The sequence below is a fragment of the Amphibacillus marinus genome (assembly GCF_900110345.1).
GTDB classification, from domain to species: Bacteria; Bacillota; Bacilli; order Bacillales; family Amphibacillaceae; genus Amphibacillus_D; species Amphibacillus_D marinus.
Map to the genome: position 1 here is coordinate 57,672 of NZ_FODJ01000007.1, position 57,671 is coordinate 115,342.

General features: G+C 38.9%; 54 protein-coding genes and 1 other annotated feature (2 of these 55 cut by a window edge). Of the genes, 27 read left to right on the forward strand and 27 right to left on the reverse strand.

The genetic code is table 11. The annotated features are described in order from the left end of the window. On the forward strand, positions 1-539 hold the 3' portion of the coding sequence (locus tag BM000_RS10410) for a ParA family protein (protein ID WP_091497819.1). Its footprint begins 235 nt before the window's first position; 539 of the gene's 774 nt are visible here — the last part of the coding sequence; the start codon falls outside the window, past its left edge; it ends in the stop codon at positions 537-539. Next, on the forward strand, positions 520-1,368 hold the full coding sequence (locus BM000_RS10415) for a ParB/RepB/Spo0J family partition protein (protein WP_091497821.1): 849 nt from the start codon (positions 520-522) through the stop codon (positions 1,366-1,368). The genes BM000_RS10410 and BM000_RS10415 overlap by 20 nt, the downstream gene beginning before the upstream one ends. 130 nt (positions 1,369-1,498) lie before the next feature. Here the strand turns inward: BM000_RS10415 and yyaC are convergent, their stop codons facing one another. After that, the gene (gene yyaC / locus BM000_RS10420; RefSeq protein ID WP_091497823.1) at positions 1,499-2,086 is read right to left on the reverse strand and encodes a spore protease YyaC; all 588 of its coding nucleotides are present in this window, start codon (positions 2,084-2,086) and stop codon (positions 1,499-1,501) included. Positions 2,087-2,165: 79 nt separating this feature from the next. Between yyaC and BM000_RS10425 the strand changes: the two genes are divergently transcribed. The 8 genes from BM000_RS10425 to BM000_RS10460 all read left to right on the forward strand — a co-directional run bounded on the left by BM000_RS10425 (position 2,166) and on the right by BM000_RS10460 (position 8,921). Then, a complete protein-coding gene (locus BM000_RS10425) occupies positions 2,166-3,191 on the forward strand; it encodes a YkvI family membrane protein (RefSeq protein ID WP_091497826.1) in 1,026 nt (341 codons plus the stop codon). 43 nt (positions 3,192-3,234) lie between these two features. Continuing rightward, positions 3,235-3,426 (forward strand): DUF951 domain-containing protein, encoded by a 192-nt coding sequence (locus BM000_RS10430; RefSeq protein ID WP_091497828.1) that lies wholly within the window; start codon positions 3,235-3,237, stop codon positions 3,424-3,426. A gap of 198 nt (positions 3,427-3,624) precedes the next feature. Continuing rightward, on the forward strand, positions 3,625-4,725 hold the full coding sequence (gene ychF, locus BM000_RS10435) for a redox-regulated ATPase YchF (protein ID WP_091497830.1): 1,101 nt from the start codon (positions 3,625-3,627) through the stop codon (positions 4,723-4,725). A 143-nt stretch (positions 4,726-4,868) separates the two neighbouring features. Further along, positions 4,869-5,159, forward strand: coding sequence for a 30S ribosomal protein S6 (rpsF, locus tag BM000_RS10440; protein ID WP_091497832.1), 291 nt, complete (start codon positions 4,869-4,871; stop codon positions 5,157-5,159). A 15-nt stretch (positions 5,160-5,174) separates the two neighbouring features. After that, complete coding sequence (ssb, locus tag BM000_RS10445) at positions 5,175-5,663, forward strand: single-stranded DNA-binding protein (RefSeq protein WP_091497834.1); 489 nt, start codon at positions 5,175-5,177, stop codon at positions 5,661-5,663. A gap of 21 nt (positions 5,664-5,684) precedes the next feature. Then, a complete protein-coding gene (gene rpsR, locus BM000_RS10450) occupies positions 5,685-5,918 on the forward strand; it encodes a 30S ribosomal protein S18 (protein ID WP_091497837.1) in 234 nt (77 codons plus the stop codon). Positions 5,919-6,597: 679 nt separating this feature from the next. Then, the gene (gene rsxC / locus BM000_RS10455) at positions 6,598-7,917 is read left to right on the forward strand and encodes an electron transport complex subunit RsxC (protein ID WP_091497840.1); all 1,320 of its coding nucleotides are present in this window, start codon (positions 6,598-6,600) and stop codon (positions 7,915-7,917) included. After that, a complete protein-coding gene (locus BM000_RS10460; RefSeq protein WP_091497844.1) occupies positions 7,917-8,921 on the forward strand; it encodes an RnfABCDGE type electron transport complex subunit D in 1,005 nt (334 codons plus the stop codon). Before rsxC ends, BM000_RS10460 begins: the two co-directional genes overlap by 1 nt. 171 nt (positions 8,922-9,092) lie before the next feature. Here BM000_RS10460 and tkt read toward each other — a convergent pair whose 3' ends face one another. The 11 genes from tkt to BM000_RS10510 form a co-directional block, all read right to left on the reverse strand. Continuing rightward, positions 9,093-11,099 (reverse strand): transketolase, encoded by a 2,007-nt coding sequence (tkt, locus tag BM000_RS10465; protein WP_091497847.1) that lies wholly within the window; start codon positions 11,097-11,099, stop codon positions 9,093-9,095. A 43-nt stretch (positions 11,100-11,142) separates the two neighbouring features. Next, positions 11,143-12,192 (reverse strand): galactitol-1-phosphate 5-dehydrogenase, encoded by a 1,050-nt coding sequence (locus BM000_RS10470; RefSeq protein WP_091497849.1) that lies wholly within the window; start codon positions 12,190-12,192, stop codon positions 11,143-11,145. Positions 12,193-12,226: 34 nt separating this feature from the next. Continuing rightward, on the reverse strand, positions 12,227-12,895 hold the full coding sequence (gene rpe, locus BM000_RS10475) for a ribulose-phosphate 3-epimerase (protein ID WP_091497852.1): 669 nt from the start codon (positions 12,893-12,895) through the stop codon (positions 12,227-12,229). A gap of 13 nt (positions 12,896-12,908) precedes the next feature. Further along, positions 12,909-13,070, reverse strand: coding sequence for a hypothetical protein (locus tag BM000_RS16775; protein ID WP_177178275.1), 162 nt, complete (start codon positions 13,068-13,070; stop codon positions 12,909-12,911). Between the two features lie 2 nt (positions 13,071-13,072). Continuing rightward, a complete protein-coding gene (gene rpiB / locus BM000_RS10480; protein WP_091497854.1) occupies positions 13,073-13,543 on the reverse strand; it encodes a ribose 5-phosphate isomerase B in 471 nt (156 codons plus the stop codon). Between the two features lie 16 nt (positions 13,544-13,559). Beyond that, positions 13,560-14,231, reverse strand: coding sequence for a deoxyribose-phosphate aldolase (gene deoC / locus BM000_RS10485; protein WP_091497857.1), 672 nt, complete (start codon positions 14,229-14,231; stop codon positions 13,560-13,562). Between the two features lie 19 nt (positions 14,232-14,250). Beyond that, positions 14,251-15,279, reverse strand: coding sequence for a zinc-binding dehydrogenase (locus tag BM000_RS10490; RefSeq protein ID WP_091497861.1), 1,029 nt, complete (start codon positions 15,277-15,279; stop codon positions 14,251-14,253). A gap of 37 nt (positions 15,280-15,316) precedes the next feature. Then, a complete protein-coding gene (locus BM000_RS10495) occupies positions 15,317-16,579 on the reverse strand; it encodes a PTS galactitol transporter subunit IIC (protein WP_091497864.1) in 1,263 nt (420 codons plus the stop codon). Between the two features lie 89 nt (positions 16,580-16,668). Continuing rightward, positions 16,669-16,956, reverse strand: a complete 288-nt coding sequence (locus tag BM000_RS10500) for a PTS sugar transporter subunit IIB (RefSeq protein WP_091497866.1) — start codon at positions 16,954-16,956, stop codon at positions 16,669-16,671. Next, positions 16,953-17,432 carry a PTS sugar transporter subunit IIA gene (locus BM000_RS10505; RefSeq protein WP_091497868.1) on the reverse strand — a complete coding sequence of 160 codons (480 nt, stop codon included), beginning with the start codon at positions 17,430-17,432 and terminating at the stop codon, positions 16,953-16,955. Before BM000_RS10505 ends, BM000_RS10500 begins: the two co-directional genes overlap by 4 nt. A gap of 23 nt (positions 17,433-17,455) precedes the next feature. Next, positions 17,456-19,513: a BglG family transcription antiterminator gene (locus tag BM000_RS10510; RefSeq protein WP_091497871.1), complete on the reverse strand. Its 2,058-nt coding sequence runs from the start codon at positions 19,511-19,513 to the stop codon at positions 17,456-17,458. A gap of 319 nt (positions 19,514-19,832) precedes the next feature. Continuing rightward, positions 19,833-20,066: a binding site (T-box leader), on the forward strand. 96 nt (positions 20,067-20,162) lie between these two features. Here BM000_RS10510 and serA point away from each other — a divergent pair. Continuing rightward, entirely contained in the window at positions 20,163-21,749 is a 1,587-nt protein-coding gene (serA, locus tag BM000_RS10515; RefSeq protein WP_091497873.1) for a phosphoglycerate dehydrogenase, read from the forward strand. A gap of 148 nt (positions 21,750-21,897) precedes the next feature. Further along, positions 21,898-22,296 carry a DUF2500 domain-containing protein gene (locus tag BM000_RS10520; RefSeq protein ID WP_091497876.1) on the forward strand — a complete coding sequence of 133 codons (399 nt, stop codon included), beginning with the start codon at positions 21,898-21,900 and terminating at the stop codon, positions 22,294-22,296. A gap of 236 nt (positions 22,297-22,532) precedes the next feature. Here BM000_RS10520 and BM000_RS10525 read toward each other — a convergent pair whose 3' ends face one another. Together BM000_RS10525 and BM000_RS10530 are read right to left on the reverse strand one after the other, a co-directional pair. Further along, a complete protein-coding gene (locus tag BM000_RS10525) occupies positions 22,533-23,894 on the reverse strand; it encodes an MATE family efflux transporter (RefSeq protein ID WP_091497878.1) in 1,362 nt (453 codons plus the stop codon). A gap of 23 nt (positions 23,895-23,917) precedes the next feature. After that, the gene (locus BM000_RS10530) at positions 23,918-24,490 is read right to left on the reverse strand and encodes a TetR/AcrR family transcriptional regulator (protein WP_091497881.1); all 573 of its coding nucleotides are present in this window, start codon (positions 24,488-24,490) and stop codon (positions 23,918-23,920) included. 143 nt (positions 24,491-24,633) lie between these two features. Here BM000_RS10530 and BM000_RS10535 point away from each other — a divergent pair, with 143 nt between their 5' ends. Beyond that, positions 24,634-25,689, forward strand: a complete 1,056-nt coding sequence (locus tag BM000_RS10535; RefSeq protein WP_091497884.1) for a saccharopine dehydrogenase NADP-binding domain-containing protein — start codon at positions 24,634-24,636, stop codon at positions 25,687-25,689. A 41-nt stretch (positions 25,690-25,730) separates the two neighbouring features. On the opposite strand, the gene BM000_RS10540 is transcribed toward BM000_RS10535, so the two are convergent. The 4 genes from BM000_RS10540 to BM000_RS10555 all read right to left on the reverse strand — a co-directional run bounded on the left by BM000_RS10540 (position 25,731) and on the right by BM000_RS10555 (position 29,138). Next, on the reverse strand, positions 25,731-26,453 hold the full coding sequence (locus tag BM000_RS10540) for a hypothetical protein (RefSeq protein WP_091497886.1): 723 nt from the start codon (positions 26,451-26,453) through the stop codon (positions 25,731-25,733). Beyond that, on the reverse strand, positions 26,446-27,327 hold the full coding sequence (locus BM000_RS10545) for an ATP-binding cassette domain-containing protein (RefSeq protein WP_091497889.1): 882 nt from the start codon (positions 27,325-27,327) through the stop codon (positions 26,446-26,448). The genes BM000_RS10540 and BM000_RS10545 overlap by 8 nt, the downstream gene beginning before the upstream one ends. Next, positions 27,317-27,700, reverse strand: a complete 384-nt coding sequence (locus BM000_RS10550; protein WP_091497892.1) for a GntR family transcriptional regulator — start codon at positions 27,698-27,700, stop codon at positions 27,317-27,319. The genes BM000_RS10545 and BM000_RS10550 overlap by 11 nt, the downstream gene beginning before the upstream one ends. A 664-nt stretch (positions 27,701-28,364) precedes the next feature. Then, complete coding sequence (locus tag BM000_RS10555) at positions 28,365-29,138, reverse strand: HAD family hydrolase (protein WP_091497894.1); 774 nt, start codon at positions 29,136-29,138, stop codon at positions 28,365-28,367. 407 nt (positions 29,139-29,545) lie between these two features. Here BM000_RS10555 and BM000_RS10560 point away from each other — a divergent pair, with 407 nt between their 5' ends. The 12 genes from BM000_RS10560 to BM000_RS10615 all read left to right on the forward strand — a co-directional run bounded on the left by BM000_RS10560 (position 29,546) and on the right by BM000_RS10615 (position 44,752). Beyond that, entirely contained in the window at positions 29,546-30,487 is a 942-nt protein-coding gene (locus BM000_RS10560) for a DUF2232 domain-containing protein (RefSeq protein ID WP_091497897.1), read from the forward strand. Positions 30,488-30,526: 39 nt separating this feature from the next. Beyond that, positions 30,527-32,500, forward strand: coding sequence for a DHH family phosphoesterase (locus tag BM000_RS10565; protein ID WP_091497900.1), 1,974 nt, complete (start codon positions 30,527-30,529; stop codon positions 32,498-32,500). Then, positions 32,497-32,943: a 50S ribosomal protein L9 gene (gene rplI / locus BM000_RS10570; RefSeq protein WP_091497904.1), complete on the forward strand. Its 447-nt coding sequence runs from the start codon at positions 32,497-32,499 to the stop codon at positions 32,941-32,943. Before BM000_RS10565 ends, rplI begins: the two co-directional genes overlap by 4 nt. Before the next feature lie 150 nt (positions 32,944-33,093). After that, positions 33,094-34,461: a replicative DNA helicase gene (gene dnaB / locus BM000_RS10575; protein WP_091497907.1), complete on the forward strand. Its 1,368-nt coding sequence runs from the start codon at positions 33,094-33,096 to the stop codon at positions 34,459-34,461. Positions 34,462-34,658: 197 nt separating this feature from the next. Continuing rightward, positions 34,659-35,951: an adenylosuccinate synthase gene (locus BM000_RS10580; protein WP_091497910.1), complete on the forward strand. Its 1,293-nt coding sequence runs from the start codon at positions 34,659-34,661 to the stop codon at positions 35,949-35,951. A 263-nt stretch (positions 35,952-36,214) separates the two neighbouring features. Further along, positions 36,215-37,660, forward strand: a complete 1,446-nt coding sequence (locus tag BM000_RS10585) for a M23 family metallopeptidase (protein WP_091497912.1) — start codon at positions 36,215-36,217, stop codon at positions 37,658-37,660. Positions 37,661-37,858: 198 nt separating this feature from the next. Further along, positions 37,859-38,560: a response regulator YycF gene (gene yycF, locus BM000_RS10590; protein WP_091497915.1), complete on the forward strand. Its 702-nt coding sequence runs from the start codon at positions 37,859-37,861 to the stop codon at positions 38,558-38,560. Between the two features lie 5 nt (positions 38,561-38,565). Next, entirely contained in the window at positions 38,566-40,395 is a 1,830-nt protein-coding gene (gene walK, locus BM000_RS10595; protein WP_091497917.1) for a cell wall metabolism sensor histidine kinase WalK, read from the forward strand. 2 nt (positions 40,396-40,397) lie between these two features. Continuing rightward, on the forward strand, positions 40,398-41,741 hold the full coding sequence (locus tag BM000_RS10600; protein WP_091497920.1) for a YycH family regulatory protein: 1,344 nt from the start codon (positions 40,398-40,400) through the stop codon (positions 41,739-41,741). Beyond that, entirely contained in the window at positions 41,722-42,666 is a 945-nt protein-coding gene (locus BM000_RS10605) for a two-component system regulatory protein YycI (protein WP_091497922.1), read from the forward strand. Before BM000_RS10600 ends, BM000_RS10605 begins: the two co-directional genes overlap by 20 nt. After that, the gene (locus BM000_RS10610) at positions 42,663-43,460 is read left to right on the forward strand and encodes an MBL fold metallo-hydrolase (protein ID WP_091497925.1); all 798 of its coding nucleotides are present in this window, start codon (positions 42,663-42,665) and stop codon (positions 43,458-43,460) included. Before BM000_RS10605 ends, BM000_RS10610 begins: the two co-directional genes overlap by 4 nt. A 50-nt stretch (positions 43,461-43,510) precedes the next feature. After that, positions 43,511-44,752 (forward strand): S1C family serine protease, encoded by a 1,242-nt coding sequence (locus tag BM000_RS10615; protein WP_091497927.1) that lies wholly within the window; start codon positions 43,511-43,513, stop codon positions 44,750-44,752. A 544-nt stretch (positions 44,753-45,296) separates the two neighbouring features. On the opposite strand, the gene mgrA is transcribed toward BM000_RS10615, so the two are convergent. The 5 genes from mgrA to BM000_RS10640 all read right to left on the reverse strand — a co-directional run bounded on the left by mgrA (position 45,297) and on the right by BM000_RS10640 (position 51,652). Then, complete coding sequence (gene mgrA / locus BM000_RS10620) at positions 45,297-46,295, reverse strand: L-glyceraldehyde 3-phosphate reductase (protein ID WP_091497930.1); 999 nt, start codon at positions 46,293-46,295, stop codon at positions 45,297-45,299. 76 nt (positions 46,296-46,371) lie between these two features. Next, entirely contained in the window at positions 46,372-46,731 is a 360-nt protein-coding gene (locus BM000_RS10625) for a Lin0512 family protein (RefSeq protein WP_091497932.1), read from the reverse strand. Positions 46,732-46,912: 181 nt separating this feature from the next. Next, positions 46,913-48,715, reverse strand: coding sequence for an ABC transporter substrate-binding protein (locus tag BM000_RS10630; RefSeq protein WP_091497934.1), 1,803 nt, complete (start codon positions 48,713-48,715; stop codon positions 46,913-46,915). Between the two features lie 18 nt (positions 48,716-48,733). Further along, entirely contained in the window at positions 48,734-50,227 is a 1,494-nt protein-coding gene (locus BM000_RS10635) for an ABC transporter permease (protein ID WP_091497937.1), read from the reverse strand. 12 nt (positions 50,228-50,239) lie between these two features. Beyond that, positions 50,240-51,652, reverse strand: a complete 1,413-nt coding sequence (locus BM000_RS10640; protein WP_245751633.1) for an ABC transporter permease — start codon at positions 51,650-51,652, stop codon at positions 50,240-50,242. A gap of 123 nt (positions 51,653-51,775) precedes the next feature. Here BM000_RS10640 and BM000_RS10645 point away from each other — a divergent pair, with 123 nt between their 5' ends. Together BM000_RS10645 and BM000_RS10650 are read left to right on the forward strand one after the other, a co-directional pair. Next, positions 51,776-53,485, forward strand: a complete 1,710-nt coding sequence (locus BM000_RS10645) for an ABC transporter ATP-binding protein (protein WP_091497940.1) — start codon at positions 51,776-51,778, stop codon at positions 53,483-53,485. A gap of 102 nt (positions 53,486-53,587) precedes the next feature. Beyond that, complete coding sequence (locus BM000_RS10650; protein ID WP_342708165.1) at positions 53,588-54,385, forward strand: GNAT family N-acetyltransferase; 798 nt, start codon at positions 53,588-53,590, stop codon at positions 54,383-54,385. Positions 54,386-54,444: 59 nt separating this feature from the next. Here BM000_RS10650 and BM000_RS10655 read toward each other — a convergent pair whose 3' ends face one another. The 4 genes in view from BM000_RS10655 to BM000_RS10670 are tightly spaced (at most 33 nt apart) and all read right to left on the reverse strand, a layout consistent with a single transcriptional unit that may run on beyond the window. Continuing rightward, positions 54,445-55,272 carry an energy-coupling factor transporter transmembrane component T family protein gene (locus BM000_RS10655; RefSeq protein ID WP_091497947.1) on the reverse strand — a complete coding sequence of 276 codons (828 nt, stop codon included), beginning with the start codon at positions 55,270-55,272 and terminating at the stop codon, positions 54,445-54,447. Next, positions 55,263-56,984 (reverse strand): ABC transporter ATP-binding protein, encoded by a 1,722-nt coding sequence (locus tag BM000_RS10660; RefSeq protein WP_091497949.1) that lies wholly within the window; start codon positions 56,982-56,984, stop codon positions 55,263-55,265. Before BM000_RS10660 ends, BM000_RS10655 begins: the two co-directional genes overlap by 10 nt. Before the next feature lie 24 nt (positions 56,985-57,008). Next, a complete protein-coding gene (locus tag BM000_RS10665; RefSeq protein WP_091497952.1) occupies positions 57,009-57,563 on the reverse strand; it encodes an ECF-type riboflavin transporter substrate-binding protein in 555 nt (184 codons plus the stop codon). A gap of 33 nt (positions 57,564-57,596) precedes the next feature. Further along, positions 57,597-57,671 carry the 3' end of an SAM hydrolase/SAM-dependent halogenase family protein gene (locus BM000_RS10670; protein ID WP_091497955.1) on the reverse strand. It continues 786 nt past the right edge of the window, so the window shows 75 of its 861 coding nt (coding positions 787-861); its start codon lies off the right edge, out of view; it ends in the stop codon at positions 57,597-57,599.

Consider the following 57,671-nt stretch of genomic DNA (forward strand, 5'->3'; position numbering starts at 1 on the left):
TGGATCAGTTAAGCGTTATTCCTGCAACGATTCAATTAGCAGGTGCCGAGATCGAGCTCGTTCCGACTATCTCAAGGGAAGTAAGACTAAAAAAAGCTTTGGATGCTGTTATTCAAGACTATGAGTATATTATCATAGATTGTCCGCCTTCTTTAGGGTTACTTACATTAAATGCTTTAACAGCAGCTGATAGTGTCTTAATACCAGTTCAATGTGAATATTATGCACTTGAAGGGTTGAGTCAATTGCTAAATACTGTTAGGTTAGTTCAAAAGCATCTTAATAAGGACTTAAAAATTGAGGGCGTCTTATTGACTATGCTTGATGCAAGGACTAATCTCGGTTTGCAGGTTATTGAAGAAGTAAAGAAATATTTTCAGGATAAGGTCTATAATGCTATTATACCAAGAAATGTCCGCTTAGGTGAGGCGCCGAGTCATGGTCAACCAATTATAACTTATGATTCAAAATCAAGAGGATCAGAGGTTTACCTCGATTTAGCAAAGGAAGTGATCGCCAATGGCGAGAGGGTTAGGTAAAGGAATCAATGCTTTTTTCCCTGAGTTAGATGCCGAACAGGAAAATCAAGGTGAGAAGGTTATCGAGATTAGTATAAAGGATTGCCGTCCTAATCCATATCAGCCTAGAAAGACATTTCAAGTAGAAGCAATTGAAGAATTAAAAGAGTCGATTTTAGAATATGGTATTATTCAACCATTGCTTGTACGAGAGTCCATTAAAGGTTTTGAAATAATTGCAGGAGAAAGAAGGTTTCGAGCAGCTAAAGAGGCTGGATTAGAAACAATCCCAGTGATTGTCAAGGAAATGGATGACCAAAGGATGACGGAGATTGCGCTTTTAGAAAATCTCCAAAGGGAAAACTTGTCACCAATTGAGGAAGCACAGGCTTATGTGAATTTGATGAAATCTTACCGTTTAACACAAGAGGATCTTTCCAAGCGATTAGGTAAAAGTAGACCGCACATTGCTAATTTGGTTCGCTTACTTCAGTTGCCTGCTAATATAACCGCTATGATAAACAATGGTGAATTATCAATGGGACATGGACGAACCCTACTTGGCTTAAAAGATAAGGATCAATTGACACCGTTAGTTAAAAAAGTTATCAGCGAAAAATTAAATGTTCGTCAACTAGAAGTTATTGTTCAAACACTTAATGATGGCAGCCCAAAAGAAAAAAAACAAAAGTCACGACCAAACATTTTTATAGTTGAACGTGAAAATGCGCTAAGAGATCACTTAGGTACGAATGTTAAAATAAATCAAGGAAAGAAAAAAGGTAAAATTGAAATTGATTTTTTTAACAATGATGATTTAGAGCGTATAATTGAACTATTACAGAAGTAAATAAACAGTTCTGGCCTCATATTCATATGTGTATGAGAGCCAGACTTTTTATTTATGCAATTAATTCATTGCTCACTAGTAAGCAATAATGCTTGTAAATGTTCCACGTGAAACAATTATTTAGTTCACGTCAACTTGAAAAGGAAGTTTTTTCTGTTAACCGAACACGGTGCAGATAAAGAAGAGAACGGGCTATTGCTTCTGCCTGTTGCATAACTAGATTTAAACGTGTGTGTTGTAGGGCTAAAAAATCAATAGGAGAAGAGGCATTAACAATTCCGGTAATGCTAAAGTCACCTACATCAGGTAATTTCTTTTTAAGGGCTAGGCCGGGCTTTAGACTACCAATATGGGCATTAATACAGCCAATGGAGCTTGAGCGTCCTAAACAAGCATCAATTGCAATAACAAAGCCTTTAGGGTGTTTATTCTTGATAGAGGACAGACGATCATTTAAATTTAATGCATGAATGGGATCAGCTAAAGTACCATAAACAGAAAAGTTTTTTAAGCCCCATTTACTTAAATAAGTACCCGTTATCGGGCCAAGTGCGTCACCCGTTGATCGATCAGAGCCGATACAAATAATGACGATATCTGCTAGTGATGAGGGAAGCCATTGATAAATAAAGTCTCCAAGTTTACGATATAAAAATGGCTGATCATAACTTAAAGTGATTTTGGTTTGTCTTGCGTCTTGTTGACCAGATAATTTCATAGTTGCATAACCTCCATCATATTTTTATTAGTATACGAAGTTTATTAATCTTCTATACGTAAAAGATGGAGGCATTTAAATGAGAAGAAGCTATCAATGGATATTTTTAATTATTGGAACTGTAATAGGTGCAGGCTATGCATCAGGAAGAGAAATATGGCAGTTCTTTGGTCAAGGGAATGGACAAGCAGTTATTTTGTTTGGTGTACTGTTTTCAATGTGTTGTTACACAATGCTTTCTATTAGCTTCCAAGAGCAGTCAAAGGACTACATCCCGTTACTTACGATTTTGGTTGGTCCTCGATTAGCCAAGTTCTATGACATGATGACATTTGTATATCTGTTATCGATGACTGTTGTGATGATCGCGGGCAGTGGTGTGGCACTACAAGCTTTTCAATTGCCAAAGTGGTTAGGTATTATTGTGACGACTCTAGTTATTATTTGTACATTCCTTTTTCAGGTGAATGCAATTATAAAAATGAATAGTTTAATTACACCGATTCTAATTATGGCCTTAATAGCTGTAATCATTGCTTTTAATATAAAATTTCAGGGTTATCAAGAATCACTTTTTTTTTCAAAAGATCCAATGCTATTAGCTGCGATACCATTTACAGCTTTAAATATTTTGCCATTATTGTCATGTATATCAGCAGTTGGAAATCAAATTAAATCAAAGCAAGAGGTAATGTTTACAAGTATAGCTAGTGGTCTGGTGTTAAGTGTACTATCCTTAATATATTTAACGTCTTTAAAAAAAATTTCAGAGCATATTGAACGATTTGACATGCCGTTATATGCTCTGCTACAGCAGTTCTCAGGTATTATTGTGTTAAGTATGACCTTATTCATTTGGTTAGCTATCTATACAACAGCTGTTATTGGAATGATCGGTTTAATTGCAAGAATAGAAGTACAGATCGCATTAAGCAAAAAGACAATTGCCTTTTGGTTAGCGATATTTATCCTGCCATTATCATTTATAGGATTTAAGACATTAATTCAATATCTATATCCTTTATATGGCTATCTAAACTTGTACTTACTACTTACAATGCTAATATATCCATTAAAAACATGGTACAAAGACAAAAAAAAGTGATAAACTGAGTTGTATCTAGTGCTGATTACTAAGGAGGTTTCAAATGAATAAACAGTTTGAGTTAAATGATATCGTTGAAATGAAGAAGCCACATCCTTGTGGCATCAATAGATGGAAAATTATTCGAATGGGGATGGATATTCGGATTAAATGTCAAGGCTGCGAGCATAGTGTGCTTATTCCAAGAAAAAAATTTGAAGCTAAATTAAAAAAAGTGCTTGAATCAAACAAGTAATGTTTCACGTGAAACAAATTTTTATTATGCTATCAAAAAAGCTCTTAAAAAGGGGTGAGAAACATCGTAAAGAAATAATTCTATTGTTTCTTTACGTTAAAGCATAAAAAAGTCAACTTGTGTTTTATCGTCTGCAAAACTATAATAAAAATGAAGTATCGTTCAGAAGAGCGTTATCGTTTTAAGGAGTGAAGGAAGATGGCATTGACAGCAGGAATTGTTGGTTTACCAAACGTAGGGAAATCAACATTATTTAATGCAATTACGCAAGCAGGTGCAGAATCAGCAAACTATCCATTTTGTACAATTGACCCAAACGTTGGTATTGTAGAGGTACCAGACCAACGTCTAAATAGTTTAACGGATTTGGTTAAACCAAAAAAGACGGTTCCAACAGCTTTTGAGTTTACTGATATAGCAGGGATCGTAAAAGGGGCAAGTAAAGGGGAAGGGTTAGGAAATCAATTCTTATCTCATATTAGACAAGTAGATGCGATTTGCCATGTGGTACGCTGTTTTAATGATGATAATATTACACATGTGTCTGGTACAGTCGATCCTATTTCAGATATTGAGACCATTAACTTAGAGCTAATTCTAGCTGACTTAGAGACCGTAAGTAAAAGACTACAACGGGTTGAAAAATTAGCAAGACAAAAAGATAAAGAGGCTCTAGTTGAATACGACATATTGTCTAAATTAAACGAGGCATTTGAAAATGAAAAGCCAGCTCGTTCGATTGACTTCTCAACAGAGCAACAAAAATTTGTTAAGGGCTTGCACCTATTAACTCAAAAACCGATTCTTTATGTTGCTAACGTGGGTGAGGATGAGCTTCTAGAAGCAGATCAAAACCCAAATGTTCTAAAGGTAAGAGCATTTGCACAAGAAGAAAATGCAGAAGTGATTATTATTAGTGCAAAAGTTGAATCTGAAATTGCTGAACTTGAGGGAGAAGAAAAAGAAATGTTCTTGGAAGAGTTAGGCATAGCAGAATCAGGGCTAGATCAGCTTATTAAAGCAACCTATCAATTATTAGGTTTAGCAACCTATTTTACAGCTGGAGAGCAAGAGGTGAGGGCATGGACCTTTAAAAAAGGAATAAAGGCTCCTCAAGCAGCTGGAATCATCCATACTGATTTTGAGAGAGGGTTTATTCGAGCTGAGACAGTATCGTATGATGACTTAGTTGATGCTAAATCTATGGTTGCTGCCAAAGAGCGAGGCAAGGTGCGCTTAGAGGGTAAAGAATATATGGTCAAGGATGGCGACGTTATTCACTTCAGATTCAACGTATAATTGAGAGCCAACTATATATAATTAATTTTACTCTTGATATTAAAAAAGAAAAATGATATAATTTTTGATTGTGAGTAATAGAAAAATTACTCCTTGTCCTTTGAGAGCAAAGGGCCGTTAAGTCCAAAAGGAGGTGTCAACGGATGAGAAATTATGAAATTATGTATATCGTCCGCCCAAACATTGAAGATGACGCTAAAACAGCTGTAATTGAGCGTTTTAACACAATTCTTACTGATAACGGAGCGGAGATTACTAAAGTTGATGAAAAAGGCAAGAAACGTCTTGCTTATGAAATCAATGATTTCCGTGATGGTTATTATGTCGTCATTACATTTAAAGGCGATGAAAAAGCTATTAATGAATTCGATCGTTTAGCGAAATTCTCTGACGATATTATTCGTCATATTGCGATTCGCGAAGAGGATCAATAATTAAGGAGGGGTCTCATGTTAAATCGTGTCGTACTTGTCGGCAGGTTAACGAAGGATCCAGACTTACGCTACACTGCTAATGGCGTAGCAGTGGCTAACTTCACCATTGCTGTAAATAGACCTTTTTCTAACCAGCAAGGTGATCGAGAAGCAGATTTTATTAATTGCGTGATATGGAGAAAACCAGCAGAAAATTTAGCAAACTATATGAATAAAGGGAGCTTAATTGGTGTTGATGGCAGAATCCAAACTCGATCATTTGATGGACAAGATGGAAAACGTGTTTATGTTACAGAAGTTGTAGCAGATTCGGTGCAATTTCTAGAATCTAGAAATAGTTCGAATGGATCTACATCACGGAATAGCGGACAAGGGTCTGGAAGTTATCAGTCTGAGCAACACCAGAACCAACAACAAGCGCCTATTCAGCAAGATCAACAATCAGGCGGACCAAATCATAATTTGGAGCCTATTGATATATCAGATGATGATTTACCATTTTAATTAGTAAAGGAGTGTTGCAAAATGGCACCACGTCGCGGTGGACGATCTAAGCGTCGTAAAGTATGTTATTTCACTGCAAATGGCATTACTCATATCGACTATAAAGACGTTGATTTACTAAGACGATTTGTTTCTGAACGTGGAAAGATTCTTCCACGTCGTGTAACAGGTACGTCAGCAAAATATCAACGTAAGTTAACTAGAGCAATTAAACGCGCACGTCAAATGGCATTATTGCCATTCGTGAGCGAATAAGTAGTAACTAAAACCTATACTAAGGTGAGTATGACTAATTTAGTCAGTCACCTAAGTATAGGTTTTGTTATGAACGGCTTGTAAAAAGGGTTGTATATCAAATAGCGTTGGTAAGCTAATTTCCTAAGATTAGGCAGAATTAAAAAAGAGCAGACTCCCACGGAGAGCAGTTCTTTTTGCTGGAGCAATACAAACATTTGCTTAACCAACGCTATTTAATGAAGAACCTAAAAAGCTATTTTTTAAGATGAGAGATAACGTTTTAAGTAAGCAAATAAGTTGTCTGAAATAAAAAAATATGTTCTAATTAACTCTAATAATTAAATGAAGGAAAGGACTAGAAATAAAGGTTTGAACGGCGAGTAAAATAGGAATAGATAATTGTAGATAGCAACCTATTATAATAGTAAAGGATTGATTACACTTACTAATATTACATAAAGACCAAAAAAGCTCTCTTTTTTTAAAACCTACAAGCTTTAAAATGTGTATAATGCAAAGATTATACAACCTCAGAGTACTCCGATAATCAGACATCGACAGTAATCGAATTGAACAACTCACTTTATTTACAAAACAATTCTCTAACATGAAATGAATCAACTTATTTATTTTTAAGACATCACTATTCTTACAATCAATCATCAGTAAATGATTAGTAGAAGGAGAGGAATGGCGTATGTTATTTCAATTTAACAGGAAAAGAGAAGGTGCATATACCGAAGAAAGAAAGTCAAGGACGGAGCACCGTCCGATTGAAGAAGCAACCGTACCAGAGTATTTAATGTTTCCATTAGCTATGCATATAGGCGCTCCAGCTAAACCGACTGTAGAAGAAGGTGATTATGTCAAGCTTGGTCAGCTTATTGCCGAGAAAGATGGATTTATCTCGGCTAATATTTATGCATCAGTATCAGGTAAGGTTATTGATATATCTGATCAACCAACAGTGCATGGTAAAGGACCTTGTATTACAATCAAGAACGATTATAAGGATGTGCGGGCAGAACCACTCTTCAAGCAGGGGGAGGAGCTTTCCCAAAAGGCTAAATTAGCTTTAATTGAACAAGCGGGGATTGTTGGTATGGGAGGAGCAACCTTTCCAACCTCAGTTAAGCTATCACCGCCTCCAGGTAAAGAAATTGACACATTAATTATCAATGGTGCTGAATGTGAATCCTATTCAACATCAGATCATCGTTTGATGGTTGAATATGCAGAGGGATTAATAGAAGGTATTCGTGTTTTAGTTGAGGTTTTGCCTGTCAAAAAGGCATACATTGCCATTGAATCAAATGCGCACGAAAGTGTAGCCGTTATGAAGAAGGCGATCATTGAGCATGATCACATTGAGATTCGCGAATTGGAAACGATTTATCCACAAGGATCAGAAAAGAACTTAATTAAGACATTGACAGGTAGAGAGGTCCCTCCTGGTGGGCTACCAGCCGATGTTCATACAGTCGTTGCCAATGTAGCAACAACCTATGCAGTCTACGAGGCTGTTCGCTTAGGACGTCCCCTTACCAAGCGGGTAACCACAGTAAGTGGTGAACCAATTAAAGAAGCTAAAAATCTTTGGGTAAGGATTGGTACACCAATTAATCATTTAATAGATGAGTGTGATGGTTTTCAATCTAGTCCAGGTAAGATGATTCACGGAGGGCCAATGATGGGCCGTCCATTAACTTCTGGTCAGGTTCCAATTACTAAAGGATCATCTGTCATCACGTTCTTGGAAAAGGGTGATATTGTCCCAGCAGAACGGACACCGTGTATTCAGTGTTCGGAATGTCTAAATGTTTGCCCAATTAGCTTGCAGCCTATCATGATAAGTAATGCATATGAAAACGGTGATATAGATGAAGCAGAAAAGCTTGGTGCAATGGATTGTATCGATTGTGGAAATTGCTCTTATATTTGTCCTTCAAAAATTCCGCTATTAGAAAATATTCGCTCAGCGAAATCGGCAATTAGGGCGCGTAAGGAGGATAAATAATGAGCCATTCAATCGCTTTGATGCAAGAGAAATTATTAAATACGCCTGCTCCACATTTATATTCTAAGAGAAAATCTTCATGGATAATGCAACAGGTAATGATTGCATTAGTTTTTCCGACCATTGCTGCTATATACTTTTTTGGTTGGCATGTTCTTGTTATGGTTGCTCTTGGGATAGGTTCAAGCGTAGCTTTTGAGTATCTTTATCAAAAATGGAAAGGTATCGATATTACCATCTCAGATTACAGCGCTGCGCTAACCGGTATGTTAATCGGGTTAAGCTTGCCGGTGACAGCACCATGGTGGAGCATTATAGTTGGGAGCGCATTTGCTATTTTAATTGTCAAACAGCTCCCTGGTGGGATAGGCAGAAATGCTTTTAATCCAGCTGTGGCGGCACGGGTGATGTTAAAAGTATTTTTCACACCATGGATTACTAATTGGGTGACACCACAGCCTGATGTTGTCTCAACAGCTACACCATTACAGTATATCGGGAACTTTTCACGAGCTGTTCCTGAACACATGGGACATGGTGAATTCCCGGGTTTGTGGGACTTATTTTTAGGCATTGGCCTCGGAGGAAACGTAGGAGAAACTTCAAAGCTTGCTATTTTGCTCGGCCTCATATATTTAGTTGGTAGAGGTATAATTGGCTTAAAGATACCTGTTATCTATGTAACGGCATTTGCTGCTATCATGTCTATTTACGGTAATTTTAGTTTTACTTACATGATCACCCATGTATTAAGTGGAACGTTATTATTTGGCGCAGTCTATATGGCTACCGATTATAGTTCTGGCGCATTAACACCTGATGGAAAGAAGGTGTTTGCATTAGGTTGTGCGATTCTAACAGCACTGATTAGAATTGTGTTTAATTTTCCTGGTGGGGTGGGCATTGCTATTTTAATTATGAATGGATTTGCACCATTAATTGACAAGCACTTTGCATCGCGTATTTATGGTCACAAAAAAAGACCAGCGCAAGAACATAGCTAAACAATTTGAAAAAAGGGCTACCGCAGTAAAAGCTACGGTAGCCCTTAATTATTCTATTGGCAACTAAAAAAAGTAACCAAATAAAAGAGGAAAGCGCAGTACTTATGTGAACAGTTTGTTCTGCTAAAATATATTTTTTTATTTACCAAAACATGCCTTAATAGAATCTCTTTACGTTAAGCTTAGCACACGGCTAACAACTGACTCAACAGTGAAGCCATACTTTTCAATTACTACCTCGCTTGGAGCAGAGGCACCAAATGAATCAATTCCTAATACAGCTCCATTTGTTCCTACATACTTATACCAAGATTGACTGCTTCCCATTTCAATAGCAAGTCGCTGAGTTACCGCTGATGGTAACACAGCTTCCTGATATTCTGTTGATTGAGCATCAAAGCGATCAAGGGACGGTGCGCTCACCACTTGAGTATCAATTTGATGTTTATTAAGAAGGCGTTCCTGTGCTTTAATAGCCAATGAAACTTCAGAACCGGACGCCATGATAATTGCATCAGGCTGTTTCTTTTTGCTAGGTGAAAGGACGTAGGCGCCGTGAGCGACCTTCTGTAAGATATTATCCTGAGTTCCGCTAAGACAAGCTAAATTTTGACGTGATAGCACAAGGGCGGTGGGCTGATCCTTTGATTCAATTGCTAACTGCCACGCTGCATTAGTTTCGTTACCATCAGCTGGACGAATAACTGAAAGATTAGGGATGACTCGCAATGAAGCAAGTTGCTCAATCGGCTCATGAGTAGGTCCATCTTCACCGACCGCAATGCTATCATGGGTAAATACATAGGTAACTGGGAGTTTCATTAAAGCTGCCAAACGGATAGCAGGGCGTAAATAGTCAGAAAAAACAAAGAAAGTTCCGGCAAAAGTCTTTAGTCCACCATGTAAAGCGATACCGTTCATGGCTGCGCCCATTGCAAATTCACGTACACCGTACCAAATATTTTTACCTGAAGGATTAGTCTTTGAGAATATTTGCTCGTCATTTATGTTTGTCTTCGTTGAGCTTGCTAAATCAGCAGAGCCACCAAAGAAATTAGGAATAATGCTAGCAAGTTTATTAATGATCTGACCTGAGGCGGAACGCGTTGCCACTTCTTGTCCTTCAAGATAACGCTCAAACTGCTCTGCTAAATTAGTTGGAGTGTTTCCATCAATGCTTTCTTCAAGCTTCTGTGCTAAGTCAGGGTATACTAGCTTATAGGCATGAAAGGTTTGCTCCCATTTTTGTTCTTCATTCTCACCCTTAGCTGCAACTTTCTTAAAATGATGATACACTGCATTTGGAACATGAAATGGCTCATCGGTATTCCAATTATACTGTTGCTTGGTTAATTTAGCTTCCGCTTTACCAAGGGGTGCACCATGAGAGCTTGAAGTGCCTGCTTTATTAGGTGAACCAAACCCAATAGTTGTCTTCACCTCAATTAAAGTTGGCCGCTCTAAATCTAGCTTTGCTTGCTCAAGTGCGGTAGAAAGGGATTCTATATCATTACCATTATCTACATAAATATATTGCCAGTTGTATGCGTGGAACCGTTGATCAATTTTTTCGGAAAATGAATGATGTAATTCACCATCAAGAGAAATATCATTTGAATCGTAGAGGACGATAAGTTTACCTAATCCTAAGTGACCAGCTAAAGAAGCTGCTTCAGAGGAGATACCCTCCATTAAATCACCATCACCACAAATCGCAAAGGTAAAATGATCAATAATGGAAAAATCTTTCTTGTTATAAGTGTTGGCTAAGTGCGATTCTGCCATAGCCATCCCAACTGCTGTTGCAATACCTTGACCTAGTGGACCTGTGGTTGCATCAACGCCAATGGTATGACCGTATTCAGGATGGCCAGGTGTTAGGCTCCCCCATTGTCTAAACTGCTTCAAGTCATCAATCGAGAGACCATAACCAAATAAATGAAGTAAACTATAGAGCAGCATCGACCCATGACCAGCAGATAATACAAATCGATCTCGGTTAAACCAATTTGCATTTAGTGGATTATGCTTCATGTGTTTGATCCATAACGTATAGGCCATTGTTGCAGCGCCTAACGGCATACCCGGATGACCAGAATTTGCCTGTTCAATGGCATCAATGGAAAGTGTTCTAATTGTATCAATTGCTTGATTTTCAATGCTTTTACTTTGTAGCATCTGTTTTGCACATCCTTTAGCTTTATATTATAGAATAATAGAATTAGGAGTCTAATTCTGGATAGAAAATAACTTTCCCCATGCTTTGCTTATTCTGAGTGATTTCATTGAATAGCCAGGGCCCTTGTTTTAATGAAAGTCGGTGGGAGATTATTGGTAGAATATTTAAAGAACCATTAGCTAGATGATGAACGGTCGTGTGCCATTCCTTTCCAGGAAAAGGAGCGGATAAGGCGTTCCAAGAGCCGATAATCTCCAATTCATTTCTGACAACTTTTTCGAAATAGAAACGTTCAATTGAAACATTGCCGTAAGGAATACCTAAATAGAGGACCTGACCTCCTTTTTTACAAAGGGCAAATACTTGTGCTGAAGTTATCGGTGACCCTGCAGCTTCTACGGCAAGATCGACACCGTTAGAATGCGTGAATAGATATTCATGAGCGACAACATTTTGTGAATTAATGATCATGTCAGCACCCAGTGCTTGAGCTAATTCTAATTTACTATCATCAATGTCAATGGCAACAATCATCTTGGCACCGAATAACTTTGCCCACTGGACTGCTAATAAGCCAATGCTACCACAGCCAATAACAGCCACCGTTGATCCTGGCTGGATGGCAGTCTTGTACAAGCCATGTAAAACAACAGCGGATGGCTCAATCATAGCGGCAGAATCAAAATCAACTGAATCGGGTAATTTAATGACATTCTCAGCAGGTAGCTTTGTATATTCTGCATAAGCCCCAGGATGCTTGGCGCCAAGCACAGTTAAGGATTCACACTGAGAATACGCCCCCTTTTGACAACTGATACATTTTCCACAGTATAGCGCGGGACAGCCAGCTACCCGATCACCGGTTGTAATGCCTGTAACTGCAGCGCCTGTTTTGACCACAACTCCAGCAAATTCATGACCAAAGACCACTCCAGGAATATATGGACCAAGCTTTGCATAACGTGAAAGATCTGAGCCACAAACACCAACCGCCTTAACTTTAATAATGACATCATCATCATGCTCCAACGCAGGGGCTTTAGCATCTTCAAAACGTAGATCCTGTTTATCGTATAAACACAACGCTTTCATATTATCAGTCCCTATCGCAAATAGTTTCGTTTCATCATGCGTTAGCTGCGTACATCGCTTCTTTAAATCTTTTTATGTTGTCACTAAGCGCTTGATTATTATAAATCGCTGAGCCTGCAACAATAACGTTTGCTCCCGCATTGATGACATCTTGAACATTATCAAGTGTAATACCACCATCAACCTGAATGTCAATGGTGCACGGCCCGTTGTTTGTTATCATTTTCTTTAGTCGTTTAATCTTGTCAATAGATTGAGGAATAAAAGACTGTCCTCCAAAGCCTGGATTAACAGTCATAATAAGTACCATATCAATATCCTTTAGGATAGGCTCAAGCAAATTAACCGGCGTTGCTGGATTTAAAACGACTCCAGCTTTAGCACCTAGCGCTTTAATTTGCTGGATTGTACGATGCAAGTGTGTACAGGTCTCAACATGGACAGTAATAATATCAGCTCCAGCATCAACAAATGCTTTTAAATAAAGATCGGGATTTTCAATCATGAGATGGACATCAAACTTTAGGTTACTATGCAATCGGATTGCTTTAACAAGGTCAGGGCCAAAGGTTAGATTGGGTACAAAATGGCCATCCATTATATCAATGTGAAGCATATCTGCCCCAGCATCAGCTGTTTCTTTAACAACCTGCCCTAGTGTAGAAAAATCAGCGGCTAATAGAGATGGTGCAAGCTTAAGCATTCGTGTCCCTCCGTTATTGGTTATTATTTTTTTTTGTTAGAAAGCTAGGTTTAAAAAGCATAGATAACGAAACGATGACAACGGTCGAATTAAAGAAAAGCTGATGTTCGATATAAAATTGACTAATTGATCTGCCAAAGCGTCCAAGTGCAAAATCCAAAAATGTTTCAACCATAGCTATCTCCCTCTCTTATTAATTTTAAAGCTTTCATAATTGGTAATATAATCAATTCGTTGCTTATGTCTTCCGCCTAGGAAAGGCGTATTTAACCACGTCTTTACAATATCTAGTGCTGCTTGGTCTGATGGCAGTACCCGGGCGCCTAAGCATAGGATGTTAGAGTTATTATGCTCCCTAGTCGCCTGTGCAGTAAACGTATTATGAACAACAGATGCACGAATACCGGGTACTTTATTCGCCATAATTGACATACCAATACCGGTACCACATATTAAAATCCCCATATCCTCTGAGTTTGGACAATGCTGAATTACTTCGGCGACTTGCTGAGCTATTGGACTATAATCGGTTGCCTCCGCAGAAAAACAACCAAGATCACGAAATTCAAGTTGTTCTTTTACGAGCCATTCAATAATAGTCTGTTTTATTTGATAGCCACCATGATCGCTACCTAAAATAATTGTCATAGTTTCACCACCTTAATTAATACTCGGCAGTAGACGTCTTTCCAGAAATAATGGCGACTGCTCCACTTGTACCTAATCGGTCGGCCCCTAATTCAAGCATTTTTATAGCATCATCATAGGAACGAATGCCGCCAGCTGCTTTAATACCAAAATCGGGTCCAACGATTGATCTTAATAGTTTAACATCGTCAAAGGTTGCACCGCCGCCATTAAAGCCAGTTGAGGTTTTCACAAAATCCGCACCAGCTTCTACAATTAATTGGGCGGCAATTTTTTTCTCATCTTCAGTAAGTAAAGCAGTTTCAATAATAACCTTTGTAAGTAAGCCCTCTGAAGCCTTAACGACCTCAGAAATATCATATTTAACCATGCTATAGGCTTTTGATTTCAAGGCGCCTAGATTAATTAGCATATCTATTTCGCGGGCTCCATTGTTAATGGCGTCTTGAGTCTCAAAGACCTTTGTTTTTGTTGTTGCACCGCCCAAAGAAAAACCGATTGGTGCCCCAACCTTCACATCATGCTCTGAGACTAAGGCACAGACATAGGGAAGATAATACGGATGCACGAAAATAACCTTAAAGCCATAAGTAATGGTTTCATTACAGAAAGTCATCATCTCACTTTTTGTTGTTGTTGGTTTTAATAATGTATAGTCAAGCTTCTCAATTAAATCTGTTAATTCCATATTACCTTCCTCACTTTCATTAATTTGAAGTTAGTAAAACCTTTATAGCGTCACCATCTTTAATAGCACGATAACCCTCGTCCCAATCGCCAATGCTTAGCTCATGGGTTACTAATGCCTTCGGAGTAACACGTCCTTCATTCATTAGTGCTAATGAAGGCTCCCAGTCTCTACTGGTTTGGCTCCGTGAGCCAGTAACTTGAATTTCCTTTTGAATAATCTTCTCGAAGTCAATGGGAATTTCAGCTTTAGAGAAAATGCCAACTTGCACAAATTGTCCTTTCTTTCTTAGTAAATCTAAACCTAGTCTTACTGCTGGAACTGCTCCAGAGCATTCAAAAATAACATGAGCACCATAGCCTTCAGTCAACTGCGCAACAAGGGCATGTAGATCATCCTGCTGTAAGTTAATGGCGTAATCAATCCCGATCTCCTTCGCCTTATCTAAGCGAATTTTATCGTGAGTAAGTCCAGCAATAATGACTGTTGCACCATACGTTTTGGCTACTTGAGCTTGCAACAGCCCGATTGGCCCAGGTCCGAATACGACCACAAGGTCATGCTCGTTAATGGATGCTTTGTTTGCTGCGTGATAGGTGCATGCAAGTGGCTCGGTCATAGCTGCTGCTCGATAATCAACGTGTTGGGGTAGCTTATGCAAACTTTCTTTCCGTGCAATTAAATACTTGGTAAAGCCACCATTCTGTTGCGAACCTATTCCTTTACGATGTGCACAAAGGTTATAGTCTTTTGATTTACAATACTTACATTCGCCACAAATGGAAAAAGTTGTCTCAGATGTTACTCGATCACCAACTTGGAACTCGGTCACGTTCTTGCCGACCTCGACCACAACGCCAGCAAATTCATGACCTAATGTGACCGGTGTTTTCACTTTATAATTGCCTTCATAGGTGTGAACATCAGAACCACATATGCCTGCATACTTAACTTCAATCTTAACTTGATCAGGATTTGGTTTAGGTTCTTCAACATCTTGAAGCTCTAAATGGCCAAACCCGGGTGCTGTTTTTACCAGTGCCTTCACAGTTAATCCCTCCTAAATTCTCTCTGTTTGAAATTAGTTAATTAAACAAGGTAAACAAGCGATAGATGATATAGTTAACGACATTTCCACCCTGGTCAATACTCGAAATTAGGTTAGTGCCTTCAGGGATGCTAAAGTTAGCATCAATCGCCATTTGTGTATGGAATTGGGCAACATCAGTCGCAATATAGAGTGAGAGTGCGATCACAATCGTTCCAACAATAACAGAGTGCACGATGTTTCCACGTGCTGCACCAACAATGAACGCAACAATAAATGGAATAGTAGCCAAGTCACCAAAAGGCAGGACACTGTTTCCAGGTAAAAAGACAGCGAGTGCAACTGTTATTGGGACTAGAATAAGGGCAGTAGAGATAACGGCGGGGTGACCAATTGCCACAGCAGCATCAAGTCCAATGTATATTTTTTGGGCACCAAAGCGTTTTTGTAAAAATTCACGAGCTGATTCAGATACGGGTGTAAGTCCTTCCATTAAGATTTTCACCATTCTTGGCATTAGGACCATAACGGCAGCCATAGCCATCCCAATTTCAATGACATCACCAACAGCATAGCCAGCAAGCAATCCAAGTGTAATCCCAAGAATAAGGCCCATGAATATTCCCTCACCAAAAATACCAAAACGTTTTTGGATTGTCTCAGGGTCAGCGTGTAACTTGTTTAAGCCAGGTATTTTTTCAATCAGTTTAACTAAAGGAATTCCAATTGGGGCATACGAGATTGTACTCCCTGTAGCGATTGAAATGCCAGGTAGTTCATAATAGTCTTCAAGCATAGGTGCAGTATAATCCGCAACCTTTAAACAAACAATTTGGAATAAGATAGCAGCAATCAATCCTTGAATAATACTGCCAGTGTAAGCGTGTACCATTGCGCCAGTAAAGGTGAAGTGCCAGAAATTCCAAATGTCAACGTTCATTGTTTTTGTTGTTTTGGTTACCAACATAATGATATTGATGATAATTCCTAAAGGAATAATAAAAGCAGCGATCGGCGATGCCCAAGAAATTGAAGCAGCAGCAGGCCAGCCGACATCAATAACATTTAACTCGATTCCGAATCGTTCAATCATACCTTGAGCTGCAGGCCCAAGATTGTTGACTAAAAGGTCAACGACCAGAAATATTCCAACAAATGCTACCCCAATTGTTAAACCAGAGCGAAACGCCTTACCTGGTTTTTGACCGAATAGTAGTCCGAGTAAAAAGATGACCACAGGTAAGATGACCGTCGCACCTAAATCTAAAAAAGCTTGTAAAAAATCGATTACATCTTGCATCAACAATTCCTCCCTCATGATTTGTTGCTTTATTCTGTACGCTAAGAAAGCGATCCCCTTTGTTTAATAATAAAAAAGATGAAAATAGCTTATTTTTTTAATTCGTCAACAATATGTTGCTTAACCTCATCAAGACCAATTCCAGTTAAGAATGCCTTAGCATTAATGACCGGGAAAGGATACTCTTTATGGACAATCGTTGTGCTAACGAGTAGGTCAGCCGTCTCAACATATGCATTTACTTCAGCAATTTTAATTTGGATAAGGTTCACAGCAATATTATGTTGCTTCGCTAATTCCTCAAGCGCACTATTGACTACAGTAGATGTCGCAATACCAGCACCACATGCAACAAGAACATTTTTCTTCTTTTTCATTTTCCTTCACCTCCCTTCAGTAAATTCAAACGGATTTTTTCCTTAATTAACTGTTTATCTGGCTCATTGACCAAGAACTCAAGAAAGACACGATCTTGGAAAATCGCCATCAAATTTTGTAATAATGATAATTGAGCATGCTCCTGATCCATTGCTAACATAAAGATAATGGATACTGGTGTCGTAGAGTCTAGTTCACCCATAATCCCAAACTCAATCGGTTTATCAAGCACAGCGATAGCAATCGCTTTTTGATTAACGTGGATGCAGTCTGTGTGTGGAATAGCAACAGCAATTCCTTCAGTGGGCAGCCCTGTTGCGTATTGTTTTTCGCGTTCAATGACTGCGTTAATATAGCTTTCCTTTACAAGCCCTTGCTGGAATAGTGCTGTGGCAACTTGCTTAAGTGCGTCTTCAGTTGATTGTGCTTGTAAATTTTTAAAGATAAGTGACTCATCAAAGTGTAAATGGTTCAAATCTATTCCCCCTCACAACAAAGTTACAATTGCTGATATTTTTTAAAGGTGTCTGTTATTTCTTTTTTGACTTTAGCTTGTTTTATTTTTAGTAAATCCGCTCTAGTGCCTGCAAGCTTTAACAATTCCGTCAAAGCCTTAAAATGTTGGTGTTTATCTAACGCAGCAATGAGAATAATAATTTTAATCGAATAGTCATGAGCAAATGTTACGCCTTCTTCAATCCGTAATAGGCTCATGCCAACATGTAAAACCCCATTTTCTGGACTCGCATGTGGTATGGCTAATCCGTCTCCTATTACGATGTACGGGTCTTCCTGACAATGCTCAATAACCGCATCAACATACTGGTGAGTAATTGCTCCTTTTCTAAGTAGTGGCTGAGCTGTTACACGGATGGCTTCATTCCAAGATTTGATATTTTTTCTAAGTGTTATGTTTGTTGCAGGGATTAACTCCGCTAAATGAGGTGTGGGCTCTTCCTCTGTCAGCAAGGGTGTTGATGTTCCTTGCTGGTTGATAAAACTATAAATACGCTTGGTTAGGTTAGTTTTATTTAAAATTGTCGCATCCTTTTCAATAACATTGATTAGTTCCTCCACATTAATAACATCATTGGAATAACCGTAAAGATAGCCCATAACCTGTTGCCGCAGCCAAAGCTTTTCTTCCTTTTCTGGAAAGGATTTCACAATAAATACTTTTCGATCTGTCTCTAAATGGATGAGACTAAAGACGATATCGTAGTCCAATTGAAATTGATAGAATTCTCGCACAGAAAGTGAATCTAGAAACACAAACTCAGGGAAGATCTCTTTCAGTACACTATCCATCATCTTTGAAACAGAAACGCCTTTTGGGCAAACAATAACTGCCTTTATTTTCTTATTTAGATGCTCCCCTTGTCGTGCTAACCAGCCGCCTATTAGCATGGATAGGTAAGTAATCTCATGGTCAGGAATGTCTTGACCAATTAGCTGAGCGAGGGGAGTAATTGCTTTTTTAACTAAGTGCTGTAGCTCAGAGAACTCCGCACCAACCGGTTGATGTAGCTGATCAATATCAGTAAGCTCAAACTTAATTCGATAATAAGCTGGTTTCACGTGTATCAGGAGCTTATTTATTAATTGATCGCGATCTTTAATGACCATACAAGCATATTTCTCAAACTTGGTAAGCATTTCATTAATGGCGATCATTAAACTCGGCACAATATCTTGCTTATGAAGGTCAGACCAATAAATATTAGTAATTAGCAAATGTAAAGTAAAGAACACGCGTTCAGAATCAGGAATATGTTCGGTCTCATCAAAAAGCTCATAGACAGCCTGCCATTCTTTCGTGTATGTGAGCTCATCATGCTTTACTGGCAAATCACCAATAAACATACCAGCCCTAATTCGTTTTAAAATAATAATGAGGCTAAATGGTAATGCATCGATCTTTTCATCAGTAAACTTCAGGTTTAGTTGGTTCTCAATCCGTTCCACTCGTAAGGTCATTTCAACAAGCTCTTGATTAGATAAACGCATAATTTCACTGAGAAATAATTGCTTATTTTGTACAAATAACAAACGATTAATGAGATGAACAAGCAACTTTCTAATAAAGAACTCTTCACCTTCAATGTAGTAGCCTGCTTTTCGACTATAATGAATAGTTAAGTCATCTTCCTGAATGATTAATTGGGCTTGCTTAATATCATGTAATACAGTGTTTTTACTGACATCAAGCGCATGTGTAAAATGGTTAAGCGATAAGGTTTCATCAATTTGACTAATCATCATAAGTAAAATGATTTGTATACGCGTTTCTTCGGTTAGGACTAGCTCTTTCATGGCGTTGTTTTCTTGCTTGCTGAGAAGTGTTTCAATTAAAATCGGTTCAATTAAAAACATGCCTTGACGATTTCGGTTAATCGGCGGAAGGTTTTTCGTTAGGAGCCAGTGATTAATCTTTTCAAAGCTATAGCTAATTTGTCGTCTACTGAGCTCATACTTACTCTCCAGTGAAATACTTTTAATCTGTGGATTAGTCAACACCTCTTTCAATAAATTGTTACTGCGTCGATCAAGTTGCATGCTTAATCACCTCTCTTGTTGGAATTGTAGCACTTACTACAAAAGGAATGGTTGCGTTTTCATCACAATTTGTTGTATTTTGTTTGTACTACGATGTGATCAAATACTATCATTTTTTCAAAGAAAGAAAATAAGCAAGTGCGGAGAATTTAGACATATAATAAGGAAAGGCGCTATTAAATGGGCTAATGAAGATCTGTTAAGTACAGCGCTAGCTAGCTTTTGTGCTAGCTGATTTCACAATCCAGAAATTTGTGAAAAAAAGTTGACAATTATTATAATCATGCTATGATAAATGAAAATTCAAAATAATTAGATAACAGAAGCGATGAAGAAGACATGAATATTGCCTCTGCAGGTTAAGAGAGCTGGTGGTAGCTGTGAACCAGTGCTTCAAGCAATAAGTAGCACTTCTGAGCAGTCAAACTGAACTATTAGAGTAGGTTTGATCGATTTGTGTTCGATACGCACAGGACTAATGAAGGCTACAGTTTATTTCTTGCTGAGCAAAACTAGGGTGGTACCGCGGAAACCAAAGCTTTTCGCCCCTTACTATTAATGTGAGGGGGGAGAAGCTTTTTTAATTTCTTATTATTACCAATGCAGATTTGTCGATTAATTATTCAATAAAAACAGGGGGAATGTTCACATGACTTATCGTGTATTAATTAGTGATCCTTTAAGTGAGGATGGTATTTTTCCACTAAGGCAAGCCAGCACTATTAAGGTCGATGTAAAGACTGATTTAACTGAAGCGGAACTGGTTGCTATGATGCCAATGTATGACGCACTGTTGGTAAGGAGCCAAACAAAGGTAACAAGAGCAATTATTGCGGCAGCCGCAAACCTTAAAATTATTGGTAGAGCGGGTGTGGGTGTCGACAATATTGATTTAACAGCAGCTACTGAGCATGGTGTAATTGTTGTCAATGCACCAGATGGTAACACCAACTCAGCAGCCGAGCATACAGTCGCTATGTTAATGGCTCTAGCCCGAAAGATTCCTCAAGCCTACTACGCACTAAAGCAACAGAAATGGGATCGAAAAGCCCATGTTGGTGTGGAGCTGAAAGGCAAGACGTTAGGCGTTATTGGCTTAGGTCGAATTGGACGTGAGGTTGCTTTAAGAGCTAAAGGGCAACGCATGAAGGTAATGGCCTATGATCCGTTTTTGACTGAAGAGAAGGCGGACCAGTTAGGGCTTATCAAAGGAACGGTTGATGAGGTGATTAAGGTCGCTGACTTTATTACCATTCATACACCGTTGCTTAAGGAGACGAAGCATCTCATTAATGCTGATGCAATTAGTAAGATGAAGACAGGTGTTCAAATTGTGAATTGTGCCCGTGGGGGTATTATTGATGAGGAGGCACTTTATCAAGCAATTGTAGCAGGTAAGGTGGCGGGGGCAGCATTAGATGTATTTGAGCAGGAACCAGCAACGGACCATAAGCTACTTCAGCTTCCGCAAGTCATTGCCACACCACACTTAGGGGCAAGTACAATTGAGGCACAAGAATCTGTTGCGGTTGATGTGAGTTATGATGTCGTTCGCTTACTAAATGGGGATTTAGTCAAGAATCCTGTTAATCTTCCTTCAGTACCTAAGGAAGTAATGAAAAAAATTGAACCATTCTTCTATTTAGCTGAGAAGCTAGGGGTATTTTTGACCAGCTTAACGAAACAGGTGATTAAAGAGATTAATATCTATTACTCTGGAGAACTTCATGATGTTGAGGTAGGACCATTAACAAGAAATACGATTAAAGGGCTACTAAAGCACCATTTTGGTAACCACATAAATGATGTGAATGCGGCTTATTTAGCCGAACAACAAGGCATTTTAATTAATGAGCATATCACCAGCCATTCAGAAGGGTTTATTAATCTAATTAAGGTAGAGATTAAGACGGAAGATGGTACAAAAACAGTAGCTGGAACGTTGCTACAAGGCCTAGGTCCACGTATTGTTCAAGTAGATAGCTACAATGTTGATTTGGTTCCAGAAGGTCATATCATATTCATTCGTCATCAAGATCAACCCGGGGCAATAGGAAAAGTGGGAACATTATTAGCGAAGAACCAAACGAATATTGCGACAATGCAGGTCGGTCGCTCAACTGTTGGTGGAGATGCCATTATGCTGTTAACAGTGGATGAGGAAGTGACAGAGCAAGATTTAGCACTGCTAAATAAAACAAATGATTTTAAAGAGGTTACTGGGGTTGAGTTATAATTAGTAGGGGTACTGACAGGGCTATTAGCATAGATTATAGATAAGGAAGCTTAATTAAAAGAACCAAGCCTGCTAGTCTACGCGCTTTTTAACTGCTATAATTTAATCATACTTATGGGCTTATTCAATTAGAGAAAGGAGTCTTTAAATGGATGATTATTTTTATACAGGTCCAGGTGACATGATGTTTGAATTGGTCCCAATCTTTATCTTTGTCGTCTTTATTGTTGTTATTGGTGGACTAATCTTCTCAGCGGCTAGAGGCTTTCGGCAATGGAACAAAAATGAAAAATCTCCTAAACTAAATGTTAACGCTGTTGTGAAATCGAAGCGAACGGATTATGTTAGCTTCGCAGGGTCTCACCAGCACCCCGGCTCAGCTCAAACCGATTATTATGTAACATTTGAGTTTGATAGTGGCGATCGATCGGAATTTAAGCTGTCAGGTAAACAGTATGGTATTCTATCAGAAGGAGATACGGGCCAACTAACCTTTCAGGGTACCCGCTATTTAAGCTTTAACAGAGAGCGAGCGACTGCTCTCTAGACTAAAACAGGCTAACTATAGAAAGTCAATAGTTAGCCTGTTTTAATTTTAATGGACTTGCCTACATGGTGTTAGAGGAGGATTTTTTAACAATGATAGTCGGAAGCTCTAGGAATAGACTCTAGCAGGAATGGCATAAGCCCCGATCGCCGCAAGAGAGCGCTTATTACTGGATCAAGTAAACCCCCAAACTTACATTAACTAACAAATAATAAAGAATTACTAAACCATATTAATTATGTCTGTAATTGCTTCGTTTTAACCCGTGAAATAAAGCGTAGGCGAAATAGAAAGCCAACAGCAGCACTTGTTAGACCAATAAGAATACCAATCCATAATCCAAATGGACCGACAGCAGTAAAAGTAGCTAACAAGTAGCCAATTGGAATACCAAGTAACCAATATGATATAAGTGAGATAAAGAATGGAATCTTCACGTCTTTATAGCCCCGTAAAACCCCTTGTAGTCCAGACTGTGCCCCATCTGAAAGCTGATATAAAATGGCGATCAAAAAAAGCTGCCCAGCAAGTTCAACGACACTCGCATCAGTAGAGTACCAGCTGGCAATCTGTTCACGGAAAAAGAACATAAATGTAGCTGCAATACCTAGAATACCGATCCCACTAGAAACGCCTAAAATACTATATTGCTTAGCAGCAGCTAGCCTATCCCCACCAACTGAATAGCCAACTACAATAGTTAACGCCATTGCAATACTTAATGGCATCATAAACACCATTGAACTAAAGCTAATCACGATTTGATTGGCAGCCACTGCTGTGGTAGAAAACATGACACTAATTAATAACGTAACGACAGAAAAAATACTTGATTCAAAGAAAATTGTCAGACCAATCGGAACCCCAATTGATAATTGCTCCTGCCAAGCAGTCAGCGATGGTTTGTTCCACTGAACAAATAGTTTAAACTGTTTAATAGCATCGAGCTTAAAGATTAACAGGATATTAATCAACAGAATGACCCAGTAAGTTGCACCAGTGGCATACCCTGCGCCAATACCGCCTAGCTGAGGGAAACCGAAATTTCCAAAGATAAACAAATAATTCAGTAAAAAATTAAAGGGAACAGCAGAAATGGTAATGAACATTGAAATGCGAGTCATTCCTTGTCCATCATAAAAATTACGTAAAACGTTAGAGATAAATAACGGGATAATACCAATAGAAAGTCCAATTAAATAATGTTTAGCAACAAAATGGACACTTTCCTCTGGCTGCATCCAGTTAAGCACCGGATTTAATAAGAGTCCTCCAATAAGGATGACCAAGACGCCAATTATAATGGCAAGATAAATAGCTTGATTAATAATCCCTTGAATGCGGTCTTTTTCCCGTTTTCCTAAGGCATGTGCAATGAGTGGAGTAACAGCCAACATGACGCCATTAACGCCCGTAAACACGGGCGACCATAAACTAGCGCCTATCGCAACACCAGCCAAGTCGCTTGTTCCAACCCGACCTGACATAATCGTATCGACAAAGCTCATCATCGCTAAGCTAACTTGCGTAATTAAAATTGGCCAGAGAAGTTTTAGAAATAACTTTAGTTTATCTTTAAGTGTAGCAGCATGGTACATGCCTAATCCCCCTTATTTGTTCGCTAACAAATACCATTCCAGAATATTGACCAAGAAGCGTTCATTTTCTCTTTCACCCGTTCCTGGTCACCATAAATCAACTCCACTTCAATCGAATCTAACAATGCAGAAAAGGCTAAATTGACTTGGCTGGCATCAATTCTACTAATTTCACCTTCAAGAACGGCTTGCTCGAATCGAGGTAAGTAAATCGTTTCAATATCAAGGATATACTGGTTTACTTGTTTATTAATAACAGGATATAAATGCTTTGGTGGCAAAAATGTGTTTCGTAGCCAGAATTTTAGCCGGTCATCATGATCAAAGCGAACGAGATAACTAGCCAAAACGTTTTCTAAAAAATGTTTTAATGATAGCTGCTCTTGCTCTGAGAAAAACGCTTCCTCTCGCTTTCGTTCAATTTCAAAGGTTTCTCTAATTAAAGCCAAAAAAAGCTGATCCTTCCCCTGGAAATGAGTATAAATGGATTGTTTTTTTATCCCAACCGCCGTAGCAATTTGAGCTAAAGATGTGCCATCATAACCATGCGCTGCAAATAGCTGAAGCGCGGCCTGTTTAATCTTTTCAGCAGACATTTATTACACCCTTCCTGACGAACGTTCGTCAAAATAGTTTACCAAATTAATTGTATTTAAGCAATTGTTAAAATAGCAAGTAATAACAAGGTTTTCATGCTAGTATAGGGATAATATTAGATTACCGTTTGGAGGGAGTAATAATGAAGCGGATACTGGTGATTGGTGCGGGTGGTGTGTTAGGAAGACTTATTTGCCATGAATTAGAGCAAATAATTGTTGAGCCTATTCAGTTAATGGTAACGGACTACAAAAAGGAACGGGCTGAATTGTTATTACAGCAGTTTGAGAGCGTTTCGGAATGGCGGTATCTTGATGTGCATAACCAAGAGCAAGTTAGCGATGTTGTTAGAGGAGTTGAACTAGTTATTGTAACTGTTAAGCAACAGCAGCCTTTTATCCAGCAAGCATGCTTTGACCAGGAAATTGTCTGTATTGATGTCACTCCATTTTATCCATTTGTTAAGCAAGTCCAACAACTAGCAACATCATATGCAACGCCACTAACCGGCTCAGTTGTAATGACGGGCTTTATCCCTGGCTTGTCAGGACTTATGATTAACGACCTGGGTCATGCCTTTACTGAAATAAACGAAATTAATGTTGCCCTCTTGCAAAATACGAACGCTAAAGTTGGCATAACTGGGGTACTAGATATGCTAAACATTATTGCACAGCCAGTGATCAGAAACGGACAACAGATAAAAGGATTTACTAAATCGAGATTAATGGGCTTTGGCGAAAGCGGGCTAAGTAGAAAGGTCCGTTTAATTGAGCATGATGAAAAACAGCTATTACAGCAACTTGAGAAATGGTCAGGAGTTGAGCTATACTATTGGACAGCTTGGAATCGTCCTTTCTACAATGCAATAATTACTATCGTGCAACGGCTCGGGCTATTGCAGAAGGTTGGCCGCTTTGCCCGTCTGCTTGAAAAAGGGGTTAGCCATAATCCTGAGAAGTCAGAAACGGCATATTTAACTGTGGAGATAACCGGTAACATAGCAGGACAGGTAGTAACGAAAACGTTGCGATTAGAGACACGATCAGATTACGCTTTAACAGCAAAGGTTACTGCTGCAATTGCCAAGCATCTGCTTGGCAATAAAATTTCCGGTGTTGTTGCCATTTCTGAAGTAACTGAGTTATCGCATTTACTTGCTATGATAAAAAGCGAGTCAATTAAGCTGTCATTATAAAAGAAGTTGCGTGCTAATTAATAACACGCAACCCAAATATATTAGTGGGGCTTAATAGGCATTTGCTTTGTTAAGGCTCTAATCGAATAAAGTGTTAAGCCAATTAATACAAGTGTAACAATGGCTGCTATAGAGAGTGAGGGTGACGGGTTCGTATAATCAATAAACCCTAAAAAAGAAGCTTCTGCCTGCCAAACAAATTCAACAATAAAGACAAGTAACAGTCCAATTGGAACAAAAAGAATGCCGAGAAATTTAAAGCGATAAAACCCTACAGCCACAAGCCAGCCACCGAGATAGTAGCTAATCAAGATAAGGCTCATCATAATCGGAATGGCCCATTCTGGTAGTGCGAGTATCGTTAACTGCGGCATAGGGGCATGCCAGCTAAAAAAATTAAAGAGACTATTTAGAAAGATAGCAGTGATCATGATCGTGATAACTAGACCAACCGCAGCAAAGCTTGATGCACGGAAAACTTCACGCCGTGTTAGGCCATTTTGAATAAAATGGCTAAATAAATAAAGAAACATAATTAAACTTGTTACAATTAAAAAGCCACGTGAAGTCTGGGTGATTGTGAAAAAAATGTTAACGTGTTCAATGTCAATATCTAGCCAGCCATTAATTCCAATCCAGCTAATGTTCAAGGCAAATAGCGTTCCAACGATAACGATTGGAATATACCAGAGCGTCCATACCAGTTGAATTTTAAATAAATCAACAGCTAATTTTTTGGTCCGTGCTTGAATGAAATTACTCAAAATGCCCATCCTCCTCTGTTATATGAATGAATAGTTCTTGTAATGAAACCGGACTTAGCTCAAGGCCATTTTGCTGAGCAATGAGTCGCTCACTATTAGCCAGTTTACCGAATATCATCGTTGCTTTTGTCTGTCCTAACTGCTGACTATTAAGTTGTTTTCTTCCTTTAACAAATTGGTTAACCTCTTCAACAGGACCGGTAACTGTTACACCAAGATTAATGATTGACTCATAGTCTTGATCAACAAGTAGTTTTCCTTGGTCAAGAATGAGCACGTGGTCAAGTAAATATTCCATCTCAGAGACAAGATGTGTAGAAAGAATCATGAGCCGCGGGTACCTAGCCTGCTCCTCAATAAGTTCCTGATAAAAAATTTTGCGTGTCGGTGCATCCATGTTGACATACACCTCATCAAAGATGGCAATTTTTGTTCGATTTGCAAGCCCAAGTGTTGCAATAAATGCGGATTGTTGCCCATTTGATAGCTTACTAAGTGCTTTGTTTAAAGGAAAGCCGAAACGTTTTGCTAAGGCATGTGCGCAATCTAAATCAAAATTTGGTCGAAAGCGGCGGGCATCGGTAAAATAATCTGCTGCTGTATAGCTCTCTTCACTCAAATCAGTCGGATAAGAAAAGCTGACTTCAGACATAATGCGGGGATTCTCAAATGGCATTTCACCATCTATGCTAATTGTCCCTGAAGTAGGTAAACGAAACGATGCAAGTAGTGAAAGAAATGAGGTTTTACCAGCACCATTTCTACCTAATAAGCCGTAAACTTTGCCTGGCTGAAGAGATAGATTAATTTCCTTTAAAATATTTGACTTACCAAGTTGCAACGATAAGTCTTTAATCTCAATACTATAGCTCATCCCTATATCCCTCCCGGATTTTAATAAACATCTTAGTCAGCTCTTCATCTGATAAGCCCAATTTTTTTGCTTCTTTTAGCATGGGAAGCAAATAGTTAGCTGCAAATGAATCTTGTCGAACCTTTAATAATTGCTGCTTGGCACCTTCTGCAACAAACATACCAACACCTCTTTTCTTATATAAAATGCCTTCATCAACAAGTAAATTAACACCTTTTGAAATAGTAATGTGGTTAATCGTATAGAACTGGACCATTTTTGTTGTAGAAGGAATCTGGTCATGTGCTGTTAATTGCCCATTAACAATTTGATCCTCGATACGCTGTTTAATTTGTAAAAATAACGGTTTATCGTCTGAGAATGTAGTATTCAAGCATAGAACCCTCCTTTTTTGTTTTATACTAATATAGTTATATATATAAGTATATTACTTTTTCGGAGAAATGCAACCCTTTTTTGTTAAGTGTTCAACTTTCGCATACTGAAAATAGTCATTAAGCCTTGACGTGTTTATGAGAGTCGGTATGTATGACTCATGTTGACTTTCTTATCAGGTTGGCGCTTTATATCGTTCCGAAAAGCAATGGATTCGCCTTCCGCGGGGCTGGCTTCGGGCCTACAGGATGTACGTCAGCTAGACGTTGTCCTAGGACGGGGCGGGTTTAGTCTAACATCCCCACTTGATTGAGTATTCATCATGAATGAATCTGTTTAAAATTAGGAGTAGAAGGGGAAATAGCGCTTATTATCGGTCATCCTGCTAATGTGTTGGCATTTGCTGCTTTAAAAACCGAACGCTACTATACTTAACGACCGACAAGGTGTGGTTCTAATACTGACATAAAACGAACATATCTCCACTAAGGGTTAATGTCAATCCATAGACTTAATCCTTCGCCTACACAGCCAGCTTAGCTAAACCAGGATATATTAATGCGAAAGTTGAGTAATAAATAATAATGTGTTAAAACAACAAAAAAAATTAGTAGCACAAACCATGACGACGGTCCGTCCTACTAATTTTTAGTATGGTTCTTTTATTTATTTAAAATAATTGGGAGGATCTCAATTAAAGACTTTACTTCATATGTAGGTTTCACAGCTGTAATCTGTTGATTATGATGGTTAATCCAAATGTTTTTTATACCTGATCGGTTTGCACCAAGGATGTCGGTCATTAAATTGTCACCAATCATCATAGCTTGACTTGGGGAAACGTGAGCTTTTTCAAGAGCGTGTTCAAAGATCGCAGGATCTGGCTTTCCTTTGCCAAATTCGCCTGAAATGATAATATGATCAAACCGCTTAGCAATTTCTGGCGTAATAGCTAGTTTCATCCGTTGCAGTGATGGGGCACCATTTGTTAACAAGAGTAACTGGTAATTGCTCTTCAAAGCATCTAATACGTAAAAGGTGTCTTGATAAACAAATGGTCGCTTTTTGCGCTCGGTTATAAAGCGCTTGGCTAATTCTTCTGCAAGTTTTGAATCGTCTACACCACAGGTCTTGAGGCCATTGTGCCAAGCCTGATGCTGATAGTCCTTAATTATGCTATGCAAAGCCTGAAATGACTTACCAGGATCATTAAATGTTCCCCACAGTCCCTCAAACGGATTAATACCGATCATCTGTGTAAAAGGGTAAGTAGGGTAGCTTTTATATAGCTGATCTGCTTCAGCTCGCACAGCATCCTCTAATTGCTGTGGGTTACACTGGGATACGGTGAGGCAGGTATTTTCAAATGACTTTTTAATACTTTGCTTATCCCAAAGCAATGTGTCGTCTAGGTCAAAAAAGATCGTTGAAATCATAAAATAAGCTCCTTTTTAATGATTACTGGTGTTATTGCCAATTAACTGACTGTATGGCTCTTAGCATAAGCAAAGCATCCAAGTATATTAGAAGTGGAGATTGGCGGTCACTAGAAATGCAATTTGTTCCTTTAGTCATAGCTGTGGTGCTAACAAGCAGGTCTTTTTTTTAAAAAAAGATCCACTGATTGAAGCTCTAGTTTATTATAACAATTAATTTAGTGAAATAAGTGTTTTTTCGAAAAAATGCGATTATTAAGGAAATGGCTTTAGTTTGTCATTCTTCTTTTAAATCGCTATAATGACTTATAAATTAAATTATTTTGACAGATTAAGCTTTGCTTGCATGAGGCACAGTGGTTATGCTGTGCTTTTTCTAAGCTTAATAACAATTGAGGTGTCCGCTTATGCAAGATCATGTAAGACATTTAATAAGGGAAAGTCTCATTACAGCTACTTTGTTTATTGCTATATTAGCTATAATGCTCTCCATACCGGCTTTTGCTATTATTAGTTTGTTTCTCTTACCGCTACCATTTATTGTTTTTAGCTATCGACACGGATGGAAAAAAGCAACACTGTTAGGCATCATAGTAATGGCAATAGCAGCAATAATTTCCTTAAGTTTAATTCTATTTATCTTACCGCAAGCTTTTTTACCGATCTTAACGGGTATATTGATTGGTCAAGCTATCCGTGGGAAGCGTCATCCATACGAAGTTTGGGCGCAAGGAGCATTAGGGGTCGCGCTAGGGTTAACTGTCTTATACTTTACGACTGAGTTTGTTTTTGACATCAGCTTTGCAACCGAATACCAGCTTATGATTAAGGAATCATTGCACGCTTCCACCCTTATTCTTGATGCAATGGGTATGGATTGGTCTGCCCGTGATTTAGAGATTATTGAAGAGCAGATGCTAATGATATTAGATCTAATTCCAGCCATCCTACTAATAATATCAATATTTGTTGCATGTGTGGTTCAATGGTTAGGCTACCGAACTTTGCGTCATGTTACCAAAGAACGCTTCTACTTTCCTCGTGTGCGAACCTTTAATCTGCCTAAATTTACGCTATGGCTTTTTCTAGTAACGATGCTGATTGCGTATTTTGAGGTAAGTCCTATTATTAATGGAATTGTTCTTAATTTTTCAACGTTATTAGGGCTATTATTTTCAATGCAAGGAATTTCGTTTGTTTTCCATTATGTTTATATGACTCGAAGATCAAAGTGGATCGCTATTTTAAGTGTGGTCTTAAGTATTATCTTTTTACCGATAGGACTTTATTTGACTAGAATCTTAGGTATAATTGATGTAGGATTTATGATGAGACAGAGAATAAAGTAATATAAGCTTAAATGCTAATTACATGAGGAGCTGACTGCTATGCAGAAAATTTTTCGCTCACTAAAAATCAGTCACCATATTATTTATACATATATACTAGCATTTCTGCTACTTGGATTCACATGGTTTTTGCAGTGGATATTAGGGCTAATTATGACAGTGCTATTAGGGTTGGCGTTATACTATACAATCCGTTCAGAGCAACAATTGACTGACCAAAGAGAGGAATATATAACTACGCTGTCCCACCGTGTTAAGAAAGTCGGGGAAGAAGCATTATTAGAAATGCCAATTGGTATTGTCTTGTATAGCGAGCAATACCAAATTGAATGGACCAATCCCTATTTAAACCGGTTTGCTGATGGAGAAACGTTTGTTGGCAATGCCCTAGACACGCTTCATGAAGGATTAGTTGCAGCAATTAGGGAGGATAAAGACCATGCAATTATTCATATTGATAGCTACAACTTTCACGTTACCATAAAAAAAGAAGAGCGATTACTGTATTTGTTTGATCGTACCCAACAAGCGGAGATTCAGAATCTTTACCATAATGAACAAACTGTATTAGGCGTAATTTTCTTAGATACGTATGAAGAAATTACCCAGACGATGGATGATACGGCAAAGAGTAAAATGAATTCTCAAGTGACATCCATCTTAAATGATTGGTCGAATCAATACGGAATTTATTTAAAAAGAACATCCCAAGAGCGCTTTCTAGCAATTATGAACCAGCAAATTCTTGCTCAGCTTGAAAAAACAAAATTTGATATTCTAGATGAAGTAAGAGAGCTGTTATCCGATAATAAAAATGTCCCACTAACTTTAAGTATTGGTGTTGCATTAGGTGGTGTGTCACTTCCTACTTTAGGCGAATTAGCGCAATCAAGCCTAGATCTAGCTCTGGGCCGTGGTGGTGACCAGGTTGTTGTAAAAGATGACACGGGAAAAGTTCGCTTCTATGGTGGCAAGACAAACCCGATGGAAAAAAGAACGCGAGTCCGAGCGCGTGTAATATCTCATGCTCTAAAGGAACTGGTCAAAGAAAGCGACCAAGTGTTTATTATGGGACATAAAGCACCTGATATGGATTCAATTGGTTCAGCAATTGGTATTTTAAAAATTGCGATTGCAAATGAAGTTGAGGCCTACATTGTAATAGATGAGGCCGACTTGGATACTGGTGTTGCGCGGTTAATTGCTGAAATTCGTAAGACAGATTTATGGGAGCACTTTATTTCAGCTGAAGAATCACTTGAGATGGTCACAAAGTCAACGCTGTTAGTCGTGGTTGATACCCATAAACCTTCTTTAATTATTGAAGAGCGATTATTAAGCAAAACAGGACACGTCGTCGTCATTGATCACCACCGAAGAGCAGAGGAGTTTATTGACCACCCTACACTCGTTTATATGGAGCCCTACGCGTCATCGACAGCAGAGCTGGTAACAGAATTGCTAGAATACCAGCCACGTACGTTAAAGTTAACGATGATTGAATCGACAGCTTTATTAGCTGGAATTATTGTGGATACTAAAAGTTTTACTCTAAGAACAGGATCAAGAACGTTTGACGCAGCATCTTATTTAAGATCAAAGGGTGCCGATACGGTTTTAGTGCAACGCTTCCTTGAGGAAGACCTTGAAATTTATATAAAGAGAAGTCGACTTATTGAAAGTACAGAAATACTGTATGGTCATATAGCAGTTGCACGGGCTAAACCTGGGCAGACCTTTGGGCCTGTTGTCATCGCTCAAGCAGCCGATACATTGCTGACCATGAGTGGTGTAGTTGCATCTTTTGTCATATGTGAGCGACCAGATGGAAGGATTGGTATAAGTGCCCGTTCATTAGGTGATGTAAATGTTCAATTAATTATGGAGCAAATGAACGGCGGTGGTCACCTAACAAATGCAGCCACTCAATTGGAAGGTGCAACGATTGGAGCTACTTATGAACAATTAATTGATATTATTGCTCAATCTATTGAAGGAGGAGAACAAGAATGAAGGTTATCTTTGTCCAAGATGTCAAAGGAAAAGGAAGAAAAGGGGAAGTAAAGAATGTTTCTGAAGGTTACGCACGTAACTATTTATTAAAAAATAACTTGGCTGTTGAAGCAACTGCTGGTAATTTAAAGGGTCTTCAAGCGCAGAAACAAAAAGAGGAAAGAAAAGAGCAAGAGATTGTTGATGAAGCAGAACAATTAAAAATAACATTAAGTAAGCTTGAAGTTGAAATTAAGACAAAGGCTGGCGATGCTGGTCGCCTCTTTGGTTCAATTACAAGCAAGCAAATTGCAGATGAGCTTTCAAAAAAACATAAAATAAAAATCGATAAGCGTAAAATTGAATTGGATCAACCGATTCGAACATTAGGTTATACAAATGTATCGGTAAAATTACATCCAGAGGTATCTGGTGAAATTAAGGTGCATGTTATCGAAGCATAAATTTTTTGAGAGAGGCGTGCCTCTCTCCTTTTACACAGCTAACAGAAGGGTGTTGTAAAAATCTTGGCGAATGAAAGCAAATGCTATTGTTCATAGTAATAAGGAACAGCGGCTAGCTTTCTAATTGCAAACGGTTAGGAGGAATCGCTTATGGCTAATGATTGGGAAGAGCAACGAACCCCGCCACATAATATTGAAGCAGAACAAGCGGTTATTGGGGCTGTGTTTCTTCATCCAGATGCCATGTCAACAGCTGCTGAATTGCTATTACCGATGGACTTTTATCGTGCTGCACACCAGCGGATTTTTCATGTTATGATTCAATTGACAGATCGAAGTGAGCCAATTGACTTGGTTACGGTTACGACAGCGTTATCAAATGCAAAGCTGCTTGAAGAGATAGGGGGCGTTTCTTATTTAACTGAGCTAGCCAATTCAGTTCCGACAGCTGCTAACATTGGATACTATGCCCGAATAGTTGAAGAAAAGGCATTACTTCGACGATTAATTCGGACAGCTACCGATATTGTAACGGAAAGCTTTAGTAAAGAGGATGATGTTGAAGAAGTTCTAAGTGAAGCTGAGAAGAATATCTTAGAAGTTAGTAATCGAAAAAATGCAGGGGCATTTAAGAATATCAAAGATGTCCTTATTAATGTTTACGATAATATTGAGACATTACATAAGCATGATGGAGATGTAACGGGAATTCCCACTGGTTTTCGTGATTTAGATAAGATTACTTCAGGCTTTCAGCGCAATGATCTTATTATTGTTGCAGCACGTCCGTCGGTAGGTAAGACGGCGTTTGCCCTAAATATTGCTCAAAATGTGGCGATAAAGACTGATGAGAATGTCGCGATCTTTAGTCTTGAGATGGGCGCAGAGCAACTTGTTAATCGGATGCTCTGTGCCGAGGGCAATATTGATGCTCAGCGTTTAAGAACGGGGAAGCTTGAAGCTGATGATTGGGGTAAGCTAACGATGGCTATGGGGAGCCTTTCCAATGCAGGCATTTATATTGATGATTCACCAGGTATCCGCGTAAATGAAATTCGCTCTAAATGCAGACGGTTGAAGCAAGAGCATGGATTAGGCATGATTTTAATTGATTATTTGCAATTAATTCAAGGTAGTGGAGCGAGTGCAAAGGAGAATAGACAGCAAGAGGTGTCAGAAATCTCGCGGTCGTTAAAAGGATTGGCTCGTGAATTAAACATCCCGGTTATAGCGCTGTCGCAGCTCTCCCGTGGGGTTGAATCACGTCAAGACAAAAGACCAATGATGTCAGATTTGAGGGAATCTGGAAGTATTGAGCAAGATGCTGATATTGTTGGTTTCCTTTATCGCGATGACTATTATGATAAAGAATCTGAAAAACAAAATATTATTGAAATTATTATTTCTAAGCAACGTAACGGTCCAGTTGGTACAGTCGAACTTGCTTTTGTAAAAGAATACAATAAGTTTGTTGATTTGGATCATCGATACCATGATGCGGATATTCCACCAGCTTAAGTATTTTACTAACTAGTCTTTTAAATAGGCTAGTTTTTTTGTTTAATTAACGTCATGATCAAAGGCGAACAAAAAAACACAAGTTTGACTAAACGTTCGTTATTTGAATTGACATCTGCTAATAAGATTGGTACACTATCCATGGTTAAACTGTAGATAAACGATATTAATATAAATAGAATGGCGGAGGTGCCGTAATGACATCAGTAGTCGTAGTAGGAACACAATGGGGAGATGAAGGAAAAGGTAAAATCACTGATTTTTTATCTCAAAATGCTGAGGTAGTTGCACGTTATCAAGGGGGAAATAATGCAGGACATACCATTAAATTTGATGGGGTGACCTATAAGCTACACCTTATCCCATCGGGCATATTTTTTGAAGATAAGCTTAGTATATTAGGTAATGGCATGGTTATTGATCCGAAAGCAATTGTTGAGGAGCTTGCTTATCTAGCAGACAAAGGTGTTAAAACGGATCAATTAAAAATTAGTAATCGCGCGCACGTTATATTACCTTATCATATTAAGCTTGACTTACTGCAAGAAGAAGAAAAAGGTATTAACAAAATTGGTACAACGAAAAAGGGTATTGGCCCGGCATATATGGATAAAGCTGCTCGTGTTGGTATTCGAATTGCCGATTTATTAGATAAAGAAACATTTCGGGAAAAATTAGAGCAAAATTTAGCTGAAAAAAATCGCCTTTTTAAAAAAGTGTATGAGGTTGATGAGGTTAAGGTTGCTGATATCATTGATGAATATTATCAATATGGTCAACAAATTGCTAAATATGTTGTTGACACCTCAGTTGTTTTAAATGATGCCCTAGATCAAGGCCGTCGTGTTTTGTTTGAGGGTGCTCAGGGCGTTATGTTGGATATTGACCAAGGTACATATCCATTTGTTACTTCTTCTAATCCGATTGCCGGTGGTGTTACTATAGGATCAGGAGTTGGCCCATCAAAGATTAATCATGTCGTAGGGGTATCAAAAGCTTATACGACACGTGTGGGTGATGGACCATTTCCAACAGAATTGCATAATGACATTGGTGAAAGAATTCGTGAAGTAGGTAATGAATACGGTACAACAACGGGTCGCCCACGACGTGTTGGTTGGTTTGACAGTGTCGTGGTATCACATGCGCGTCGTGTAAGTGGGATTACTGACCTCTCATTAAACTCCATTGATGTGTTAACAGGCATTGAAACGTTAAAAATTTGTGTTGCTTACCGTTATCAAGGTGAGGTCATCAAGGAATTCCCTGCTAGCTTAAAGGTCTTAGCAAAATGTGAACCTGTCTATGAAGAATTACCAGGCTGGACGGAGGATATTACTGGTGTTACAAGCCTTGATGACTTGCCAGCAAATGCGCGTCATTATTTAGAGCGTATATCACAACTAACCCAAATTCCATTATCAATTTTCTCAGTTGGTCCTGATCGCAGTCAGACTAACGAGATTCGAAATGTTTACCGACTTGTTTAATTAAAATTAAGAAACAGCTGAATGCACTTAGGAAAAAGTGGCATTTGGCTGTTTTTAATTTGCCCAAAAAAAACAGCATTTACAGACCCGCTCATAATAAACAAGACCAAGTCACCAAAATATGCCGATGTTACAAATGATGGGTTCAATTATACAGTTTCGTTACATTCTAGTAAAAAGGGTTTAAATCTAAATGATTGATGTGGTAATCTACTAAGGTCAGTAAATTCACTATGAATCGAATGGTTCGGGAGGATAAGACTATGAATCTGCTAGAAAAGCTTAATATAAATCGAAATTATATCCTATTTGGTTTACTCCTTATTTTTATTTTAATCCAAATTATTGGGCATAAGACAACACATGTTGTGCATGCCGAATCAAATGATGAGTCTGTAGAGCTACCAACTATTTATCATGTCTATCTTGATGATGATTACATAGGTAGAGTAAGTGATGAAGACGTTGTTTATAATACCATTAATGACCAAATAGATGCTGCTGAAGAGGATTCTGCTTATACATATACATTGGCTCAAGAGCTTGCGCTTATACCAGAACGTGTCTTTCATAAAGAACTCTCTGATGATCAGGTCTTAGCAGAGCTAGCTGAGAAAGCAATCATTCAGGTTGATGCGGTTGCTTTAATGCTTGGTGATGAACTGGTTGGTTATTTCGCTGCTGAGGCTGAGGCTGATCAGGTTTTATTTGAATATAAAAGTAAGTATGTAGGCGAAGATATTCTTGAAGACTTTGTAAAACAAGAAGCTGATAAGATCGATCTTGCACTAGACGAATCTATGATTCTAGATATTACGTTATCTAAAGAAGCTACTAAAAGTAATGAAGTTGTTTCAGAAGATGAGCTTTTAACGGTAAATGAAGGTATCAAGCTAATAGAAAAAGGAACCCTTGAAGATAAGCTCCACAAGATAAAAGCAGGTGACACACTATCTTCAGTTGCTGCTAGTTATGATTTATCTGTTGGCCAATTACTTGAACTAAATGATGAATTAAATGAGGGTACTGTTCTACAGCTTAATCAAGAACTTAATGTCACAGATTATGTATCTTTTGCAGATGTCATTGTCTATCAAGAAGAAAGAGTTGAAGAAACTATCGAATTTGAGAAAAAGATAGAGAAATCAGACGACCTGTATGTTGGGGAATCAGAACTTAAACAGGAGGGTGAGGACGGTAAAAAAGACGTCCATTACTCGCTTAAAATAGTAAATGGTAAAGAAGTTGAGCGTGATTTGCTTGAAGAAACTGTTATTACAGAGGTTGTTGATGAAATTACTATAGAAGGTTCTAAGGTCATTCCATCAAGAGGAACAGGTGATTTCGTCTGGCCCGCTGTTGGGGGGTATGTCTCAAGTGGCTACGGTCCACGTTGGGGTAGCATGCACAATGGTATTGATATAGCCAGACCGTCGAATAGAAATATTTTAGCAGCAGATAATGGTACGGTTGAGAAGGTTAGCTATGACGCTAATGGCTATGGCCACCATATTGTAATTAATCATAACAATGGATACACGACACTCTATGCGCACTTAGCAAGTGTTGATGTTAGTGTTGGAGACACAGTACCACAAGGGACAACAATTGGACAAATGGGAACGACAGGTCGTTCAACTGGTATCCATTTACATTTCGAGGTTGCTGAAAATGGCTCAAGAATAGATCCAAATGGTGTACTAAATTAAGTCTGGGTTTAAGTGGCTAACAGATAGTTTTATAACCCAGTCCTAAGAAACACGCATAATAACTGATAAATAGGAAACCTCTGCTCATTTGGATTGTTGGCAGAGGTTTTTGCTTAAGGTTGTGTAAAGAAAGACTTTTATGATAAAGTACGATAAAATAAAGCTAGTCATTAATTTACTGAACTAGGAGGCTGTAAAGTGAGTCATAAAATATTAGTTGTTGACGATGAAAAGCCAATTGCAGATATATTAAAGTTTAACTTAGAAAAGGAAGGGTACGAGGTGGTTTGTGCTTATGATGGTGATGAAGCAATTGAATTGACCAATAAAGAGAACCCTGATCTTTTATTATTAGATATTATGCTACCGAAACGAGATGGCAATGAAGTATGCCGCGAAGTCCGTAAAACACACAATATGCCAATTATCATGTTGACAGCAAAGGATTCAGAAATTGATAAGGTGCTAGGACTTGAACTCGGTGCCGATGATTATGTGACAAAGCCGTTTAGTAATCGCGAGGTTATCGCGCGTGTTAAAGCAAATTTGAGACGCCAACAACAACCGGCTGATCCGGTAAGTACAACCAAGGATATTAAAGTTGGCGCGCTAACGATTCACCCTGATGCATATGCGGTTACCAAAGAAGGAAAACAGGTCGAACTTACGCATCGTGAGTTTGAATTGCTTCATTATTTAGCGCGTCATATCGGGCAAGTCATGACTAGAGAGCACTTATTAGAGACGGTCTGGGGCTATGATTATTATGGTGATGTTAGGACAGTAGACGTAACGGTAAGGCGCTTAAGAGAGAAAATTGAGGACAGCCCAAGTAATCCGCTCTGGATCATTACAAGACGTGGAGTTGGCTATTATTTACGCAATCCTGAACAGGAGTAAAAGCTATGAGAAAAGAAAGCTTTTTTCAATCAATTAGATGGAAAATCACTGTAATTATGATCTTGCTTTTGCTTTTAGCAATTCAAGTTATTGGGGCTTATTTTGCACAGGGATTAGAATCTGATTTAAAACAAAGCTTTGAGGAGACAATTGAAGAACGGTTAGAGGTTCTGAGCTACAATATTAAAGATGCTTTTTTACAGGATCGGCCAGACGATGGGACTGGGCCAACTTTGGAAGAGGATATTGCTGAGATTATTGGTTTATATGGACAAAGTGATTCTTTCACCAGAGTCCAGGTGGTAAATCGCCAGTTTCGAATTGTTGGGACCAATACTCAAGCAGATGACGTTGGTAAACTTGTTACTGGTGATAGCAGTGTGCGTCCAGCGATTATGTCAGGTACACCTATTCGTTCCATTCAACGGAATCAAGCAACCGGTGAGCGTCATCTCATTAATATTTATCCAATGTCTAATAATGAAGATGGAGAGCCGCTTGGTGCCATTTATTTAGAAGCTTCAATGGAAGATGTCTATCAACAGCTCGCTACGATTAATCGTATTTTCTTAAATGGAACGCTAATTGCGATTGTTATTTCAGTATTAATTGGAATTCTCGTTGCGCGCTCAATTACCAAACCGATTACTGAGATGAGAGAGCAAGCGAAGGTTATGGCAGAAGGCGACTTCTCGCAACGAGTAAATGTCTATGGTGTTGATGAAATTGGTCAGTTGGCCGACACGTTTAATGAGATGAATGAGAAGTTAAAGACGGCTAATCATACAACAGAGGAAGAAAGGCGTAAGCTTAGTTCGATTCTTTCTAATATGTCTGACGGTGTGATGGCAACTGATGAGCGTGGGCAGATAACATTAATGAATGAACCCGCTGCTCGATTAATTGGCCAATCCTTTGAAAAGGTTCAGGGTAAGTCTATTTTTGAGATTCTACAGCTAGATAATGGTGCCGAAGATTTCTCAGAGATGCAGGACTCAGGAACTGTTACCATTGATTTTAGTAGCGATGAGCAATTTTTGCTTGTGAAAGCTAACTTCACCATTGAACAGGATGAGGATAGGAACTTTGCAGGTGTTATTACCGTTTTAAGTGACGTAACAGAGCAAGAAAAAGTAGAAAAAGAACGAAGAGAGTTTGTTTCAAATGTATCACATGAGCTCCGAACGCCGCTTACCACCATGCGAAGCTACTTAGAGGCTTTAAGTGATGGTGCTTGGGAGAATAGAGATATTGCGCCACAGTTTCTTGAGGTTACCCAGAATGAGACAGAGCGGATGATTCGCCTTGTCAACGATCTCCTTCAATTATCAAAAATGGACCATAAGGAGCAGGAGATGAATAAGGAACGTGTTAACGTTATTCCTTTTTTTCATCATGTCCTCGATCGCTTTGAAATGAACAAGGATGAGAGTACTGTTATTGAGCGTCAAATTCCAAGAGAGAGTATCTTTCTATGGATGGATAAAGACAAGGTTATTCAAGTTATTGATAACATAATGTCAAATGCACTTAAGTATTCTCCAGAGGGAGGCAGCATTAGGTTTCGTCTTACAAGAGAGTGGAACCGTGTTAAAGTTATGATTGCTGATCAAGGTCCAGGTATTGCAACAGAGAAGCTTGATAAGGTTTTTGACCGTTTTTACCGTGCGGACTCAGCACGGTCTAGAAAGCTTGGTGGGACAGGCTTAGGCTTGGCCATTGCCAAAGAGATTATTCAAAATCATCATGGTCAAATTTGGGCCGAAAGCTCAGAAGGCAGCGGCACTAAAGTATTCTTCACGTTACCATTGATTGCGCGTAAGAGGGGGGCCTAGGTATGAATGTCGAGCATTTTAAGTCGATACTCTTGGTGTTACTGATTGCTTCAAGCTTATTGCTGACAGTTGCCTTATGGAATCATCAGCCCAACTTTGAAGCGGTTGTTACTGATAATGACTTAATTGAAGCCCAAATTCAGGATGGTGGGCAGTTGAGTCGAAGAGATGTCATCCAGCCAATTCAAATTGTTAATTATCAAGCAGAAACTGGGGAGCTTCTTGGACTAGCTAATTTAGGGCTTCAGGAAGAGCTCCTAGAAGAAATAAAGGAATTGTCCCTATATAATTTTTCAAGTTTTTCGATGAATCAACAGCAGGAGCAAACTGAGAATCGGATTGAACTCATTTTTCCGACGACACTTCCCTATAATGCAATATATGATGTTTTTCAGTTAGACCATGATGTACCAATAGCGGAGTTAAGCTTTAATCATATTGATATTGTGGCTAGCGATGACCCATATCTGTTATTTTATAATGATCGTGATGAAGAGTCACGGGTAATAAGAGCAAATATTCAGAATGAAAATCAAGTTGACCGGATTTTTCGTTATTATAATCAACATGATGTAACTACCTTTCTAACATATGAAAGTAGTCGAGAAACAAATATTTACTTGCCCAATGAGATTGATCGTGAGGTACTTTTGTTTACGTATCGTTCACTTGAGCAGGAAACGTTTACGAACATCTTATTTAGTAAGCCGTCTATTGTTCGACGTGTCCAATCATCACAAGGTCAAGTCGATCTGTTTGATGGTACACGAGAAATGACGGTAGAAGAAGAGAAAATCGCCTTTACTAATTTGACTAATGAAGAAATTGTTAGTACTACCTTAATGGATAGCTATAACTTATTTGATCAAGTCCAAAGCTTCGTTAATGAGCACAACGGTTTTACTTATGAAGAACCATTTAGCTTCTACCTATCTAATATAACGAACAATATGCAACGAAGCGAAGTCGAATATACATTATCCTATTCAGGCGTGCCAATATTTCAAGATACTGATATTTCAACAATTAAAGTTGCCTGGCATAATCAATCAGTATATCAATACCAGCATCCGCTTGCAAAATTACTCCGACTAAGATCATCAACTGAAATGGCGGATATCCCATCAGCTGAGCAAGTTATTGAAATATTAGCAGGTGAAACGTACGAGGGGATTGCCGTTTATGATGTATTGTTAGGGTACTATGTTAACCGTCGCTCTGGTAGTGAGGGTCAAATATACGAACTGGTACCTACTTGGTATGTTAGAGGCGTGCAGGGGTGGAGCCCATTAAGCATTCCAGATAAAACGATAGGAGGCGAAGGAATTGCAATGGGGACAAATTAAGTCGCTCTTCATTATTTGCTTTCTTATCCTAAATATTTTTCTTGTTAGACAATTGTTCGATCGGCAGGAGGATGAGCTATCATTTATACCTGAACCTTCAAAGGAAGATGAGTTAGAACTTAACATTTCAGGTTTAGAAAATTTGTCTAACGAGAGTTACAGTGCTCCTTTAATTCACACAAAGAATTTTAACTTTAATGAACAAGCAGCTGAAGCATTAGCAAGCTTAACAAATCAAGAAATTGTAGTCATTAGTGGGCACTATCTTTTCTCACGCTTTGATGAGCCTATTCAATTAGAGCTGGAGGAGCAAGAGTATGATCAAGCAGTTATTGACTCGATGGTCTTTTCGGGAGATACGTATGAACTATGGGGTCAGATACCTAATGCGAACTTGCTAATCTACTTTCAGCGGATTGAGTATCCAATCTTCTTTAATCCAAATGCGCTTCTATTCGTTCAGCTAAATGATGCGGGCGAAATGGTTCAGTATGTTCAAACACGTTTAGATGAGCCTGAGGAAGCTGAAGAGAACCAAGCACTTATTCAGCAATACGATGCTGTCTATCGTCTCTATCATAATTCAAATGCGCTGGATACGAATGACGAAGTTACGGATGTTATTTTAGGCTACCACAATCTAGTATCCTTAGCCAATGATGAGCAATTATTAAACCCAACATGGAATATCCAGGTGAATGACCGGCGAAATCATTTTGTCAATGCCATTGAGGGTCATACGTATCCAAGAAATCGGGGCTTTACCAGTAATTTGCTTAATGAGGCTATTAAGCTGTTAACAGAGGCAGACGAAACGAATACGGTTGAATATAATGTTGAAGAAGATATTGACGATTTATTAAGAATAATGACGCACTCACTAACTAGCGTATATGAAAATTTAATCGAGGAGAGTTCAGAATGACGCTTAGCTTTTCCGTGCTTGCCTCTGGAAGCTCAGGTAATGCATTTTACATTGGTACAGATAAGGAGAATATACTTGTTGATGCTGGCTTGAGTGGAAAACAGCTTGATCGGCTTTTTCAACAGGTTAACGTTGATCCCAGTAAGCTATCAAGAATACTTGTTACCCATGAGCATAGTGATCACATCAAGGGTTTAGGTATTTTTGCCCGAAAGTATGATCTACCTATTTATGCAAACCAAAAGACTTGGGCTGCGATGGATGGTAGTCTAGGCAAGCTTGCACTTGATCAAAAATTTACATTTAATAGTGGACAAGTACAAACATTTGGCGATATTGATGTAGAATCGTTTGGTGTTTCCCATGATGCGGCTGAGCCGATGTTCTACACTTTCCATCACCAAGGCCAGAAGGTGGCTCTTGTCACTGATTTGGGCTATGTCTCGGAGCGAATAAAAAAAACGGTAGAAAATGCTAATGCACTTATATTTGAAGCGAACCATGATGTCTCCATGCTGCAAATGGGGCGCTACCCATGGAATGTAAAGCGACGTATTTTAGGGGACTATGGTCATGTTTCAAATGATGATTGTGCATTAGCATTAACAGATATTATTGGTAACAAAACAAAACGTATATATTTAGCTCACTTAAGCAAGGATAACAATATGAAAGAATTAGCTCGAATGTCGGTAGAGAATCACCTGTCTGAAGCTAGCTTTCCAATCAATAATGGACTAGAGATTCATGATACTGACCCTAATATCCCGACCCCTATCTATCGAGTTGTTTAAGCTTTAGTCAATTGTGGTAAACTAGTTTCAACAGTGGAAGAGGTGAAGAGATGGTTTACTTTGATGATGGAACATCGAAGCGCAGAAGAGGCCGTTATTATAAGAATCGTTCTTTTTGGTTGCTCTATTTGATTATAGGCATTGTGTTGGGTGCGTTTCTATTTGCTGTTGCTTTGCCCAAGCTAGTGGAAAACAACTGGCTTCCTTATCAAGTTTATGTAGGCATGGGTCAAGGAGGTGGTACAGCCATTAACTCTAACCATGGCCAACAAGATGCAATGCTCGATTATTTATCACCGGTTAATGTAGATATTTCTACTCAGGTTACTGATATCGTTGATCGAGTAATGCCTGCTGTTGTAGGTGTTGAAAATATCCAAACACAGCGGGCTAACTTTTGGGAACAAGCGACCTATGATGGCGGTACCGGATCTGGTGTCATTTATCGCCAGGATGATGACGTTGCCTTTATTGTGACCAACCATCATGTCATTGAAGGTGCGGATCAGATTGAAATTATTTTAGAGGATGGGACACGGTTACTAGCCGAATTGGTGGGCTCAGATTTATTTACCGACTTAGCTGTTTTAAGTGTTGATGGTTCGCAGATTGATGTTGTTATTGAAATTGGGAATTCTGATATTTCTAAAGTTGGAGAGCCAGTCATTGCCATTGGAAATCCTTTAGGACTAGATTTATCTGGATCGGTAACACAGGGAATAATTAGTGGCAAGCAGCGTTCAATTCCAATGGATTTTAGCGGTGATGGCAGAGCAGACTGGCAAGCAGACGTTATTCAGACTGATGCGGCCATTAACCCAGGTAACAGTGGTGGAGCTTTAATTAATATGTCAGGCCAGCTAATTGGAATTAATTCAATGAAGATTGCTGAATCATCAGTAGAGGGCATTGGCTTTGCTATTCCAATTGATGAAGCTATACCTGTTATTACAGAGCTTGAACAAAATGGACAAATGACACGCGCTTTTTTAGGCGTAGAGGCTTATTCCTTAATCGATGTTCCACAGGTCGAGTGGCGTAGAAGTTTAAATTTACCGAATGAGGTTGAGGGCGGCATTTACATCCAAAGTGTTGAACCATTATCGCCGGCAGACCAGGCTGATTTACAGCCATATGATGTCATTATCGAGCTTGATGGTGAACCTGTCTATACAATAGTTGATCTCAGGAAGCATCTTTATCAGGAAAAGCAGCCTGGTGAATCAATGCGTGTTACCTTTTATCGCGAAGGTGAGAGACAACAGGTCACAATAGAGTTATCCACACAATGAAAAATTAAAAAGTATTTTAACCGTTGATTTTAAATGGTTTGAATGCTTTTTTTGTGTATATAACAAAAGTTATTCACACGCTGTGGATAAAGTTGTGAGTAACTTTCTATATCTAGTAGAGAACGCATATTCTTATACAAAATATAAATATGTAAACATAAAATCTGTGGAAAAACTGTGGCTATCCTGTTAAATAGTCGTTAATAAATGAGAATTATCATAATTGTGGATAGTAATGTGGATAAATAGTATATTTTTTATTATAATCACGAATGGATAAATCCAAGTTTGCTACACGTGTGATTTTCTCGGATTAAATGGTATTACTCAGTTCAATTAAACATGGTAACAGACGATTGGTTACTAATGTGTAGTAGTAATCGTTACGTCATGAAGCATAGTAATTTTTTAATTAAAGTGTCGCAAGTCTTTTAACTAACTAATTGTCCTTGCAAAAAACAAACGATCCATTTATGTGAAAATAAATGGATCGTTTACATTACAGTATATTTCCGTTAAAATTGTCTAGCTCTCTAAAAGAAGCTTAATTGTCACTTAAAACTTTTTCGATCTGATCCAATTCCGATTGCGTGAATTCAAGTTTCTTTACAGCATTCACGTTATCTTCAATTTGACTAACACGACTAGCTCCAATCAAGGCCGAAGCAACGACCTGCTTGCGCAGTACCCATGCAAGAGCAAGCTGTGCTAGAGACTGCCCGCGTTCTTGTGCTAATTTGTTCAATTTAACCACTTTCTCTAAACGGTCTTCAGAAATGTCTTTTTTATTTAAAAATGGGATATGTGCTTTAGCAGCGCGTGAATCCTCTGGAATCCCTTTTAAATATTTATTTGTTAACAAACCTTGAGCCAATGGAATAAATGCAATTGCTCCAGCCTGTGCATCCTCAAGCACTTTAATCAACCCATCTTCAATCCAGCGATTAAACATGGAATAAGATGCTTGGTGGATAACAAATGGTGTTTTCTGTTCTGTTAAAATGGCAATGGCCTTTTTGGATTGCTCAGCATCATAATTAGAAATACCAACATAAAGAGCTTTACCCTGTTTAACCATTAAATCTAATGTAGCCATTGTCTCCTCTAACGGTGTCTCAGGATCAGGACGATGATGATAGAATATATCAACATAATCGAGTCCCATTCGTTTTAAGCTTTGATCTAAGCTTGATACTAAATACTTTTTTGATCCCCAATCGCCATAAGGGCCTTCCCACATATGAAATCCTGCTTTTGTTGAAATTATTAATTCATCTCGATAGCTTTGGAAGTCTTTCTTTAGAATATAACCAAAGTTCTCTTCAGCTGCCCCTGCCGGTGGACCGTAATTATTAGCAAGGTCAAAGTGAGTAATGCCAAGGTCAAAGGCGCGTTGAAGCATCGCCCGTTGATTATCAAGAGAATCTGTCTCACCAAAATTATTCCATAGACCAAGCGAGATAGCAGGTAGCTTAAGTCCTGATGCTCCTACTCTGTTATAGAGCATTTGCTCATAACGATCTTGTGCGGCTACGTATACCATAATAAATATCCTCCTATAAAACCCATAATTGTTAGCGCTTTAAAACCCGTGGTTGCGAAAATTAGTTGTTAGCAGCTTAGTAGCCAACTTGAACAGCAGCATTAACAATATACATAAGATCATTCTTATCTGCTTGCTCAGGTAGAACAATACCACTTGTCGTAGCTAATCCGCCCGTTACCACGTCAATACTTACTTCACCATAGGGAATTTCGGCTTTTACTCGCTCAATATCAAGGTTAGCTTGATCAGCTGGAATAGCTAAAACAATGTTAACCTTCATATTATGTAATGATTCTTCGGGCAAGTAATCTTTAATGCCTGGCATGGAATTAGAGTGAATGGCATTTGCAACTGCTCGTATCGAAGCCTTTGTTACATCTTGACCATGTGTGTCAATGCCAACACCAGTTTCAATAAAAATAATCTTCTCCATGCTTGTCCACCTTCCTTTCTACAAAAAGATTTCCTGGGAAATAACGAATAACTTTCTAATCGAGCTGTCCTAATTATAGCACCTTACTAAAAAGTTCCCTAACAATAAGGGTCTGCTAACTTAGTATCAAAAAAAACTACCACAAACTAATATGTTGTGGTAGTTATATTTTTTTATTTAATTATTCAGCAGCTTCACGCAATAATTCTTGAACCCGCTCTGAATCTGCTTCAAGGGTTAGACCGGTATTAACTAATGGACTAACTGTTGATACTGCAGGCATTTTATTACCTTGATAGAAGGAGATAAATTCATCTTGATTAATTGAGTGAAGTATAGCTTGACGTAAAGCAACATTAGTTGAGACTTCACGACCTTCCATATTAAAAGCAAGGTAAGTTACGCCATTACTTTCGTTTTGTTGAAGTGTAAGACTTTCATCCTCTATTACTGTATCATAACGATTCTCAGCTACGCCATTTAAAATATGAATTTCATTGTTGCGAAGTGCAGATAGTGCACTTTCTGGTTCTTGAATAAATTTGACGATTACCTCGTTAATATTCGGTTCACCGTCAGTTCCAGCTCGGTAGCCTGGGTTCTTGACAAAGTGTGCTTCGTAATCATTTTTTGAAACAAGGATGTAGGGACCACTTGCGTATAGCGTGTTATCAAAGCCGCTATCTTCTGTCACTGTCCGCTGATCGCCATAGGCAATATCTTCATCAACATTATAGTCTTCTACATCAAAGGTATTAACGCTCTCTACCTGTTGCTGAGAGACAATCCCAGCAGATTGGTGAGCTAAATAATTTAATACCTGTGGAAATGGATTGACGGTTGTTATTTTAACAGCTTGATAAATACCATTAGCGTTATTAGCGTCATCCTTACTTGTAGTAAGCTCAGTAATATCTTGGTCGAGCCCTACTTCTAATGCTTCTTTAACAGAATCCCCGTTAATGGTGACTGCATCCTCTAGCTCACTTAAATCACTAACAATCTCAATATTATCCATACTTTCGTGTAAGCTGTATGTTCGATGATCTGGCACAGAATTACGGTCTTTGGCCCGATTCAATGAGAATTGAACGTCTTCAGCTCCAACTCTGTCTTCAGTATTTACAACACCATCTTCTTCGATAGCAGCAAAGTAAATATCATCTCTTAACAAGAAATAATAGTCTTGATTTCCTTCAGCAATAACATGATTTAAGGATAACGATCCGTCAGAAACAACTTGGTCATCATCAGTTAGATTAACAAGACGTACGTAAATGTTTGTATTAAGTGTATTAATCGATCCGTCATTACCTTTAATCGGATCTAATGAAGTAAGTGAACCAATTGCTTGATGCACCAGTAGTGGCTGACTGTCGCGTAATGAAGCATCATTAAAATCAACTGCTTCCCAAACAGCAGCGCGCGATTTAGGTAAGCGAACGGTCTCTTCATTTATAATAGTGTCGTTAACACCCTGTGCCTTGTATGAGATGTATAGTGGTGCAATATAAGCCTGATCAAATACGATATGCTGTTCTAAGTCCTTATAGGTTTCTTGGTATTCTTCTGCTAATTGGGTACTGGCCAGATTGACAAGCTCATCAGCCTGTTGATCAGCAAATAGGCTATTATCACCGTCAGAGGTGAATAAAGAGCGCACAGCGTAATCTGGATTGCCGGTAACGGTCGTCCAGCTACTTAATGCTAAATCGTAATTACCTGCATCGCGTTGGGTGGTAAAGCTACCATAATCAGGCTGGATATTTAATTCAACCTCAAACCCATTATTGGTAAGTTGATCACGGAGAATATTTAAGTCATCTTCACCAGTGCTCGTTCCTAAAATCTCAATGGTTGGTCGTTCAATATTTGTCTCATCAGGTGTTTGCTCAGGCTCGTCACCTTGTACATCAGATTCAGTATTAACACAGCCTAACAGTAGCACCATTACGACAAAAAATAGCAAGCTTAATTTTTTCATTTCTTTTCCCCCTGTTGATTAATTTATTTTAGGATCTAATGCATCACGCAGTCCGTCACCTAAGAAGTTGAAAGATAGAACAAGTAGAATAATGGCGAGACCAGGGAATATTGCTAAATACGGCTCTGTTTCTAAATACTGACTACCTATCCGTAAAACATTTCCCCACTCTGGAACATGTGGTTCTACTCCCAACCCCAAAAAGCTAAGACTACTTGTTGCAATGACCGCGGTCCCAATCGTTAAAGTTGCACGAACAATCATTGGTGCAAAGCCATTAGGAATGGCATGCTTAAACAGGATTTTCCATTCGGATTCGCCCAATGCACGGGCGGCTTCAATAAAATCTAAATGAGCAATCATTAAGATATTCGCTCGCATTGTTCGTGCGTACATCGGAATAGATCCAACACTAAGTGCAATAATTAAATTCAAGGTACTGGAGCCGAATGCAGCAATAATAGCAATGGCTAATAAAATGCCAGGAATGGCATAGAGAACATCTAAAACACGCATAATTGCTTGATCTAATGAGCGGTGAAAAAAACCAGAAATTGCACCTAGAAAGCCGCCAATAATCATTGGAATGAGCGTTGTTAACATGCCAATGATAAGTGATATTCGTGCACCGAAGACAATGCGTGAGAAGACATCTCGACCAAAATTATCAGTCCCAAATGGATAGACAAGGCTTGGCTCCGTTAGTAAGACTGTGTAATCATTTGCTACGGCAAAGCGGGTCACAAATGTTGTAAAGCTGGTTATTGACAGTGAAAAGGTGAAAATGACAAATAACAAACCAATCATTGCAGTAAAGCGTTTTGTAAGCTTGATCCAAAACAGTTGCCAACGCTCGCTATTGGCAGGATCCCTCTTACCTTGCTTCAACAATAAGCTATAACCAAGTATAAAACGAAAGACATTGCCAGTCAGACTGGTAACCATAAATAAGTAAGGCAGTAGGCGAACCAATCTCGTAGACTTTCTAGAAACTGATTTACTACGAGCAAGCCAAATTAAAACTATTACATCAAGCAAGAGCAAAACTGCTAAACTAAATACCACTGGAATAAAGTAATTCGTCACATACGGTTTAAATAAGTTAAAGGAGGTAACAGCAATAATAAGAAAGTCTGCTAGAAACATATAGTAAGCAAAGGTATACTCAATCTCGCCATCGTCCTGTAAAGCTCGAAATGCGTAAGTGGCGGTAAAGACATTGCCAACAAGCAAGGAGCCCAGTTGAAAAGCTGTTAGTAGTCTTGTCTTTCGTTGAATATTCCCATACTTGAGAATATCTCTTCTCGTTCTCAGGTTAAGCACCAGTTGGAAAATTGTTACGAATAAGTATGCCACAGCAATTAGAAACAGGCTAAGTTGCCATGTCTGGGTAGTGAATTGATAGCTGTTAACTAATAGAATAGTAGCTAGTAAAAGCGAGACCACAAAGGAAAAGTGCCCATGCTTGTATAAATCGGATTGCTTTAGTTTTTTTTTATATAGCTGATTCAAGCTGCTCCCCCCTTAATTGTTCTTCAACTGAGCTCGAATACGTGGATTTAGAATTGCATAAAGCAAATCAACAATTAAATTAACAACAGAGATAGCAATAGCGATATAAACCACGCCAGCAAGAATGGCCGGAATATCAGGAATAAATTGTTTATCAACAATATAACTACCTAACCCTCTAATATTAAATACCTTCTCAGTAACTGCCGCTCCACCAAGCATGACACCGAATTGCAGACCAATAACGGTTAAAATTGGAATCCAAGCATTGCGAAGGGCATGACCGAGAAATGCTTCACGACCAGACAAGCCCTTAGCTTTAGCTGTGACCATATAATCTTCATGCATGACCTCAAGGATAGATGATCGTGTCATGCGGGTAATGGCAGCTGCTAGACCAGTTCCTAATACTAAGATCGGCATAATTAGCGAAAATAGATTATTCGGTGAGTAGCTAGATGGGAGCCAATTTGCCCGAATTGAAAACGTTAGAATAAAGATAAGACCTTGCCAAAAGCTAGGGATTGATAGACCAATTAAAGCTAAAAACATAAAACTGTAATCCCAAAAAGAATTTAGTTTAGCAGCAGAAACCATTCCAATAGGCACGGCAACGCACACAGCTAGGAAAAGCGATGTAATAGCCAGAATTAACGTCACCGGAAAGCGATTTGCAATACTTGTCAAAATGACTTCATTACCAGTAAAGGAATGACCAAGGTCAAAGCGTAAAAAGCCAGAGATAGCGCGCCAAAGTTGGACAAAATAAGGCTGATCTAAACCATATTGCTTATTAAAGGCAAGCCGTTGATCAAGTGTTGCAGATTCCCCTAAAATGTTGGCCGCTGAATCGGATGGTGAAATATACAGAATGGTAAACACAATAACAATAACTGAAACGATCACAAACAGCGTCATAATAAATCGTTCAAAAACAAATCGGACAAACGCATTTTGGTAAATGAAATATAAACTATAAATCAAGAAGCCTAAGACAAAGCTTAATATGACAAAATTTCGATTTGCTAATAACTGTTCAAAAAAAGTAGTAAAGGACATGAATTGAACTTTCTGCTTGCTAAGCTCTGCTTCAGCTAGCTTTCTAATTTGTTGATTAGCTTGTGCTCTGGCAAACGCATCTTGTTTTGTTTGCTCAACACGTCGATTAAAATAATGTTGCTTATGTTTATATTGCTGAGCATACTTTGTCAGCAGCTGTTCATATTGTTTACTATGGTGGAGCTGGGCTACTTTGTCTTGAAGTTGGGCTGAATAGCTGATCTTTTTTCTCATATAGAGAAAATAACTATATCCAATTAAGAAAATAGGCAAGCCCAATAGGCATTGGAGCCAGTTTAATAAGGGATGCTGATTAACAATTCGATAGCCTTTAATTAATTTGTTTTGGTTTAAATTTTCGAGCACTTAGAGAAAAAACCTCCTTTAAACTTGATAATTCCGAGTGGTTTAGTATAGAATAACGTTAACAAGATTATAGTGACATTCTATGAATATGTCAAACTAAAAATTCTGAGATGGAGAATGGTTATGCAGGATATTTTAACAGTAGAAAATTTATCAGTTTCCTTTAACAATGCTCAGCAGCAGGTTCAGGCTGTGAAGCAGGTTTCTTTATCGATTGCCAAGGGTGAGACATTAGGTATTGTAGGTGAGTCAGGCTCAGGAAAAAGTGTGACAGCTAGGGCAATTATGCAACTGCTACCCGAGCATAGTGTCGATATTTCCGCAGATCGGATTGACTTTCAAACTCAGAAATTAACACAATTTAACGATAAGGAGATGCAGACAATTAGAGGTCAGGAAATAAGTATGATTTTTCAGGACCCGATGAGCTCCTTTAACCCAACCATAAAGATAGGTAAGCAAATTGATGAAATGAGTACCAAGCATCGAAAGCTTTCTGGACGGCAGGCAAAACAAGAAACATTAACGATGTTAGAGCTTGTTGGTATTCCTGCTCCTGAAGAACGTTATCACCAATATCCTCATGAATTTTCAGGGGGAATGCTTCAGCGTGCGATGATTGCGATGGCGTTAGTTTGTCGACCAAAGCTCCTCATTGCTGATGAGCCAACCACTGCTTTAGATGTGCGAATTCAAGCCCAGATCTTGCAGCTAATGAAGCATTTACAAGCGAAATTTGGGATGAGCATCTTGTTAATCACCCATGATTTTGGTGTCGTAGCTGGTATGTGTGATCGTGTTGTTGTAATGAAAGATGGTGAGCTTGTTGAAGAAAATGATACGGCATCCATCTTTAAGTATCCAGCCCATCCCTATACTAAACGGTTAATTCAAGCATTGCCACGAATTGATCAGCCTAAAAAGCTTCGAGAACGGAACGGCATAAATAAAGAAACATCATTAGTCACGGTCCAACAGCTGCAAAAAATCTACCAAATGAAGCTAGGGGGAGAAGTGAGAGCAGTTGATCAGATAGACTTTCATATTAAACAGGGTGAAACGTTGGGACTAGTAGGGGAATCAGGTTCTGGTAAATCAACAACGGGTCGGCTTGTGCTCCAGCTCCAACGGGCCTCAGGCGGAGAGGTTGTTTTTCAAGGTATGGGCATTCATCAGTTTAATCGCAAAGAGCTTAAGCAGTTAAGGCGTGATGTGCAAATTATCTTTCAAGATCCACAGTCTTCATTAAATCCACGTATGAAAGTGCTTGACATCATTGCGCAGCCATTGGATATTCATCAGCTTGTTGGTAGTAAAAAAGAGCGACGCGAACGTGTTGAAGAACTATTGGCGTTAGTTGGTTTAGAAAAGGAGCATGCAAATCGCTACCCACATGAATTCTCAGGTGGACAACAGCAACGGATTGGTATTGCCAGAGCACTCGCAGTAAATCCTAAATTTATCGTCTGTGATGAGCCTTTATCAGCGCTGGATGTTTCCATTCAAGCACAAATTGTTGAGCTATTAAGAAGGCTACAGGATGAACTCGGTCTAACCTACCTCTTTATTGCCCATGACCTTGCTATGGTTAAACATATCTGTGATCGTGTTGCCGTTATGTATCAAGGGAGAATTATCGAGGTTGCCGAAAGTGAAGAGCTTTACCAACATCCGATTCATCCCTATACCAAAGCATTATTAGAGGCAGTGCCGGTACCAGATCCAGCCATTGAAGCTGAGAAAATTCGTAATCACAATATAACACTCCAAAGCTATGAATTTACCAAGAATAGACTTGAAGAACAAAGACCTGATCATTGGGTCTTACAATGAGGCACCCTTATTAGGGTGTCCTTTATCTTTTATTGTAAGTAAATCTGTTCAGCAGCCGACCAACATGTTATGATGATTGCTAATCAATAGAAGAGGGGTGACATGTCAATGATTCGTAAGCTACTAGAAGCCGATGACCAGGCAGTGAAAGCACTTATCATGCAGCAGCCAGCAGAGAATCTTTTTATCATTGGCGATTTAGAGGCATTTGGCTATGAGCAGGACTTTCAGGAGATCTGGGGCGATTTTGATCACAATAGTCAATTAAAGGCTGTGCTATTAAGATACGAGGAGAACTTTATTCCCTTTAGTTTAACCAAAGATTTTAATGCAGCAGGCTTTGCAGAGATTATTAATCATTTTGATGGAAAATATATTTTATCAGGACTTAAGCCGTTAACAGCTATGATAGCGCCACTTCTTGCCGATAAAAGGAAGAAGCCAAGGGAATTATACTATGCAAAATGTACAACAGTTGATCAATTGCCTACACTTGATTTAACAAACGTTAAGGAACTTCAATTAGCTGATTTGGATAAATGGATTCAATTTATTAATGGGGTACCAGAATTTAGTCATTCCACTGTTAATCGAGAAACAAAGCAACGTGATATGGAACGGGGTGTCGGTCGCAGTTATATGATTAAGTCAGATGATGGCATGGTCATTTCTAGCGCATCAACGGCAGCTGAAAACAGTCAGTCAGCGATGATTGTAGCGGTTGCGACCGCTTCTGCTTATATGGGCAAAGGCTTGGCAACACAGTGCTTAAGCAGGCTCATCGCTGATCTTCATCATGAGGGTAAAGAGCTTTGTCTCTTTTATGATAATCCAGCAGCCGGAAAGATCTATAAGAAGCTAGGTTTCAAGGATATTGGTCTTTGGACGTTATATTACTAATAAAAAAAGCGGTATTCGTTGGCAAAAAGTAATGACTTCGAATTCGCTTTTTTTTTAGGTTAAAAAGGATTATAAAATCTTGATCCATCATAGAAAGTAATAATCATAGCAAGGGCGAAAAGCAGCAGACTTACTATTAAAACAGTCCAGTCTAATTGCATAAGCGGCTTTGCACTGTACCACGTTCTGCTTTTATGTTTACCAAAGCTGCGTAGTTCCATCGCATTACTGACCACATCAATTCGCTCAAGGCTGGAAAAGATAAGGGGAATTATAATTGAACTGGCATGCTTAAGCCGTTTACCTAGCTTTTCTGCTGGCGAAATATTAACACCACGCGCTTGTTGTACTTTACTAATCATGTGAAAATCGCGTTGAATATCAGGGATATAGCGAAGCGCCAACGATACAGCAAAAGCAATTTTATAATGAACACCAACCCGGTTTAACGATGCAGCAAACTCACTTGGATGTGTTGTGACGATAAATAATAACGCAGCTGGGGTGACGACGATATATTTCAAGATAATATTAAGCTGATAGAATAGCTGCTCAAGTGTAACCGTGTAGCGGCCGTTCAGTTCAAAGAGGAGATGCCGTGTGCCATAAATGCGGACACCTTCTTCTGGGGCAAACAAGTAAATGGCCAATGTATTCAGCGCTAAAAAGCCCATGATAAAGAGAACAACAAATTTAATCTCGGCAAAACGAATTTTTGATAGCTTAAAAATAAAAATACTTACGACAAATAAAGCGATTAAAATACGCGTGTCGTAGCTTAGCATAGCGATGGAGGACCAAATGAGAAAAACGACAAGTTTAGTAAAGCCTGATAATCGATGAATGACCGAGTTTTGTTCAATATACCCTAACATCGTTACTGCCACGTTCTCCTCACCTCTCGATCATGGGTAATAAAATTCTTGATAAAATGAGCGGGAGCTTCTATCCCTGCTTTAATAGCCAAATCAAAGAGTGAAGTGCGGCGAAGTTGAGCGCGCTCAATGATGGTGTCATTTGTTAAAACGTCAACAGGCGATTGATCAGCAATTAATTGCCCATCTGTCAGCACCAATGAGCGTGTCGTGTATTCTAGCATCACATGCATATCATGGGTGATCAGAATAATGGTAATCCCTTGTTCATTTAAGGTACAAAGAAAATCCATTATTTCTGTATAATGACGCAGATCCTGTCCTGCGGTGGGTTCGTCAAGAATGAGTAGCCTTGGGTTTAATACCAGAATGGCTGCAATGGATACGCGTTTTTTCTGTCCATAGCTTAGCGCTGAGATGGGCCAATTACGAAACGGATATAAGCCACAAATATGTAAGACGTCCTCTACGCGCGTGCGAATTTCCTGCTCCGATACTTGACGCAGCACAAGCCCCAAAGCAATTTCGTCATATATTTTATGCTTTGAGAACATTTGATTTGGGTTTTGCAGGACAAAGCCAACGTGATTAGCCCGCTCAGAAATAGACTGATTATCAAAGCGTGTCCCGTTAAAAAGAATTTCACCGTGGTCAATTGGCTCAAATCCACAAATCGCCTTAGCTAAGGTTGATTTTCCAGCACCATTTCTCCCCACTAAGCTAATCAACTCGCCTTGATAAATGCTAAAGCTTACTTGGCTGAAGATTTGTTTTTCCTGATAATAAAAAGAGACATCACGCAATTCAAGTAAAGGATTACGTGGCTCTACTATGGTTACAGGCTCTACAGAACTATGGCTGCTCCAATACTGTAGATTACGTTTGTCTTGCTCGGACAAGACAAGGTGTTCAATCTGCTCAGGCTGTTGGTTTGCTTCAATGTTACTACCGGCATATTTTAATGCTTTAGTGTAGAGTGGCTCTCGGATATAAATTTGTTCCAGCTTGTTAGAAGCTAATAGCTGGTTAGGGGTTGAATCACTAATTATCTCCCCCTCATTCATGACAATAATGCGATCAAATTGGAGCTGAAGCGCATCCTCCAAACGATGCTCAATTACAATCATCGTTTTATTTGTCTGGCTATGAATGTCAGCAATTAGTTGCATGGCATAGTGTCCCGTTGCGGGGTCTAAGCTTGCCAGTGGCTCATCAAACAATAACAAATCAACCTCTTCGGCAACCATCACGCCACCTATGGAAACGCGCTGCTTTTGGCCACCCGATAATGCATGAATAGCTGAGTCTTGGTAGGGCTCCATCTCTACTAACTTAGCAATCTCAGCAACCCTTAGCTCCATCTTTTCTTGATTAACATTCTCATTTTCAAGGGCAAAGGCTATGTCCTCAGCAACAGAAAGACCAATAAATTGACCATCCGTATCTTGAAGCACTGTTCCTACCATTTTTGACAACGAAAAGAGATCAAGCTGATCAGTTTGCTGGCCATTAATGTGAAGTGTGCCAGTTATCTCACCCGTATACGAAAAAGGAATTAGCCCATTTAAGCAATGGGCTAATGTGCTTTTGCCAGAACCAGATGGTCCAAGAATTAATACTTTCTCACCTTTCGCAATGGTAAGGTTAATATTAGTTAAGGTCGGCTCAACCTGACTGTAATATTTAAAGGAAAAATGATTAAATGCAATAATCGGTGTCGTCATATTAAACCCCCCTCTCTCGAACGGTTAGCCTTCCTTCGTTAAGCTACTGCTCCGGCTTTGTGTTTTGGCATAGGCGGCAAGTAAGAGTGTACCGATAACCCCGGCTGAGACAATATTGGCTAGCCCAGCAACCAGACCTTGGGTAAAGACCTTATTGACAGGCTCTGCATAGATGACAATATCTAAAACAGGTGCTAGTAAAAACCAACCAATTGCTTGAACCAGCAGTTGGACAGCGTTAAATTGAATAATTTGCTTCTTACCAAAGGCACCTTCCTCTAGCTTAATACGGTGGGAGAAGAGCCCGATGAAGAAACCGACAAATAATGAAACCAATACCCAGCTCCACCAAATGGATCCCCAGAGCAAACTATCCTTTAGTGCATGCCCAATTAACCCAACCAAGCCACCAGCAATCGGTCCAAACAATACGGCAATAAAAGTTAGAAAGGCAGTCGCTGTTTCAATGTTTGTATTTGGAATGCCTGTTGGAATGGTAAGAAATCGCCCTAAAATAACATAGACTGCAGACCCAATTCCAATCGCTACAATTGTTTTAATCGATAAATGTTTATTCATGTTAACCACTCCCTGTTTTAAATTAGCTAGCTTTTAACCATAAACAATTTTTGCCGCTTTACGCAAATTAATTTTCCACTGAGCACCAGTCTTTACGTGATAAGCGTC

Bases quoted from the DNA above. Each gene is read 5' to 3' on its own strand.
- walK (WP_091497917.1), top strand. From the start codon at position 38,566: ATGAGAAAAGAAAGCTTTTTTCAATCAATTAGATGGAAAATCACTGTA.
- BM000_RS10645 (WP_091497940.1), top strand. From the start codon at position 51,776: ATGCAGGATATTTTAACAGTAGAAAATTTATCAGTTTCCTTTAACAAT.
- BM000_RS10580 (WP_091497910.1), top strand. From the start codon at position 34,659: ATGACATCAGTAGTCGTAGTAGGAACACAATGGGGAGATGAAGGAAAA.
- BM000_RS10630 (WP_091497934.1), bottom strand. From the start codon at position 48,715: ATGAAAAAATTAAGCTTGCTATTTTTTGTCGTAATGGTGCTACTGTTA.
- BM000_RS10460 (WP_091497844.1), top strand. From the start codon at position 7,917: ATGAGCCATTCAATCGCTTTGATGCAAGAGAAATTATTAAATACGCCT.
- BM000_RS10520 (WP_091497876.1), top strand. From the start codon at position 21,898: ATGGATGATTATTTTTATACAGGTCCAGGTGACATGATGTTTGAATTG.
- BM000_RS10585 (WP_091497912.1), top strand. From the start codon at position 36,215: ATGAATCTGCTAGAAAAGCTTAATATAAATCGAAATTATATCCTATTT.
- dnaB (WP_091497907.1), top strand. From the start codon at position 33,094: ATGGCTAATGATTGGGAAGAGCAACGAACCCCGCCACATAATATTGAA.
- BM000_RS10660 (WP_091497949.1), bottom strand. From the start codon at position 56,984: ATGACGACACCGATTATTGCATTTAATCATTTTTCCTTTAAATATTAC.
- BM000_RS10500 (WP_091497866.1), bottom strand. From the start codon at position 16,956: ATGAAAAAGAAGAAAAATGTTCTTGTTGCATGTGGTGCTGGTATTGCG.
- BM000_RS10415 (WP_091497821.1), top strand. From the start codon at position 520: ATGGCGAGAGGGTTAGGTAAAGGAATCAATGCTTTTTTCCCTGAGTTA.
- tkt (WP_091497847.1), bottom strand. From the start codon at position 11,099: ATGCTACAAAGTAAAAGCATTGAAAATCAAGCAATTGATACAATTAGA.
- BM000_RS10665 (WP_091497952.1), bottom strand. From the start codon at position 57,563: ATGAATAAACATTTATCGATTAAAACAATTGTAGCGATTGGAATTGGG.
- BM000_RS10545 (WP_091497889.1), bottom strand. From the start codon at position 27,327: ATGAGCTATAGTATTGAGATTAAAGACTTATCGTTGCAACTTGGTAAG.
- BM000_RS10530 (WP_091497881.1), bottom strand. From the start codon at position 24,490: ATGTCTGCTGAAAAGATTAAACAGGCCGCGCTTCAGCTATTTGCAGCG.
- BM000_RS10425 (WP_091497826.1), top strand. From the start codon at position 2,166: ATGAGAAGAAGCTATCAATGGATATTTTTAATTATTGGAACTGTAATA.
- BM000_RS10535 (WP_091497884.1), top strand. From the start codon at position 24,634: ATGAAGCGGATACTGGTGATTGGTGCGGGTGGTGTGTTAGGAAGACTT.
- BM000_RS10525 (WP_091497878.1), bottom strand. From the start codon at position 23,894: ATGTACCATGCTGCTACACTTAAAGATAAACTAAAGTTATTTCTAAAA.
- BM000_RS16775 (WP_177178275.1), bottom strand. From the start codon at position 13,070: ATGGTTGAAACATTTTTGGATTTTGCACTTGGACGCTTTGGCAGATCA.
- rpe (WP_091497852.1), bottom strand. From the start codon at position 12,895: ATGCTTAAGCTTGCACCATCTCTATTAGCCGCTGATTTTTCTACACTA.
- BM000_RS10560 (WP_091497897.1), top strand. From the start codon at position 29,546: ATGCAAGATCATGTAAGACATTTAATAAGGGAAAGTCTCATTACAGCT.
- ychF (WP_091497830.1), top strand. From the start codon at position 3,625: ATGGCATTGACAGCAGGAATTGTTGGTTTACCAAACGTAGGGAAATCA.
- BM000_RS10650 (WP_342708165.1), top strand. From the start codon at position 53,588: ATGTCAATGATTCGTAAGCTACTAGAAGCCGATGACCAGGCAGTGAAA.
- BM000_RS10555 (WP_091497894.1), bottom strand. From the start codon at position 29,138: ATGATTTCAACGATCTTTTTTGACCTAGACGACACATTGCTTTGGGAT.
- BM000_RS10565 (WP_091497900.1), top strand. From the start codon at position 30,527: ATGCAGAAAATTTTTCGCTCACTAAAAATCAGTCACCATATTATTTAT.
- BM000_RS10610 (WP_091497925.1), top strand. From the start codon at position 42,663: ATGACGCTTAGCTTTTCCGTGCTTGCCTCTGGAAGCTCAGGTAATGCA.
- BM000_RS10495 (WP_091497864.1), bottom strand. From the start codon at position 16,579: ATGCAAGATGTAATCGATTTTTTACAAGCTTTTTTAGATTTAGGTGCG.
- BM000_RS10615 (WP_091497927.1), top strand. From the start codon at position 43,511: ATGGTTTACTTTGATGATGGAACATCGAAGCGCAGAAGAGGCCGTTAT.
- mgrA (WP_091497930.1), bottom strand. From the start codon at position 46,295: ATGGTATACGTAGCCGCACAAGATCGTTATGAGCAAATGCTCTATAAC.
- serA (WP_091497873.1), top strand. From the start codon at position 20,163: ATGACTTATCGTGTATTAATTAGTGATCCTTTAAGTGAGGATGGTATT.
- BM000_RS10510 (WP_091497871.1), bottom strand. From the start codon at position 19,513: ATGCAACTTGATCGACGCAGTAACAATTTATTGAAAGAGGTGTTGACT.
- BM000_RS10430 (WP_091497828.1), top strand. From the start codon at position 3,235: ATGAATAAACAGTTTGAGTTAAATGATATCGTTGAAATGAAGAAGCCA.
- rplI (WP_091497904.1), top strand. From the start codon at position 32,497: ATGAAGGTTATCTTTGTCCAAGATGTCAAAGGAAAAGGAAGAAAAGGG.
- rpsR (WP_091497837.1), top strand. From the start codon at position 5,685: ATGGCACCACGTCGCGGTGGACGATCTAAGCGTCGTAAAGTATGTTAT.
- BM000_RS10600 (WP_091497920.1), top strand. From the start codon at position 40,398: ATGAATGTCGAGCATTTTAAGTCGATACTCTTGGTGTTACTGATTGCT.
- rpsF (WP_091497832.1), top strand. From the start codon at position 4,869: ATGAGAAATTATGAAATTATGTATATCGTCCGCCCAAACATTGAAGAT.
- ssb (WP_091497834.1), top strand. From the start codon at position 5,175: ATGTTAAATCGTGTCGTACTTGTCGGCAGGTTAACGAAGGATCCAGAC.
- BM000_RS10625 (WP_091497932.1), bottom strand. From the start codon at position 46,731: ATGGAGAAGATTATTTTTATTGAAACTGGTGTTGGCATTGACACACAT.
- yyaC (WP_091497823.1), bottom strand. From the start codon at position 2,086: ATGAAATTATCTGGTCAACAAGACGCAAGACAAACCAAAATCACTTTA.
- rpiB (WP_091497854.1), bottom strand. From the start codon at position 13,543: ATGACAATTATTTTAGGTAGCGATCATGGTGGCTATCAAATAAAACAG.
- deoC (WP_091497857.1), bottom strand. From the start codon at position 14,231: ATGGAATTAACAGATTTAATTGAGAAGCTTGACTATACATTATTAAAA.
- rsxC (WP_091497840.1), top strand. From the start codon at position 6,598: ATGTTATTTCAATTTAACAGGAAAAGAGAAGGTGCATATACCGAAGAA.
- BM000_RS10470 (WP_091497849.1), bottom strand. From the start codon at position 12,192: ATGAAAGCGTTGTGTTTATACGATAAACAGGATCTACGTTTTGAAGAT.